We start from the raw sequence: 54,730 nt of genomic DNA on the forward strand, positions 1-54,730 counted from the left end.
TGGATTCCAGCAGCAGGGCCTCGGTCTCCGAGGCTGTCACGACCAGCTCCATCGACCGGGTCAGGGACACCATCAGGCCGATGCGCTGGGTGTGGAACCGCCCTTGCGCATACTGCAGGATGCGCTTCTTCAGCGACCTCGCCTTGCCGACATAGAGGCAGGCGCCGTCCTCGCCGTACATGCGATAGACGCCAGGCTTGTCGGGCGCGCGCCGGGCCTCGTCGCGGATCAGGTCGGCGGCGACGAGGGCGGAGGGCGCGTCGAGAGCGGGCGTGTCGGAAGGCATCAGGGGCAATATAGGCGCGCCGCAAGCCGCGTCACGGCCCGGATTTCGGGCCATTTGCGTTGACTCGGGTGCGGCACTTGTCTATGTCGCCGCTCTTCGCCCGCGGGGGGTCCTCCGGCGGGCGCATTCTTTTTCGCGTTAAGCCGAGGCCTCAACATGTACGCGGTGATCAAAACCGGCGGCAAGCAGTACCGGGTTCAACCGGGCGACACCATCGTGGTCGAGAAGCTCGACGGCGAGGCCGGCGCGGCCGTGAACTTCGGCGAAGTCCTGATGCTGGGCGGCGACAAGGGCGTCACCGTCGGCGCCCCGCTGATCGACGGCGCCACCGTCGCCGCGACACTGATCGAGACCCGCAAGGGCGAGAAGGTGAAGATCTTCAAGAAGATCCGCCGCCAGGGCTATCGCCGCACGCGCGGTCACCGCCAAATGGAATCGGTCCTGCGCATCACCGGCATCGAAGGCGCCGGCGAGAAGGCCAAGTGGGACGGCAAGGTCGAACTGCTGACCAAGGCCGAGATCAATGCCCGCGCCCGTGGCCTGGCTCCCCGCGTGGAAGCCGCTCCGGCCGAAGAGGCTCCGAAGCCCGCCGCCAAGAAGGCTCCGGCCAAGAAGGCCGCCGCCAAGACCGAAACCGCCGCTTCGTCCGACGAAGCCTAAGTAGCTAAGACGTAGAGGGACACCTCCCATGGCACACAAGAAATCCGGCGGTTCGTCGCGCAACGGTCGCGACTCCGAGTCCAAGCGCCTCGGCGTGAAGAAGTTCGGCGGCGAGCGCGTGCTGGCCGGCAACATCCTCGTGCGTCAGCGCGGCACCAAGTTCCACCCGGGCACCAACGTCGGCCTCGGCCGCGACCACACCCTGTTCGCCACGGCGACCGGCGCGGTCCAGTTCCAGACCAAACGTGGCGGCCGCTGTTACGTATCGATCATTCCGGCGAACGACGACCAGCAGGCGCTCGCCGCCGAGTAACGCGAAACCGGCCTTCGGATCGCGTTGCTCTCCTCCAGAAAGCAGCCGATCCGGACCAAGGGAAATATTCCGCGGGGAGTCTGGATCACCAGGCTCCCCGTTTGCGTTCCCCGCCTCGAAGTCCGCCCGAGCCCTCCCCAAGGAGGCGGACACATCATCAGGCGAGGCCGCCCATGTGCGTCATTGAAACCTCTCCGGTCGTGGAGACGCGGCGGCTCCTGCTGCGCGCGCCCGGACCCCAGGACATCCCCGCGATCGCGCGGCTGGCCAACGATCCCGACATCGCGCGCATGACCTGCCGCATGCCCCATCCGTTCGGCCAGGGCGACGCGGAGGACTTCGTCATCGCCGTGGCCGCGCAGGACCCGAACAAGGCCGCGACCTTCCTGATCGAGCACGAGGATCAGGGCCCGGTCGGCGTCATCGGCATGTTCGAGGACGCCGATGTCGCGCCCGAGGCCGGGTACTGGATCGGCCGACCTTTCTGGGGCCGGGGCTTCGCCACCGAGGCGCTGGAAGGAGCCCTGGTCTGGGCCAGCAAGCGGTGGAAGCGCCAGGCCATGATGTCGGGCCACTTCGCCGACAATCCGGCCTCGGGCCGCGTGCTGGAGAAGGCGGGCTTCCTCTACACCGGCGAAACGCGCAAGCGCTTCAGCAAGGCGCGCGGCGAGCCGGTCGACACCCGCATGATGGTCTGGCTGGCCTGACCGCCCGTCAGGCTCCGCCGCTCTCCAGGAACCGTAGCGCGCTCAGCACATGGGCGCGCACGCCCACGACCAGCACATCCTCATTGACGTCGAACTGCGGTGAGTGGTTCGGCGCGGCGTTGGCCGGATCGACGCCGTCGGCCGTTCCGCCCAGGTGATAGAAGACGCCCGTGACCTCGTTCTGGAAGTAGGAGAAGTCCTCCGCCACCGTGGTCGGCGGGGTGGCCGGATTGACGTTGCCCTCGCCGGCCGCCTCCTCCAGAACCGGCGCCAACCAGCCCGACAAGGCCTCATTGTTGAACACCAGCGCCGCGTTCTCGCGGATCGAGAATGCCGCTGTCGCGCCATAGGCCTCGGCGATGTTGTCGATGGCGGCCTCGGCCCGATCCACCAGCGCCTGACGCTGGGCACGATCGAAGGTGCGAAGCGTGCCCGACATCGTCGCCGTGTCCGGAATGATGTTGTAGCGGACGCCCGCGTCCACCGTGGCGATGGTGAAGACGGTCGGCGTCGTCGTGGGATCCACCGTCCGCGCCGTCAGGGTGTTGACGGTCTGGATCACATTGGCGGCCACGGCGATGACGTCGATGCCCCGCCAGGGCCAGGCCCCGTGGGTCTGACGCCCGGTCAGGGTGATGTCGACGCGATCCGACGCCGCCATGAAGCCCTGCGGCCGATAGAAGATCGTCCCCGGCCGCCCCGGCACGACATGCAGGCCGAAGATGGCCTCGACCTCGGGGTTCTCCAGCGCGCCGGCCTCGATCATCAGCCGCGCCCCGCCCATCGGCTCGCCCGGCGGTACGCCCTCCTCGGCGGGCTGAAACAGGAAGACGATGGTGCCGGAGAACCGGTCCTTCATCCCGCTCAGCACCTCGGCGGCTCCCAGCAGCATGGCGACGTGGGCGTCGTGGCCGCAGGCGTGGGCGACGGGCACGGTGGCCCCTTGATAGGTCCCGGTGGCCGTCGAGGCGAAAGGCAGGCCTGTCGCCTCCTGCACCGGCAGGGCGTCCATGTCGGCGCGCAGGGCCACGACCCGCTGCGGTCCCTGACCCGTCCCGCGCAAGATGCCGACGACGCCAGTCCGCCCCACGCCCTCGCGCACCTCATCGAAGCCGAAGCCGCGCAGGCGTTCCGCGACGAAGGCCGCGGTCTGCACCTCGGCCAGCCCGAGTTCGGGGTTCTGGTGCAGGTGGCGGCGCCAGGCGACGACGTCGGCGTTGACGGCGTCGGCGGCCGTGCGAACCTCGGCGGCGCTGACCTGGGCAAGGGCGGGCGCGGCCGCCAGCGTCAGAAGGGCGGCGAGGGTGGCGGTGCGGATCATGAAGGCGGCCCCTGGAATGCTCGGCGCGATGATGGCCAGAGCGCCTGCGTCCGCGCAAGCGGCTTGCGAAGCGGCTCGACGCAGCCGATCTGTCGCTCATGGCCATCAAGACGACGAAGACCAAGTGGAAGGACGTCGTCCTCGTCTGCAAGAAGTGCCAGAAGAAGCTGGACGGCGGTTTCGGCCCCGACGGCGACAAGTCGCTGAAGAAGGCGCTGAAGAAGTATCTCCGGCCCGGCGACGGCAAGGGCAGGAAGGCCGAACTGGCCGTGATCCAGACGGGCTGTTTCGACATCTGTCCAAAGAACGCCGTGGTCGCCGTCAACGCCGCCGAACCCAAGCAGCTGCTGATCGTGCCGGCCGGCGCCGACCTGTTTGAGGTCAAGGCGCGGCTGGGGCTGGATGACGGGCGACGATTGAAGCCGACCCTGACGGTGGTCGGCGAGGACTGACCCCCGGAGCAGGATTGGGGTAAGGCAGGCCATGTCCCCCACCTCGCCCGCCTTTGTGATCCTGTTCGTCGTCAGCCTGATCGCGGCCGCGGGGAACATGGGCCTGCAGTCGGTGCTGCCTAACATCGGGCGAACGTTCGGACTGGCCGACACCCTGGTCGCCGCCGCCTTCGCCATTTCGGCCCTGATGTGGACGGTGGCCTCGCCGTTCTGGGCGCGGCTGTCGGATCGGGCCGGACGCAAGAACGTCATCCTGATTGGCCTGACGGGTTTCGTCGTGTCGATGGCCGGGTTCGGTCTGGGGGCCACCTTCGGCCTCGAAGGGTGGCTGGCCCCGATCACCGCCTTCGTCCTGATGGCCATCGCGCGCACCGTCTATGGCGTGCTGGGCTCGGCGGCGCCGATCGCGTCGCAGGCCTATGTCGCCGACCGCACGAGCCCGGAAGAGCGCACCCAGGCCATGTCGTTGCTGGCCTCGGCGCAGGGGCTGGGCACGGTGATCGGGCCGGTCCTGTCGCCCTTCCTCGTCCTGCCGATCGTCGGGTTGGCGGGACCGATGTATGCCTTCGCCTTGATCGGGCTCGTCGTGCTGGTCGTCGTGTGGAAGCGCCTGCCGTCGGGCGACGTGGTGCGCCAGCCGACCGCCCGAAAGGACAATGCGGGCAAGGGATTGTGGCGCGACCCGCGCGTGCGCGACTTCCTGCTCTACGGGCTTCTGGTCACCAGCGCCCAGGCCGTGAACATCGCCGTCCTGGGCTTTCACATCATCGACGAGATGGCCGAGACCGGCCTGCCCGCCGCCCAGGCCCAAGCCTTCATCGGCGTCGCCATGTTCGCGGGGGCAGCCGCCACCCTGATGGTGCAGTGGGGCCTGATCCCGCTCCTGAAGATGCAGCCCCTGGCCCTGATGCGCTGGGGGGCCGGGCTGGCTCTGGCGGGCAATCTGCTCAGCATGGTGGCACCGGGCTATTTCGGCGTCGTGGTCGGCTATGCCGTCGTGTCGATGGGCGTTGGCTTTGCCCGCCCCGGCTTCACGGCCGGCTCATCGCTCGCCGTCGGTCCCGGCGAGCAGGGGGCCGTCGCCGGCCTCATGATGTCGCTGGCGGGCCTCAGCTTTCTCGTGCCGCCGGTCGCGGGGGTGGCGCTCTATGGTCTGGGCGAGGCCGCGCCATTCGGCGCGAACGCGGTCCTCCTGGCGTTCGCCACGGCGATGGCGCTGCTCAGCCCGACGCTACGCCGCGACCCGCACCCGGACCTGATCGATACGCCCGCGCCCGAGACCCCGCCGGCGTCCCAGCCCGGCCCCGAAGGCAACCGCTAGAGACGCGACGAACGCCCGCGCTTGCGTCCGGCGCCCTTGCTTGCGACATCGCCCCCCATGAACCCTTTCAAGATCGAAAAGCGGATCGGCATCCAGACCAGCGCTGAGCGCATCTGGGCGCTGATCGCCGACCTGTCGGACTGGGACCGGTGGAACCCGATCGAGACCAGCGTCGAGGGGCGTATCGGCTTTGGCGGCAGCCTGACTCTGACCGAGACCCTGCCGGAACTGGGCGAGCGCCGCACCACGCTCGGCATTGTCGAGTGGACGCCTGAGCGACAGCTGATCCTCGCTGAAAAGCGCGGCTTCCTGTTCAACGTCACCCGCTACTTCGAGATCGAACAGTTGCAGCCTCAGAGCTGCATCGTCTCCAACGGCTTCGTTTTCTCCGGCTTCCGGGCCGAGGGCTTCCACGACAAGCATCGGCCGAAACTGCGCACCGCCTGCGAAGCCGTGAACGAGGGCCTGAAGATGTACGCCGAAGCGGGCTGAAGCTTTATTCCGCCTGCGGAGCCGTCGCCTGCTGACCGTCGCGGGTTTTCATCTGATCCTGGATCTGGATGATGGCGGGGCCGAGGATCACGACGAACAGCACGGGCAGGAAGAACAGGATCATCGGCACAGTCAGCTGGGCCGGCAGGGCCGCCGCCTTCTTCTCGGCCGCCGACAGGCGCAGCTCGCGGTTTTCCTTGGCCATGGTGCGCAGCGCGGTCGCGAGCGGCGTGCCGTACTGTTCAGCCTGCACCATCGCCGTCGCCACGGCGCGCACGCCCGGATGGTTGGTTCGCTTGGCCAGGCCGTCATAGGCCATGCGCCGATCGGGCAGATAGCTCAGCTCGGCCGACAGCAGAGCCAGTTCCTCGGCCAGTTCCACCGAGGTCGTGCCGATCTCCTGGCTGACCTTCACGATCGCCGCCTCGATCGACATGCCCGATTCCACGCAGATCAGCAGCAGGTCCAGCGCATCGGGAAAGCCCAGCATGATGGACTGGCGCCGTTTGGTGATGCGGTTCTGCAGATAGACGTTGGGGCCATAGAAGCCGAGCACGGTCGCGCCCATGATCATCGGCAGCTTGGTGATCGGCGGAAGGCCGAAGTCGTTGATGAAGAACAGATAAAACGCGCTGAACAGCAGGAAGAAGATCGGCGTGGCGAAGCGGAAGAAGTAGAAGGTCGTGACCGGCTTGGGCCCGCGGAAGCCCGCCTGGATCATCTGCTCGGCGACCTTGGGGTCCTCCAGCAGCTTGGACAGGTTCAGCTGCTCGACGATCTTCTTCTTGAAGCCGTCGTCGGTATGGCGAAGCCCCCCCTGGCCGCCGGCGATGGCGGCCCGCGACTTTCGCTTCAGCTCGTCGCGTCGCGTCGAGACCGATTGCATCCGCTTGTTCAGCTCGACCCCGCCGGTCATGGAGCTCATCAGGGTCAGGATGGTGGCGAACACCAGCACGCCCACGCCGATGCTGAGCAGGTTCCGGGGTTCGACGATGGCTTCGATGATGCCCATGCCCGGCCTCTAGATCTTGAACGAGATCATGCGCTTCATCACGAAGATGCCGCAGCCCATCCAGATCGCCGAGCCGAGCAGCATGATCTGCCCGCGGATGTCGGTGAACATCAGCGCCATGTAGGACGGCGTCGTCAGACCGACGAGCGCCATCACGACGGGCGGCAGCGAGCCGATGATGCCGGCGGACGCGAGCGCCTCGGAGGACAGCGCCTTGACCTTCTCGCGCATCATCCTCCGGGCCCGGAGGACGTGAGACAGATTGCCCAGCGCCTCGGCCAGGTTGCCGCCGGTCTTCTGCTGGATGGCGATGACGATGGTGAAGAACTTGAGCTCCGGCGTCGGAATGCGCTCGTACATCTTTTCGAGAGCTTGAGCCAAGGTCAGGCCTACGCCGAGACCCTCCACCAGCGTCTGGAACTCTGGTCCCAGAGGCGCGGGGCTCTCCTTGGCGATGATCTTGAAGCAGTCGTGGACCGGCAGGCCCGATTTGATGCCGCGCACGATGACGTCCACAGCATTGGGGAATTCCAAACCGAACTTCTTCATCCGGCCCGAGGCGACAAACCCGACCACCCAACGCGGCAGACCCAGTCCGGCAGCCACCCCGGCACCCAGCGCCACAAAGACGTGCAGGCCGAACACCAGGGCGACCAGGGCAGCAACGATGCCTAGGCCCGCGCTGATCAACCAGAAGGTCCGCACGCTGATCCCCAGACCGGCGTGCTTCAGGCGCGCCGCGATAGTCATGCGGGCCTTGCGCTCCTTGCGCTCGGCTTCCTTCAGCTGACTCTCGATGGCCTTTCTGCGGGCTTCTGGTGTGTTCGCTTCCGCCTTGGCGGCCTTGACGCGAGCGGCCTTGGTCTGGCCCAGACCCATGGCCTCGGCGCGCTTCACCGCCTGCGCCGAGCTGTCGTCGCCGCCGACGAAGACCCAGCCCAGGCCTCCGATGGTGATGAAGGCCAGGATCGCGGCGAGGACTTCCAGCATGGCCGCTACTCCGCCGCGTCCAGGGCCTCAGCCAGTTCCCGCTCCAGCCCGTAATAGCGGGCGCGGTCCCAGAAGCGCGGGCGGGCGATACCGGTCGAGCGGTGGCGGCCGATGATCTTGCCGTTCTCGTCCTCACCGGTGATTTCGTAGACGAACAGGTCCTGGGTGACGATCACGTCGCCCTCCAGACCCACGACCTCGGTGATGTGGGTGATGCGGCGAGAGCCGTCGCGCAGGCGCGCGGCCTGGATGATGACGTCGACCGACCCGACGATCATTTCACGGATGGTCTTGGACGGCAGGCCGTAGCCGCCCATGGTGATCATGGATTCCATCCGGCTGATAGCTTCGCGCGGGCTGTTGGCGTGCAGCGTGCCCATAGACCCGTCGTGGCCGGTGTTCATGGCCTGGAGCAGGTCGAAGGCCTCGGGTCCACGCACCTCGCCGACGATGATCCGCTCGGGACGCATCCGCAGGCAGTTCTTCACCAGGTCGCGCATGGTGATCATGCCCTGGCCTTCTAGGTTCGGCGGCCGGGTCTCCAGACGGACGACGTGCGGCTGCTGCAGCTGCAGTTCGGCCGCGTCCTCGCAGGTGATGACCCGCTCGGTCGGGTCGATGAAGGCCGTCATGGTGTTCAGCAGCGTCGTCTTGCCCGAGCCGGTGCCGCCCGAGATGACGACGTTGCATCGGCAGGCGCCGATGACGCCCAGGACCCGCGCGCCTTCCGGGCTGATGGAGGCGTACTCCACCAGGTTGCGCATGGTCAGCTTGTCTTTCTTGAACTTCCGGATCGTCAACGTCGCGCCGTCGATGGCGAGCGGCGGGGCGATGACGTTGACGCGGCTTCCGTCCGGCAGGCGGGCGTCGCAGATCGGAGAGCTCTCGTCCACGCGGCGGCCGACCTGAGACACGATCCGCTGGCAGATGTTCATCAGCTGGGCGTTGTCGCGGAAACGGACGTTGGTCAGCTGGACCTTGCCGCCGACCTCGATGAAGACCCGGCCCGCGCCGTTGACCATGATGTCGGCGATGTCGTCGCGGCTGAGCAGCGGCTCCAGCGGCCCGTAGCCCAGCACGTCATTCACGATGTCCTGGACCAGATGCTCCTGCTCGGCCACCGACATGGAGACGTTCTTGATCGCCACCAGCTCGGCGACGATGTCGCGGATTTCCTCGGCCGCCGCCTTGGGATCGAGCTGGGCCAGCTGGGCCAGGTCGATCGTGTTCATCAGGGCGTTGAAGATCGTCGTCTTGGTGGCGTGATAGTAGTCGCTCTGTTCCCGAACGATCTCGGCGACGGCCTGGGCCTTCTTCAGCTGCTCGAAGCCCGGCGTGGCCTTGGGGCCGGGGCCGGTCGAGGCCTGGGGCTGGGGTTTCGGCTTGGGCTTGGACGCCAGGGCGTCGAGGCGGTCGACGCCGGCGGCGGGTCCCGGCTTGGGCTGGGCGGCCGGGCCGGGCTGGGGCGCGATGCCCTCGGCCGAAAAGCCGAAGGCCTGGGTCTGATGGCCCTGCTGGGGCTGGGGCGAGGCGGCGGCATGGTCAAACGCGGCCGCCGGCTCGGGCATGGGCGCGGGCTGGGGCGGCGGTGGGGCCGTCGCGACGCCGGGCGAACCTGTGCGCTTGCCGAACACGGATCAGGTCTTCTTCTTGAACAGGCCAGAGAACAGGGACTTGCCTTCGGCCTTCGGCGGCTTGGGCGCCTTGCCGGGCGCGGCCAGAGCCGGCAGTTCGCGGCGCGACACGATCTGGGCCAGAAGCTGGAAGGCCTCGGCCGCCTTGGACTTGGCGCCCATGTCCAGGATCATCTGGCCGTTGTTGGCCGCCGCTCCGAACAGCTTGGCGTCGAACGGGATCGACAGGCTGGGATGCACCCCCAGCGCCGCCCCGAAATCCTTGGCCGAAATCTCGGGCCGTCCCGGCACGCCGACCTGATTGAGCACCAGACGCGGCGGCGCGTCGTTCGGACGACCCGAGCGAATCAGGTCGATCATGTTCTTGGCGTTGCGGAGCGACGCGAGGTCCGGCGTCGCCACCACCACCACCTCGTCGGCCGCGATCAGGGTGCGGCGCATCCAGCCCGACCAGATGTGGGGCAGGTCCAGCACCACAAAGGGCGCGGTGCCCCGGATCTGGGTCGTGACCTCCTCGAAGGCCTCGGCGCTGATCTCCCAGTCGTTGTCCAGCGTCGCGGGAGCCGCGAACAGGCTGAGCTTGTCCGTGCAACGGACCATCATCCGGTCCAGCAGCACCGGGTCCAGACGATCCGGCTGGCCCAGCGCGTCAGCCACGCCGTTCAGCGGGTCCTGATTGAAATCCAGCCCCGCCGTGCCGAACGGCAGGTCATAGTCGACGATCACGGTGTTGGCGCCGATCTTCTCGGACATCGCATAGGCGGTGTTGTGCGCCACCGACGACGCGCCCGAGCCTCCGCGCGCCCCGACGAAGGCGATGGAGCGGCCGACGAAGGGCTGGGCGGGATCCGAGAACAACCCCCCGATCGCAGCGATCAGCTGCAGCGGCTGGATCGGCGCGACCAGATATTCGCTGACGCCGCGCTTCATCAGTTCCCGGAACAGGATGATGTCGTTGGTCGCGCCGATGACGATGACCTTGGTGCCCGCGTCGCAGACCTCGGCCAGGCGATCCACCTGCCACAGCAGGGCGCCGGGGTCCTGCATGCATTCGACGATGATCAGGGGCGGCGTCGGCTCCTGATTATAGGCATCGACGGCGGCCGGGATGCCGCCCACGCGAATCTGGGTCGTGGCGCGCGCCATGCGACGATCCTGACCGGCCCGTTCCGACGCCGCCAGCGTGTCCTGACGCTCAGCGAAGACGTGGATCGCGATGCGCGGGATGGTGACTTCGTTCTGCAGCCCCGCAGACAGGGCGTGCGGCTGGATGGCGGCGGACGCGCCCGCGACCAGGTCGCCAACGGGGTTGTAACCGGCGCCGGCGGGCAGGCCGCCCTGCGTCACCGGCAGACCGGCGGGATGGGCCACCACGGCGCCGCCCGGCGCGAGAGGCGCGTTCGGATCATGTCCGCCGGGAGCCGTGAACTGCAGCGGCTCGCGCGGATTGATATCCCCGGCTTCTAACGGCGGAGCGGCCTGGGGCATGACGTCAAGTTCGGCGTCGAACTCGTCGTCTAGGGAATCATAAGGGCGCGAGGCGAACGCATTGGTCATCGACCGTCAGTCCACAGCATCCGAAACCTGTCCGTTCTCGAGCAGGGTTTCGATGACAGCCGCCGTCTGTTCTCCACGGCGGTAGCGATCCAGTACGACCGCGCGTCGACCGGCGTCGGGCGGGGTCATGGCGCGCGGCGTCACGATGTCGCGCGGATTGGCGATCTGGGCCGCCAGGTTGGCGTTCACGGCGCAGCCGAAGTTGGCGCTTCCGGCGTTCGAGCCCGTCCGCGCCAGATTGGTCCAGGTCGTCCCGCAGCGCGGGATGGCCGCGCGCACCGTGTCGAAGCCGACGAGCACCGGCGCGCGGGGATCGGGCGCGACATAGGTCACGACCTGCACCTGGTGGCCGGGGACGCCCAAGCCTTCCAGCGCATTGCGGACGCTCCAGGCCATCTCGCTCGACACGGGATCGTCGCCGGACGGCGCCTCGACCCGCAGCACGGGCGCGCCCTCGGCCGAGAAGCGATAGGCGAAGTCCTGCAGCGCCCGGCTCTGGTTGGCGGACGGTCCCGTCTCATGGACCGCCAGCGCGATCCGTTCCACGCCCGGCTCGACGGCCAGGGCGTAGCGCGAGGTCGGCGTCAGCGGCTGCGGGCCGGTTCCCTCAGCGGGCAGGCCCATGCAGGCCGAGAGCGCCAGGGCGGACACAGCGACGAGTGTCATAGTACGGATCATCATGGCGCTCACTCGATCACATAGCCGACCGGACCGGACCAGGCGGGCGCGGTCGACGCGCCCGGCGCCGGCGAGCCATAGGCCTGGTTCAGCTGGCCGAAGAAGATGGTCTGGGCGTCGTTGGCGATCCGCAGTCCGTCGGCGGGCGTCTGCATCAGGGCCGGGGACGTCGGATTGACGATGAAGGGCTCAACCATCACGACCAGCTCGGTTTCACCCGACAGATAGTCCCGCGAGCGGAATAGCTGGCCCAGCACCGGCAGGCCGCCCAGCCCGGGCAGGCTGTCGATGGCCTGACGGCTGGTTTCCTGGAGGAGGCCTGCGATCATCATGGAGCCGCCGGACGGGATTTCGACCGTGTTCTGAACACGGCGCACATTCAGGCCCGCGATGGCCAGGGCCCCGGTCGTGCCCGCGCCGAGCGTGATGCCGCCCGTCTGGGTCAGCTCCGACACCTCGGCGGAGATCTGCAGATTGATGCGGCCCTCGGACAGCACCACCGGCCGGAAGGCCAGGCTGACGCCGTAGGGCTTGAACTCGATGGTGACGTTGCCGTCGCGGTCGCGACCGGTCGGAACGGGATATTCGCCGCCGGCCAGGAAGCTGGCGCTCTCGCCGTTCACGCTGGTCAGATTGGGCTCGGCCAGGGTGCGGACCAGGCCGACCCGTTCGAACGCCTGCAAGCAGGCGCTGGCGTTGGTTCCTGTCACCGCGCGATAGGCGCTGGACACCACGTTCTCGACCACGTTCGACAGGGCATTGCCGGACTGGGTCTGCAGCAGCGACGTGACCGTGTTGACGAAGTTGTTGACCGCGTTGGTGCCCGAGATGGTTTCGAGGTTGAAGCTCGCCGGCTCGGTGATGGTGGTGCCGGTCAGGGTCGTGGTGTTGCCGTTGAAGTCGGTCACGGTCACCGAGCCGGGATTGGCCGACGAGAACGATATCCGACGACCATCCAGCGTGGTGATGGTGGTCCCCGTCTCGGTCGTCGTCACGCCGGTGACGGTGTTGCCCAGGCTTGAGCTCGACGTGGTCGTGTTGCCGTTGGTCGTCGTCGAGTTGTAGTCCGTGGCGATTCCACGGTTCTCGTTGTAGCAGGCACCGGAGCCGCCCAGGGCTGAACCGTTGACGCTGTAGGTGTTGTCCCGGCCAAAACCGACCGACTGCAGCCCGTTGTTGAACACCACGTCCGACGACAGGCCCAGCTGCTTGATGGCGTTTCTCTGCACCTCGACGATGCGGACCCGCAAGGTAACCTGGTCGGACGCCGCGATGGTCGTCAGGTTCAGGACCTTTTCCGGCGCGGAGACGAACGCGCGAGCCACCTGGGCGATACGCTCGGATTCCGCAGCGCTGGTGACCATGCCGGTCAGGATGATGCTGTCGTTGACCGCTTCGGCCCGGACCTGGGATCCCGGCGCGACGCGGCTCAGCGTGTCCTGAAGTGCCGATACGCCCGCATCCACGCGGACCCGCAGCGTCAGGATCGACCGTCCTGCGGCATCCAGGAACACCGCGTCGGTCTCTCCCGGCGCAATTCCGATGACGGTGATACGGCGCGGCGAATGGACATTGGCCTCGGCGACCGCCGGGTTGGACACGATCACATCGCGCGCATCGGCGGGCAGGTCGACAGCGAAGGAGGTGCCGCGCGGCAGGTTGATCAGGCGCGGGCCGGATCCCGCCGCCACCGTCTGGCTGGCGCCATAGCTCTGGGCCAACGCCGGCGTCGCGATCGGCGCCGCCGCCGTCAGGATGGCGCAGGTCAGGGCGACCAGAGGCTTCATCGAAGGGGTCATGGGCGTCCTCATTGGACGGTCACCGTTTCGGTTTCGCCGGCCCGGTGAACCGTGACGGTCCGAGTCTCCGGCGTGGCGGAGCGAGCGCGAGGCAGGGGCTGGACCCGACCGGACGGACCGGCGGTATCGGCATAGGAGCGCAGGACCAGCGACAGGGTCCCTGCCGCCTTGGCCAACGCCAGGGCCTCGGCGTCGACGGGTGCGACTTCCAGGGTCGCAGTGGCACCCACGACGGCCTGCTGATCGTCCTCGGCGCGGGTCGACTGGTCGACGGCCAGGACCTTGACGTTCTGCAGCACGGTTGAGGAGGCATAGCGGGTCTGGCCGCCGCCCTCGCCGCCGGTGTCCTGCAGTTCGACGGTCACCAGGACGTCGACCCGGTCTCCCGGCAGGATGAAGCCGCCGGCTGCGGTCTCGACCGAGACTCCGATCGACATGGCCCGCATGCCCGGTTCCAGATAGGCGGCCATGTAGCCACTGTCGCCGGCGCGAACGATCTTGCGCGCGACGATGGGCTCACCGGCCAGAATGGGTTCACGCACGACCGAGCCGTAGTAGTCGGCCTCGGCCCCGCCGGTGGCCAACTCCGTGGCGGCGCGAGTGACGCGGGCGACCGCACCCTCGTCTTCCGGCTCGTCGTCTCCAGCCTTTTCTTCAGCGTCCGCTTCGGCGGCGGGCTGGGGCACGGGCACCGAGCCGTCGGTGATGAAGGCCGGGTTGACCTCTCCGGCGGGCCAGTCCTTCCACTCCAGATCGGCGTCGGTCAGCCTCTGGCCGGGCGCGAGATCGCGGGCCGCGACCAGCACCTTGGCCATGGGCGCCGCGGGTTCGGCGGATGCGGTGGCGACGGCCTCGCCGGACGACGACCCCATGGCGCGCACCACGAGCGCCAGGCCGATGGCCGAGACGGCGGCGATACAGATGACGGCGATGCGTGCGGGCTTCATCAAACGGTCTCCGGCGCGACCGGACGCACGCGACTCAAGGCATGCGGGGTCTACCGTTAACGACCATGCCGGGCGCGGGTTAACGCCGACCTAAGCCGGATACTGGCGCTACCGCTCGGCTGGCGGAGCCTCACTGCTAGAGCGCGGTCAGCTACCAAATGCCTGCGCGATCAGGGCGCTCGACGGATAGGCCAGCAGCACCCCGCCACAGATGGCGACGCCGTACGGGATGTCTCCCTTGGGCCGGAACAGGGTCGAGACCCAGGAGGGAGCGCCGGCCATGTAGGGCTGGGCCAGGCTGCGCCCCACGATCAGCACCAGACTGAACACGCCGCCGAGGATCGCCGTCCAGATCAGGAAGGGCGTGAGCGCGGCTGTTCCCAGCCAGAGCCCCGCCGCCGCCATCAGCTTGGCGTCTCCGCCCCCGACGATGCGCAAGGCGAACAGGGCCACGCCTGTGACCAGCACCAGCAGGCCGACCGCCAGATGCATGGCCACTTCGACCGGGCTCAGGCCCGTCGCGAAGGCGGCCGGGAAGAAGGTCACGATCAGCGAGGCCGAGATCCAGTTCGGGATCTTCATCTGCGTCAGATCGGTCAGGGCCGCGATCACGACGAGGACCGGAAGCGGAGCGAGAAGCAGCGAGGTCAGCAGTTCCATGCCATCCCTCTGCCACACCGACCGTTAAGGGCAGGTTCGCCGAATCCCGCGCTCAGGCAGAGGCTCCGCGAGCCGAGCGTCAGCGCGCCAAAAATGCAAAGGGCCGGAGCGTTTCCGCTCCGGCCCCCGGCTTCAAGACTGACGCTTCTGCTTAGATTTGCAGGGCGCCGGCGATGGCGTTGAACACGGCCTCGAGGCGCGTGCCGACCAGGCCGACGGCGGTGATGATCAGGACCGCGATGAGGGCGGCGATCAGGCCGTACTCAATGGCGGTGGCGCCCGACTCGTCCTTGACGAACTTCTTGATGAACTGGGTCATGTGACTTCCTCTCAGGTAAAACTTGGCTAAGCGAGCAACGATGGCTGGGAGGCTCCGGTCGCCCGCTTGTCCCCCAAACGCAGGGTGACCATGCACCCGTATCGGTTAAGGCTGCGTCAGAGGGCATGGTTACTGCGATATTCACCTTGAAAACTTCAAACGTAATCCAGTGGCTGCCGTCGAAAGCCAGCACGGGCGGCAATATCGCGCGGCCTTCTGCAAGTATTTAGGTCTTCGCTTATTGACCTGTCGTTAACCGTGGTTAGCGACCTGTTGTCGGCGTAACCGGGTTTCAGGATTTGTAGAGGTTTCCAGTCGATCCTCCGGGCTCGCCTCGCGCGCCTGCGTGAAGAACCCAAGGACTCGCCCATGGCCGGATTTCCCGCCCGAACCCTGTCGGCCCTGGCCGCCGCCGCGCTTCTGAGCGCGGCCGGCGTCGCCCAGGCCCAGTCCCTCAACGTCGAGATCGATCGCTCCAGCCGCATCAGCCTGCGCGGAGCCGCCGCGTCCGTCATCGTCGGCAATCCCGAGATCGCCGATGTGACCGTGGTCGACGCCAGCACCCTGTTCGTCACGGGCAAGGGATACGGCGTCACCGAGGTGGTCGCGGTCGATGCGCTCGGCCGCACTCTCTATCAGGGCGAGGTCGTCGTCACCGGCGGCTCGACCGGCTCGGTCCGCGTCTGGCGCGGAGCCCAGGCGACCGAGATGGCCTGCGCCGCCTCGTGCGCCCCGTCGGTGCGCAACACCGGCGCGACCAACGCGCCCACGCCCTGATCCGGACCACCGCAGACATGACCCGGCGTCCTCGCCTGTTGGATCTGATCCGCCGTCGTCGGCGCCGCGAAGGTGCCGCGGCGGTCGAGTTCGCCATCGTCGCCCTGCCGTTCTTCTTCGTGATCTTCGCGGTGCTCGAGCTCGGCATCATCTTTCTGGTCGACTCAACGCTGGAGGCCGCCGTGCAGCAGGCGACCCGCCTCGTGCGCACCGGCCAGGCCCAAGCCGGGGGCATTTCGCCCGCCCAGTTCCGGGCGGCCATGTGCGAGAACATGAGCGTCTTCGAGGGCGATTGTGGCGAGCGGGCCGTGATTGACGTTCGTCCCATTCCCCAGTTCCGCGACCCCAACCCGCCCGATCCGATCGTCGACGGTGAGTTCGACCCCGACCAGACCGACTTCGACCCTGGCGACGCGGGCGACCTTATGCTGGTCCGCGTCTGGTACCAGCAGCGCGTCTTCACACCGATGCTCTCGCGCGCTCTGACCCGTCTGGATTCGGGCGATGCGGTGATCCAGGTCACCACCGCCTTTCGCAACGAGCCCTTCTGATGATCCGGCCTCGCCATGCGGCGATGGCCTTCTGCGCCCGGTTCCTGCGCGATGCGCGCGGGGTGGCGGCGGTGGAATTCGCTCTCGTGGTTCCGCCCCTCATCGCCTGCTACTTCGGCCTCGCCGAGTTCTGTCAGGCCTACATGGCCCAGAAACGTGCCCAGCATACGACGTCACAGGTCGCCGACATGGTGGCGCGCGCCCCGACCACCACACGGGCCGAGATCGACGCCGTGATGGATGTCGGATCGCTGATCATGCGCCCCTTCCCGGAAGCCCCGCTGCAGCTGCGCGTGACCAGCATCACGCGCGGGACCGACGGCATCGCCCGGGTCGACTGGAGCCGGGGTCGTGGCATGACGGCCCTGTCTGGGGTGCAGACGGTCCCTGCGGGCCTGATCGCCAATGGCGAGACCATCATCATGGGCGAGAGCCAGTATGTCTATGACTCGCCTATCGGACGCCTGCTGCCCGGTGTGACCAACTTCGGCGGCCGCCACTATCTGCGGCCGCGTCTGACCGACCGCATCCCCTGCACGGACTGCTAGCCGATCAGGGCACGCCGGATGGCGGCGATCTTGGCCTCGGTCTCCGCCAGTTCCTCCTGTGGACCGCTGCCAGCCGTGATTCCCGCGCCCGCCTGGGTCCGGAACCTCCAGCGACCGTCACCGCGCCAGAGCGCAACCGTCCGGATCAACACCGAGGCCGTCATCCGGCCAGCGTCACCGATGTGGATCAGACTTCCGCACCACGGCCCGCGCGCCGGTTCATGGTCGGCGATCACCTTCATGGCCTGATGCTTTGGCGCGCCGGTGATCGAGCCCGGCGGAAAGGCCGCCTGCAGGATGTCGCCCGCTCCCACGCCCTCGCGCGCCCGACCCGTCACGGTCGACACCAGATGATGCACGGTGACGAAGCTCTCCAGCTCGAACAGCCGCTCGACCACGACGCTGCCAACTTCGGAGACACGAGCCAAATCGTTCCTCATCAGGTCGACGATCATCAGATTCTCGGCCCGGTCCTTCTCGCTGGCGATCAGTTCGGCGGCGCGGGCGGCATCCTCGGCCGGGTCGGCGGACCGGGGCCGGGTCCCCTTGATCGGTCGGGTCTCGATCCGGCGACTTTCCGGATCGAAGGTCAGGAACAGCTCGGGCGAGTTCGACACCAGCGCCCGCTCGCCCACACACCAGTAGGCACCATAGGGCGCGGCACCGGCCGCCAGCCGGACGAACAGGTCAAACGGATCCGCGTCCGGCCTCAACACACCGGACCAGCCCCGCGCGATATTGGCCTGGAACAACTCGCCCTGACCGATGCGCGTCACCACATCGGCGACAGCCGCTGTGTAGGCCGCTCCGCCGCCGTCTGTCGCCCAGGTCTCGGCGGGCGGCTCTGACGCGGACACGGATCGCGCGGCCTTGAGCCAGGCTTCAGCCACCTCTGCGTTGCCGACAGAAACGACTCTGCGCTCGACATGGTCGAAGACGAGGATCGTCGGATACCGGGCCGCGATCAGGTCTGGCCAGACCGTCTCACGCAGACCCGTCGCCGGACGCGCTCCCCAGTCGTAGGCGACCAGCGCGACCCGATGACCATCGGCGAGATCGACAAGAGCTTCAGCCAGACCTTCGGGCCCGAGCGAGCCGATCCGCACATCCTCTGGGGCCGCCGCGACGAAGGAGTACCGGCCGGCCGGTCCACCGTCCGACAACAGACACAACAGACCATCCTGATCCCTCAGCCCCGCCGCGACCTCCAGAGGCTCGACCCACGGCAAAGGCGTCTGCGCCCCGCCGCTCACGCCGAAAGCCGCTCCGCGATCCGGTCGCGCAGCCCCGCGTCGACGCCCAGCGCCTGTTTCAGATAGCCTTCGATCGACCCGTGCCGCTCGGTCATCGCCTCGATCGCCGCGTGCAGATAGGCCGCCTCGACACCCATGAAGGCCACGACCGCGTCGTGCGACGCCGTCCGCCCGGTGAAGGCCTTCAACTGCTCGGCGATGCCGGGAGCCCGCGCCTCCAAATCGACCGCCGTGTTGGTCAGGAGGTAGTCCTCCATCAGGTCGTCCTCGGACACGCCGAGCAGATGATGTGTCAGGGCCGCCAGCATGCCTGTACGGTCCTTGCCCGCCGCGCAGTGGATCAGCACCGGCCTGTCGCTGTCGGCCAGGGCGTGGAAGTAGCGCGAGAACAGGTCCAGATGCGCCGGCGCGAACGGCAGCTCGCGATAGGTCACCGTCATGAACCGCCGGCCACTCTCCGGCGTCAGGTCGGCGGTCTTCAGAAAGGTGATGTGTGGCGCCTCGCCGACCTCGTCCAGATCGCTATCGATCACCACGCCGGTGAAGTTGGCCGGTCGTTTCGAAGGCTGGCGACGGCGCTCGACGGGCCGACGCAGGTCGATCACCACACCGAAATCGATCGCCGCCAGCCGCTCCAGGTCCGCCTCGCTGACTCCCGCATGGTGCGCCGAGCGATACAGCCTGCCGGGCCGCACATGGCCACCCGCCGCTGTGGCGTAGTCGCCATAGTCCCGAAAGTTGTCGAGCGCGTCGAAGGCGTGGATGCGGCTGGCCATTCCCTCCCTATAGGGGCGGCGCGGACGCCGGGCGAGGGGGACCGATCAGCGCGGCTGGACCAGTCCCGCCATGGCGTCCAGGTAGGCGACGAAGGCCTTTCTGCCCGCGTCCGTCATCGAGGCCTCGGTCAGGGGCTTTCGCCCCACGAAGCGCTTGGTCACGGTGACGAAGCCCGCCTCTTCCAGCTTTCGCAGGTGTACCGACAGATTGCCGTCGGTCGCCTGAAGCCGGGCCTTCAGCGTGGCGAAGTCCGCGCTCTCGACGCCCGACAGGGTCGCCATGATGCCCAGCCGCATCCGCCCGTGGATCACGTCGTCGATGCGACCGATGTCGAAATCGTCCGGCATCTTCAGGCCTTCGCCGACCGCATGATCAGAAAGCCCGGCAGGGCCATCAGGCCGTACAGCGCCCCCGCATAGGCCAGATATTGCCAGCTGGTGCCCGACAGCACCGCCAGCACGGGCGCGGCCGCGAAGGACGCCAGCGCCAGGGTCCACAGCGACTTCGACCGCGTCATCGTCGCCGACACCGCCCAGCCTACGCCGTAGAAGGCCATGATGATCGAGGGGATGATCAGCGACCACTCCGCCAGGTCCGACTGGCCCCCGCGCGCCAGATCGCCGCCGATCAGCGACAGGAAGAGGCTGAAGATGCCCCATCCCAGCGCGGTCCAGACGACGCCGAAGGCCCGGTTGGCGGCCGTCTCGACCCCGCCCTCGCGCTTCAGTCGCCCGATCAGGACGACCAGCGTCGCCAGAAACACCAGGGCGGTCACGCCCCACATCGCGCCGTAGGCTGCAGGCGCGACGGTCACGACATCCGATGCAATCAGCCAGTGAACCACGCTCGCCGTTCCGAAGATCAGGCCCGCCGCGAACAGAATAGAGGCCCCCTTGATCGGGGCCTTGGCACCCTCTTCGGCCAGGCCTCTCAGCCAGGCGATGTCAGTCATTTCGTCTCGTGTGTCGTTCATTGGAACGGCCCCTGAAGGTTTGCGCGCCGCCACCATCAGACGCGCCTCTGATACCCCTTCCATGCCCCCTTTGCTTTGCGATGTAAAGCACTTTCTCGATGCAGCTCTGTGGGCGCTCGCTACAAGCGGAGCATGGCTCCCGATTACCACCACATCGCCTATGTCGGCCTTGAGGTCGCCAACCCGGTCACCATCGAGGCGGTGCTGGCGGCGGCCGAACGCAGCGGCCTGCCCGCGGGCGCCAAGGTGCTCGATATCGGGGCCGGGACAGGCGGCGTTTCGGCGGCGCTCGCCCGGCGGTTCGGCTACCACGTCCACGCCATCGAGCGAGACCCGGTCATGGTCTCCCACATCGGCGAGCGCGTGCGGGCTGAAGGGTTGCAGGATCGCCTCACCCCCGTGCGCGGCATGGCGCCCCAGATCCTCGACTTCCTCGCGCCTGCCGACATGATGGTGGCGATGGGCTCGACCCGCATCGGCGGGCCGGAGGTGACGACGCCGGCCGGCCTGTTCCAGACTCTGGCCTCGCGGCTCGCCAGCCCCGGCTACGTCCTGTGGGGCGATCTCACCTGGATCGCCGACGCGCCCGCGCCTCTGCGCCAGGTCGTCGGCCTGTCCGGCATCTACGCCACCGACGAGGGTTGGAAGGTCGCCGCCAAGGCGGCCGGGATGGAGTGCGTCTCCGCCGAGATCTCGCCCCAGGACGTCTGGGACGACTTCTTCGGTGCCGCCGACCGTCGCGTCCGCGCATGGCTGGACGCGAACCCGGGCGTCGAGGGATGGGACGCGCTGAAGTTGCGAGCCGACCAGATCAAGGCCACCTTCGATTTCGGCCGCCCATACCTCGGTTTCGGCCTGTACCTGTTCCGCAAACCCTGATCCCGCCGGGCGGTCGCGGCAGTCGCGGCAATACAGCCGGAAAATGCAGAACTGGCCCGCCTGCTGCACGGGGACCTTCCGAAGGGGGGTGATTCGTCCCGTTCAGGAACGCCGCCATGCCGTTTTCGCTCAGACCTGTGCAGGATCGGGACGCCCCGGCGCTCAACGCCCTGCATGCCTCGGTCGGCTGGCCGCGCCGCTCTGACGCGGGCTGGCGCTGGCTGCTCAATCACACCGCGCGGATTGAGGCCGAGGCGCCGGCCGGCTGGCTACTGATTGACGAGACAGGCGAGCCGCGCGGCTACACCGGAAACCTCGTCCAGAGGTTCTGGCGCGGCGATGACGCGCTCTACGGAGCCAGCGGCTACTCCATCGTGGTCCAGCCACCGGCGCGGGGCCACAGCCGCATGTTGCTGCGGGCTTTCGCCGAACAGCCCGGAATGTTCGCCCGCTACACCTTCAACGCTAATCCAAAGTCCAGTCCGCTGTTCCCACGCCATGGCCTGAACCCCTGGCCCACGCGCACCCATGCCCTGAAGCTGGCCTGGCGGCTGGACACCGTCACATGCGCCGCCGGACGACTGTGGCGCGAGGTGGACCGTCGCGCGCCCCAACTCGTCGATCTGCGACACGAACGCTTTCTCAACCGCCGTCTCATGGATCACGGACCGCTGGTTCTGCCCGCAGGCGTCGCCGTTCTCTCGGACCTCAACGACCGCTCCCAGTTCGGCGACTTCTGGAACGCGCTCAGATCCGAGGGTCGCATCATCGCCGAACGTAGTCCGGCGGCCATACGTTGGCGCTTGTCCGACCCCGATCGTACAATCGAACCGCTGGTGCTCGCCTTCAACCGAGGCGATGCCATCACCGGCTATGCGATGGCCATGATGGCCAAGGCCAATGTCATCGAGCCCCCGGTGCTGGAGATTCTCGATCTTGTCGCCTTCCGCGACGAGCCCAGGGCCGTACCCGCTTTGGCTCAGGCCCTTCTGACGAATGCCCGCGCGCTCGGTGCCACCAAAGTCCGCATTCAGGTCGTCAACGAGGTCCTGCTGCGCCAGTTGGGTCCGCTGGCGGCCTCAGCGAGGCGAGAGGGCGGCTGGGGTCACTGCCATGTCCACTTCCAACCTGGCGTGGAGGGCTCGGAGAGCTGGACCCCGACCCCCTTCGATGGCGACTATCAGATGTGCCTGAGGCCAGTGCCGCTCGATGCGGCGGTTTCGGAACGCGCTGCCTAGACCTTCGGCCGCGCTTTCAGCTCGTCGCGGATTTCTGCCAGCAGGGCTTCGCTCGGCGTCGGGATGGCGGGTGCCGGGTCCGGCTTGGCCGCTTCGGTACGGCGCAGATTGTTGATCGCCTTGACCATCAGGAACACCACGAAGGCCACAATCAAGAACTGGATCACGGTGTTGATGAAGGCGCCGTACTGGATGGCGACTTCCTCGACCGCATCCGTCGCCGGGTCCTCAGGTGCCAGAACCCACCTCAGATTCGAGAAATCCACCCTGCCCAGCACCAGGCCAATGGGCGGCATCACAACCTGTTCGACCAGGCTGGTGACGATCTTGCCGAAGGCAGCGCCGATGATCACGCCAACCGCCAGATCGACGACGTTGCCGCGTGCTGCGAATTCCTTGAATTCCGAAAAGAGGCTCATCAGGCGTCGCCGCCCGCGTTCAGCCGCTCGCGCAGCTCCTTGCCGCTCTTGAAGAAGGGCACGGATTTCGCCGGTACGTCGACGGTCTCTCCGGTGCGCGGATTGCGCCCCACCCGCGCCGGCCGTGACCGCACCGAAAAGGCCCCGAATCCGCGCAGCTCGACCCGGCCGCCCTCGCTCATGGCCTCCGTCATGCGGCCCAGGACGACGTTCACAACCCGCTCGACCTCGGCCTGAGTCAGGTGGGTATTCTCGGCTGCCAACTTCTCGATCAGCTCGGATTTGATCATTCAGGCCCCCGCCCTTCCCGCTCCAACGAGCAAATACGGGTGCAACTTCAACCGGGTTGCAAGGCCACCCTAGCCTTCGCTCGCCGGGCGAAAAAGGCCTGATCGGCGCTTACATGCGGGGAAAATGCGTTAATCAGCCAAAACCGCATACGGAATCTGGACCCAAACACAAAGGGCGGCCGGATTGCTCCGACCGCCCCAAGGCCCGTCACCGGATCAGTGGCTTGAAAGGATCAAGCCGCGGGGATCACTCCTTGCCGGCCTTCTCACGCAGCGCCGCGCCCAGGATGTCGCCCAGCGACGCGCCCGAGTCCGACGAGCCGAACTGCTCGATGGCCTCCTGCTCGTCCTTCATCTCAAGCGCCTTGATCGACACCGAGATGCGGCGCGAGGCCTTGTCCACGGTGGTGATCATGGCGTCGACGCGGTCGCCGACCGAGAAGCGCTCGGTGCGCTGCTCGTTGCGGTCGCGCGACAGGTCCGACTTGCGGATGAAGCTGGTGACCGGAGCCGTATCGTCGCCGAACTTGACCTCGACGCCGCCGCTCTCGATGGCCGTCACGGTCACGGTGACGATCTGGCCCTTCTTGTAGGTGTCGCCCTCGCCGATCGGATCGCCGCCCAGCTGCTTGATGCCGAGCGAGACGCGTTCCTTCTCGACGTCAACGTCCAGCACCTTGGCCTTGACCATCTCGCCCTTGCGATAGCGCTGAATGGCTTCCTCGCCCGAGACGTTCCAGTCCAGGTCCGACAGGTGGACCATGCCGTCGATGTCGTTGTCCAGGCCGATGAACAGGCCGAACTCGGTGGCGTTCTTGACCTCGCCCTCGACGGTCGAGCCGATCGGATGGGCGGCCACGAAGGCGTCCCACGGATTGTCCTGGGCCTGCTTCAGGCCCAGCGAGATGCGGCGCTTGGAGGCGTCGACGTCCAGCACGACCACGTCCACTTCCTGCGAGGTGGAGACGATCTTGCCCGGATGGACGTTCTTCTTGGTCCAGGACATTTCGGAGACGTGGACTAGGCCCTCGACCCCGGCTTCCAGCTCCACGAAGGCGCCGTAGTCGGTGATGTTGGTGATGCGGCCCGTGTACTTGGCCCCCGGCGGGTACTTGGCTTCGACGCCGTCCCACGGGTCGGACTGCAGCTGCTTCATGCCCAGGCTGATGCGCTGGGTGTCCGGGTTGATCTTGACGATCTGCACCTTGACGGTGTCGCCCACGGCCAGGACCTGGCTCGGGTGCGAGACGCGCTTCCAGCTCATGTCGGTGACGTGCAGCAGGCCGTCGATGCCGCCCAGGTCCACGAACGCGCCGTAGTCGGTGATGTTCTTGACGACGCCGTCGCGGACTTCGCCTTCCTGCAGCTGGCCGACCAGTTCGGTGCGCTGTTCGGCGCGAGCCTCTTCCAGGATGGCGCGACGCGAGACGACGATGTTGCCGCGCGGACGGTCCATCTTCAGGATGGCGAAGGGCTGTTCCTTGCCCATCAGCGGGCCGACGTCGCGGACCGGACGGATGTCCACCTGCGAGCCCGGCAGGAAGGCCGAGGCGCCGCCCAGGTCGACGGTGAAGCCGCCCTTCACGCGGCCCACGATCACGCCGTTGACCGGCTGGCCGTCGGCGAACACGACTTCCAGACGGGTCCAGGCTTCCTCGCGGCGGGCCTTGTCGCGGCTGATGACCGCTTCACCCAGGGCGTTCTCGACGCGCTCCAGATAGACCTCGACGTCATCGCCGACCTTGGGGATCACGGCACCTTCGCCGATGCCGAACTCGCGGGCCGGGATGCGGCCTTCGGTCTTCAGACCGACGTCGATGATGATGATGTCCTTCTCGACGCCGACCACGCGGCCGTGGACGACCTGGCCTTCGCCGAGATCGCGGCCGCCGAGGCTCTGGTCGAGAAGCGCGGCGAAATCGTCGCGCGAGGGGGAAAGGGTGTCGGTCATGAAACTCTGGGGTTGGAGGAAAGGCTGAAGGCGCACGACCGTTCGGCCCTGCGCGAGGTTGGGATGGCTTTGGGTAGACGGGCCGAGGCGAGGCGGATGAGCCAGAACGCCCGCGGAAGCCGAGGTTGGGTGCGTTGGATTGGCTCTTATCGAGCGCGCGCCGCCTCGACGATACGGCGGGCCGCATCGAAGGCGGCCTCTATATCCATCTCGGTGGTGTCGAGCAAGACCGCGTCCGGGGCCTGCACCATCGGCGCGGCCCCGCGGCCGGCGTCACGCTCGTCGCGGCGCAGGATGTCGGCCAGCATGGCCTCGTAGGTGATGACGTCGCCGCGCTCGTTGAGTTGCTGCCAGCGACGCCGCGCGCGCACCGCGGGCGAGGCGGTGACGAACAGCTTGGCCGGGGCGTCCGGCGCGATCACCGTGCCGATGTCGCGCCCGTCCAGCACGGCGCCGCCCGGCTGGCGCGCGAAGGCCTGTTGCAGCTCCAGCAACGCCGCCCGCACGCCGGGGATGCCCGCCACCCGGCTGGCCGCCTCGCCGGCGTCGCCGGTGGTCAGGGTCTCCGGGTTGGACAGCCGTTCGGGTGTCAGAGCCCGCGCAGCCTCTTCCGCCGCCCGCGCGTCGGACAAGTCGCGCCCGCCGCTCAGCAGATCGACGCCGACGGCGCGATACAGCAGGCCCGTATCCAGGAACGGCAGGCCGTAATGGCCCGCGAGCCGCGACGCGATCGTTCCCTTGCCCGAGGCGGCAGGCCCATCGACGGCGATGACGAGAGGGCGGGTCATGACGTCCCACCGCTATCACGGCGCCAACGGGCGACAAGGTCCCACGCGAGGGAAACGACGATGGCCAGTGCGACAAGTCCCGCCAGTCCGATGGCGACCAGGATGACATAAAACTTCACCGGGTCGTCCAGCCTGTCGGCAAAGAAGGCGTCGTCGGGCCAGCCGACACGTCCTGTGTCCCACACCCGGAAGAAGCCCGCGCCGAAAAGCACGGTCGCGACGCCGGCCAGGAGGACGCCGTTGGGGTCGCCCCACTCCGGCCGCCAGACCCTGACGCCCTGGAGCCGGATCATGAGATATCCCCGCCGAGGCCGCGCATCATCTCCACGAACCCCGGAAAGCTCGTTGCGATCATCTCGGGCTCGTCCACGGTCACCGCAGCCTGCGCCGCCAGTCCCAGCACTTGGTGGCTCATGGCGATGCGGTGATCGTGCGCGGTGTGCACCATCGCCCCTCCCGGCACCGCGCCGCCGGCGACGATGAAGCCCTCGGGCTCCTCCTCCACGGCCACGCCGCAGGCGCGCAGACCATCGACCATCAGGCGGATGCGATCGCTTTCCTTGACCCGCATCTCGCCGACGCCGCGCATCACCGTCTCCCCCTCGGCGAAGGCGGCCGTGGCGGCCAGGATCGGATATTCGTCGATCATGGAGGCGGCGCGGGCTTGCGGCACCACCACGCCCTTCAGGGCGGAATGCCGCGCGGTGATGTCGCCGACCTCCTCGCCGCCGGAAGTGCGCCGGTTCGAGATGGTCAGGTCGCCTCCCATCTCGCGCCAAGTGTCGAACAGGCCGGTTCGCAGCGGGTTCAGCATCACGCCCTCGACCGTCACCTCCGACCCCGGAACGATCAGCCCGGCCGCCAACGGAAAGGCCGCCGACGACGGATCGCCCGGCACCGCGACCGACGTCCCCGTCAACGGCTGCCCGCCCCTCAGCATGATGACCCAGCCGTCCGCGGCCTCTTCGACATCCACCTCGGCCCCGAAGGCGCGCAGCATCCGCTCGGTGTGATCCCGGCTCTTCTCCGGTTCGGTCACCGACGTCACGCCCTCGGCGTTGAGCCCCGCCAGCAGGATCGCCGACTTCACCTGGGCCGAGGCGACGGTCTGAACGTGATCGATCGCGCTCAGTCGGCCGCCTTTCAGGGTCGCGGGAAGAAGCCCCTTGGCCCCGCTCCAGTCAAACCGCGCGCTCATCCGCTCCAGGTGATCCGTCACTCGGCCCATCGGCCGCTTCCTCAGCGAAGCGTCGCCGTCGAACGTCGCCGTCAAATCGTATCCCGCTGCCGCTCCCATCAGCAGCCGCGCGCCGGTACCGGCGTTGCCGCAGTCGATGACCTCGGCCGGCGACGCCAGCTCGCCACGACCGATCACCCGCCAGCGCCCTTCACCCAGGCGCTCGACAGTCGCGCCGAAGGCCTCGACCGCTCGCGCGGTGGCCAGGACGTCGTCGCCTTCCAGCAGGCTTTCGACCTCGGTGACGCCTCGCGCCATGCCACCCAGGATCATGGCCCGGTGCGACATCGACTTGTCGCCCGGCGCCCGCACGACGCCCTTCAGGCCGGAGGACGGCAGCGCGGTCAGATGGGGGGCGTGGCTCACCCGCTCGGGCTCCCGACAAACGGAGGAACGGCGGCGCTCGAGGCCAAGCCGTATCGGGGTTTTGACAGCGGCTCCAAGGGGTGGCAAGGGACGCGCCCGATTTCTCCCGCCCCCATTTTGAAGGCATCGCCCCGTGGCTGATCCCAAACTCGGCGCCAAGCAGGTCTGCCCGAACTGCCAGGCCAAGTTCTATGACCTGAACAAGCGCCCCGCCCACTGCCCCAAGTGCGCCACCGAGTTCGACCCTGAAGAGGCCATCAAGCTGCGCAACCGTCGCGGCCGTCCGGGTGGCTACGCCGCCGACGAGGCCGAGGATCAGGTCGCCGACAAGTCCACGGACGGCGACGAGGAAGAAGAAGAGACCGTCACCCCGGAGATCGACGAGGAGGGCCACGAGCCCATCCTGACCCCCGACGACGATGACGAGGCCCCCGTCGATCCGACCGAGGAGCCCGGCATGGGCGAAGCCGGCGACGATGACGACGACGTCCTGGCCGACGACGACGACGATTCCGTGCCCTTCCTCGAGGACGAGGACGACGACGCCTTCGACGAGGACGTGGTCAAGCCGGGCAAGGACGACGACTGAACCGGTTTGTTGGCCCATCGCCTGTCGGCGACTTGTGGTCGTCGGGCATTTCGGAGCGGGTTTAGGGCCCGGTCCGGCGGCCTTCGTGGGGATCGAAAATAAATCCCTCGAGCGGGCTTGATCGGCAAAATCGCCTGACATAGGTTCCGCCGCCTCGCCGGGGGGCGGTTTTCCGCCCGGCGATCCGACCGAAAGGTTCGGGGCTATAGCTCAGTTGGTAGAGCGCTTGAATGGCATTCAAGAGGTCAGCGGTTCGACTCCGCTTAGCTCCACCATTTCCCCTCCCGGCCTGAACCCAGGCGGCGGTCTCGGGAAATGATTTTGCCGGTCGTCGGCTCCTTGCCTTCAGACACGAAAAAGCCCCGGCGGATCATCCGACCGGGGCTTTTCGTTGGGCGTCGATATCAGCGCTGGCGAGCCTTGCGGGCGGCATAACGGGCGTCGCGTGCCGCCTTCTGCTCTTCCTTGGTTAGCTGCTTGCGCTCCTTGCGGGCGGCTCGCTTTTCGGCGTCGATGGCTTCCTGCGCCAGGCGCTCGGCCTCCAGACGCTCGGCTTCCTTCTGGGCCTTCTGACGACGAATCTCGGCCTTCTCGGCCTCCAGGCGACGCTTTGCCTCTTCACGCTCGGCCGCGCGCTTCTCCTGCAGCTTGTCGAACTCGGGGTCGGGGGCGGCCGGCTTGGGCTTGAACTTGGCCAGGAGCGCCTTCTTGGCCTCCTGCTGGGCGGTCAGGCGATCGGTGAAGCCGGTCTGTTTGAGGTCTCGCATGCGGGAGGTCGGTCGTCCTTGTTCGGGGTCTGGCTGGGTATCATCGCTCCCGATCCACTGATCAAGGGCGCGCTGGCGTTCGCAAAGCGCAAACGCGGGTCGAAATCAAGGCGCGCGGTCCGGGTTGCCCGGAACGCGCGCCTCTTTTCCAATCATATGGGGTTCGGCAGCAGGAATCCAACCGGGCCGCGAGGCTTAATCGGGCTTTGAAGCCTGGCCGACGGCAGTGCCGGCCGCACCTCCGATTGCGGCGCCCACAGGGCCGGCGACCACGGCACCTGCGACCGCGCCGGTGGCGGCGCGCTGTTCGATGGTCTGGCCACACGCCGCAAGAGCGGCCGCGGACAGGATCAGGGCGGGAATGACGAGAGGACGCATCGGATACCTCCGGGACAGGAACGTGACTCGGGGCAAACGTGGCGGTTCTCCCGCGGTTCCGCTTCGCGGTCGAGGCCGTGACGGCGAGGCCCGGTGCCTCGCCGTCATGATCGATCAGAACGGCTTGAAGTTGAAGCTCAGATAGAACCGCCGTCCGAACAGGTCGAAGTTGTCCGCCGAGGTGTTGCCCAGCCAGCGCGCCGGATCGGCGTCGAAGGCGTTGATCACCCCGGCCCGGAGGACGAGGTCGTCACGCACCTGCCAGCGGACGGAGAAGTCGTGCTGGGAGTAGTCGCCGGTCTCCAGGTATCTGAAGTCCTCATAGCGATCCAGGTTGGCGACAATGTTGTCGACGTCCTCGATCTCCTGGCTGGCCTGCCAGTCCCAGTCCCAGACGAACGACAGGTCCGGCGTCGGCGACCAGTTCAGCGTCGACAGGAACCGCACGCGCGGCAGGCCGACCGAGTCTTCGAAGTCCGTGGAGTCCGTCGGATCGACGATGTTGACGAAGTCGTGCTGCTCGATCAGCCAGTTGCCGCGGATCGAGTGGCTGAACGTGCCCCAGTCGCGCCCGAAGAAGCGGAACACGTTGGCGCCCCAGCGGGTGGAGAAGTCCACGCCCTTGGCCGTCAGTGCCGCGTAGTTCAGCGACCCCTGGATGAAGCTGGTCACCTGGAAGTTGCCAGGATCACGCGTGATGGTGGCGCAGGCGCCCGTGTTCACTTGATCGCCGTTGACGCACTGGTTCGCCGCGTTCTGGGCCGAGACCGAGGCGATCGCGTCCTCGATCCGGATGTCATAGTAGTCCATGACGACCGTCAGGTTCGGCAAGAGATAGTCCGGCGACCAGACGAAGCCGTAGGTGAAGCTCTCCGACGTCTCCGGCTGCAGGAAGGGGTTGCCACCCGCCAGTCCCGGCACAGATCCCGAGCCGTAGTTCGGCAGGTAGGAGTTGGCGGCGCCGGTGTTGTTAAACGTCAGGTTCAGCCCCGCCGCCGCGGCCAGGGTGGCGCAGTTGGCGATCCGGTTGGTGCGGATGGTCTGGTCGGCCAGGTTGTTGATCACCGTGGCGCTGCAGGGATCGACGAAGCCGTTCTGGAAGGTCTGGCCCAGCGGCTCGTCGGTTTCCGACAGGTTCGGCACCCGGATGGCCGTGGCGGTGGTCGCCCGGAACATCACCTCGTCATTGAAGCGCCACTGGAACTGGGCGCTGTAGGTGTCCTGCTCGCCGACGTTCGAATAGTCGGAATAGCGGTAGGCCCCGCTGATCTCGGCCGCCTGGACAAACGGCAGGTCGCGCAACAACGGAATGCTCAGCTCTGCGAAGACATCGTTGGTGTCGTAGCTGGCTTCGGCGAAGTCCGGACCGGTGTTCAGGAACAGCAGGCGCCCAGCCGTGTCGCGGTTGCGCCCGACGCCGCTGGTGATCTCCTTCCTGTACTCATAACCGACCGAGGCCCCGATCGGGCCGGCGCCCCAGAAGTCCCACAGCTCGCCGGAAGCGAAGGCCAGGAAGTCGTGCTGCTTGTTCTGGTCGGTCACCGTGATGGCGGCCTGCAGATAGTCCAGCGCCTCCTGCGAGAAGCCGCCCTCGCCGAACACCCGCACGGGCCGGCAGCCGGAAATGACCTCGCCCTGGCGCGAATAGGTCACACCGCCCAGCGTCGCATCCGGCACCGGGATGCCCTGGGCGCGCAGGAGCTGCACCCGGCAGACGATCTCGCCCGGCCGGTTGTTGACGATGCCCGCGGTGTCGACCACCGCGTCGACCGCCGCCTGATAGCGGACGATGTCCACGCCCAGCTCGACGTTGGAGTTGTTCATCTCGCCATAGGTGTAGCCGGCTTCCCAGTTGACGTTCCGCACGAAGCCGACATCGCCCGCATCGCCCCGCAGGCCGATGACATAGCGTTGCAGCTCGCGGTTGTTGGTCTGATTGCGCGCCGGCCCATACAGCTTGTGCTGCGCCCGGGGGTCCGCCACCGTTCCGGTCAGCACACCGGCCGAGTTGTAGACCTGACGCACATTGCCCTGGATGGCGGCGCGCACGTTGGCGGGCAGATAGGCGTTGTCCAGCCCGATTTCGAAGGCCGTGGTGGCCGTGATGGCCCCGACCGTCCCAGGCGCGAGCGCCCGGATGTTGAAGTCGTGGAACACCCGCTGACCGGCGTCATAGGTCTCTTCCTCGACGTACTTGGCCTCGGCGAACAGGCTGATGCTGTCGGTGATGTCGAAGTTGAGCCCCGTCTGGAAGCGATAGGCCTCGGATTCGCCGATGCGGCTGGCCTGCCCCTGTTCGGTGTTCTGCACCTGGCCCAGCCCCCCGTTCGACGCCACGCGGGTGAAGCCGGTCTGCGACCGGATCGGACCGAAGGTCACCGGCTGCGACGCCCCCGTCCCGGTGTAGAGGTAGGAGTTGTTGGGATTGTTTGTCGGCGCCAGCGAGAAGCAGTTGGCCGAGAAACTGGTGGTCGGGCAGGTGGCGAACGGGATGTCCGGATCGGACGACGGGCTGGGCTGCACGCCCGTCGCCAGGATGGTCACCCCGCCGAAGTTGGTGCCCCGGATATAGGTGCGGATGTCGCGCACCAGCACCAGGTCCGGCACGCCGTCATTGGGCGTCGCGGCCGGATCCAGGTCGTTGCCCAGGAAGCCCCAGCTCTCACGACGCCAGTCGACGTCGGCATCCAGCACCTCCTCGTTGGCGTTGTATTCCCCAGACACATAGTAGTTCAGGCGGCCATCCAGCAGGTTCTGGCCCCAGATGATCGACAGACGCTCGCTGAGCTGGTGATCCTGGTTGATCTCGGCGATGGACCCGTCGATCTCCAGGCCATCAAAATCCTTCTTGAGCACGAAGTTGACCACGCCCGAAACGGCGTCTGCGCCGTAGACGGCCGCGGCGCCGCCGGTGATCACCTCGACGTTCTCGATCAGCAGGCGCGGGATGGTGTCGACGTCGACCGACAGACTGCCCGGCACGGAGCCGACATGGCGACGGCCGTCGACCAAAGTCAGGGTCCGAACCGTTCCGAGGTTTCTCAGGCCGAGCAGAGACAGGCCGCCGTCGTTCAGGTTCGCGCCCGTCGTGTCCTCCGGAACGATCGAGCCGGACAGGGCAGGGATATCCGCCAGGAAGTCGATGACGTTGACCTCGCCCGACTGCAGCAGGTCTTCCTGCGTCACCTGGATCAGGGGCGTGGGCGAGTTGGCCGGGCTGCGCCGGATGCGCGAGCCGGTGACGATGATCTCGTCGACCTCGGAGGCCTCCTGCCCGTCCTGCGCGGCGGCCATCTGCGGCGCGGCGAAGACGCCCAACGCCAGGCTGGTAATCAGCGTGGTGCCCAGCAGGCGCGCGCGGTTTGAAACACTCATGGTCAGGCCCCCCAGGGAAATCAGAACGGCCAGTCCTCCCGACCGCAGCGCATCATTGCGGGCGGCGTCCTCGAACGCAACAATGCGGTCAGTATTCGGTCGCGGTACGGTCACAATCCCGTTCGGTGCGGAACCTGAGCAACACATCATCGCTCTCATCGGTCGTCGCAGCCGGCCATGAAGAGGATGCCGGTTTCGAGCGGAACACCGCGACCTGCGGCCTGGGGCGGCAAGCCGATCCGCCGCAATCGGGGTATGCGATCTCGGCACCATCCGGCGGCGCCACTCAGTCGGTGAGGTAGAACAGGCCTTCAACCGTCGTCCCCAGTGCCCGCGCAAGCGCCAAAGCCAGCAGGGTCGAGGGCACGAAGATGCCGTTCTCGACGGTGTTGATCGTCTTTCTCGACACCCCTGCCCGTTCGGCCAGCTCGGCCTGGGTCAGACCGGCAGCGGTGCGCGCCTCCTTCAGTCGAGAACCCAGCCGAGGGTCACCCATCCTTGCCGAACTCTCGGTCCAGCCAGACGAAACGCAGGCCGGCCGTCGCCGATGCGGCGGTGATGGCGAACAGGCTGGCGATGACGCCGTAATCCGGATTCCAGAAGAATCCGATCCCGAGCGCGATCGTGACTCCGGCCATCAGAACGGAGAAGGCGGCCGACAGGGCGCGGGCGCGAATGACCTGGGTCAGTTCGTCCTCCAGCCAGCGGCGGTTCTGACGGGTCTGCCCATCCCACCCCATCACCATGGCGGTCACCACCCAGGCATAAAGCACCGGCAACAGCAGGCTGAGATAGTCGCGGAACTCGGCCGCTCCCGACAGGATGTTCGGCAGGCCGATCCAGGCGGCCTGGGACAGAAGAAAGATCGACAGGAAGGGCAGGACCCACAACTGCCGTGTCCGCTGCGCCTGCAGTCGCTCGCGCTTGCTGGCGCCGCCCAGATCGTTCGCCCGGGCCCGGCCCTCATGGTCGATCCAGAGCTTCACCAGACCGACGGCGAAGATCACCATGCCCGCGCCGGCCAACACACCGAAGCCGGTAGCCACGTCGCCCTCGGCGCGCAGGCCGAAGGCGAAGCCGGCGACCGTCGCGATGGCCCCGCCACCGATCAGGAGCCTGCTCCACCACGACGCCTCGGCCCAGTAACCTCCCCTGTCGCGCTGCCGGTCCATCGCTCTACTCCATGTCACCTTGGGGTTACATATCACCTATGGGTTACATCACGTCAAGCGGGGCATTGGCTTTTCCGACCCGACCGATAGGGTGAGGCCTCGTCTCCCGGGGGTGCCTGTCTTGATGTCGTCCGCCTTTGTCCGCCTCGCCGCGACCGGCCTTGTCGCGCTCGCCGCCTTCGCCGCGCCGCTCGCCGCTTCCGCCCAGACCCAGCCCCAGCCCCTGATCGCGGGAACGACTTTCGACCCGGCCGTCCCGACGGTCCGCTCGGTCCTCGGCTACGACAGCGGCGACTTCGTCACCCGCCCGGCCGACGTCCGCACCTATTTCGAGGCCTTGCGGGCCCACGCCAACGACCGCGTCGTCATCGGCGAGTACGGTCGCACACACGAGGGCCGCCCCCTGTGGTGGGCCGCCATCGGCACGCCGGCAAACATCGCCCGCATGGACCAGATCCAGGCCAATTCGCGCGCGCTCGCCGATCCTCGAGTGACGACCCCGGCCCAGGCCCAGGCCATCATCGCCGACCAGCCCGCCGTGGTGTGGATGGCCTATTCCGTCCACGGCAATGAGATCAGCCCCGCCGACGCCGCCATGGCCGCGGCCCACCACCTGCTCGCCTCGCGCGATCCGGCGATCCAGGACTGGCTGTCGAAGACGCTGGTCATCATGGTCCCGACCCAGAACCCGGACGGACGCGATCGCTTCACCGACAGCCTCTACGCCGGGCTGGGCACCCGCCCGAACCCGGACCCCCTGTCGGCCGAGCGCGACGAGCCCTGGCCGTCGGGTCGCGTTAACCACGACCTGTTCGATCTGAACCGCGACTGGTTCATCCAGACCCAGCCGGAAACCCAGGGCCACGCGCCCCTGGTCCTCGCCTGGCGGCCCCAGGTCCTGGTCGACAGCCATGAAATGGGCACAGACCAGACCTTCTTCTTCCCGCCCGAGGCCGAGCCGCTCAATCCGCTCCTGACCCAGAACACGCTCGAGAGCCGCGAGATCATCGGCAGGAACACCGCCCGCCGCTTCGACGAACAGGGCATCGCCTACTTCAACCGCCAGACCTACGACGCCTTCTATCCCGGCTACGGCGACGGCTGGCCGGCCTACCTCGGCTCGGTCTCCATGACCTATGAGCAGGGCTCGGCGCGGGGCCTGATCGCCAGGCGCTCGTCGGGCGAGATCCTGACCTACCGCGAGACGGTCCGGAACCACCTGATCGCCACCCTGTCGACCATCGAGGCCGCCGCCGCCAACCGCGAGCGCCTGCTCAGAAACGCATACGCCTTCGGCCAGGACGGCGTCTCCGGCGGACGCGGCGCGTTCGTGCTGGCCCCCAACCCGGCAGACCCGACCACCGTCGACAAGCTCGCAGGCCTGCTCACCCGCTCCGGCGTCGAGGTCGGCCGCGCCAGCGCCGCCTTCACCGCCTGTGGCCAGAGCTACCCCGCCGGCTCCTACGTCGTGCCGCTGGCCCAGCCCCAGCGCCGCATGGCCGAGGTGCTGCTGAACCAGAACGTCCCGCTGGACGCCGACTTCCTCGCCGAACAGGAGCGCCGTCGCGCCCGGGGCCTGGGCGACCAGATCTACGACGTCACCGCCTGGTCCATGCCGGTGATGTTCAACACACCTTTCGTCCGCTGCGGCACGGTCCCGTCGGTCGCCACGACGTCGGCCGGACCGACCCTGGTCCGCCCCGGCTCCGTCGCGGAGGCCGGCGCCGCCTACGGCTATCTCGTCCAGCCCGGCGTGGCGGGGCTCAAGCTCATGGCCGCCGCGATCCAGCAGGGCGTGGCCGTCCGCTCCATCGAGCGGTCCTTCGAAAAGGACGGCCGCCGCTGGCCGTCCGGCACGATGCTGATCACCCGAGCGGGGGGGCCGGCCGACCTCGACCAGCGCATGCAAACGCTCGCCACCCAGACCGGCGCCCGGGTCACCGGCATCGCCGACAGCTGGGTCGCCGACGGCCCCAGCTTCGGCTCGGACGGCGCTGTCCTGGTCCGCGCACCCAACATCGCTCTGGCCTGGGACGAACCGACCAGCCCCACCGCCGCCGGCGCGACCCGCTACATCCTGGAGCGCGAGTTCGGCCTGCCCGTCACCGTCGTGCGGACGTCCAGCCTGACCTCCGCCGACCTGTCCCATTTCCAGGTCCTGATCCTGCCCGAAGGCGGCAACTACGAAAGCGCGCTGGGCTCTGGCGGCGTCGCCAACCTTCGCGGCTGGGTCCAGCGCGGCGGCACCCTGATCACGCTCGGCCGGGCCAGCCGCCTGATGGCCGACGAGGACGCGGACCTCCTCGCCTCCCGCCGCCAGGACCCGTCGTCGGAAGAAGAGGACGCCGCCGCCGACATCATCGCGGACGAGGCCCACTACGAAAGCCTGATCGGCGTCGCCGAGCCTGGCCCGGCCAGCGTCGCGGGCGCCCTCGCCCTGGCCCAGGTCGACACCGAGCACTGGCTCGCCGCCGGCATCGCCCCGACCGTCAACGTGCTGGTTCAGGGCGCCGACATCTACGCCCCACTCGGCCAGGGCGAGGGCGTCAACGTCGTCCGCTTCGCCGGTCGCAACGATCTCGTCGTCTCCGGCCAGATGTGGGCCGAGAACCGCGCGCGCCTGGCCTTCAAGCCGGCGGTGATGGTCAACGGGCTGGGTCGCGGCCAACTGATCGCCTTCACCCAGGATCCGACCGTGCGCGGTTATCTGGAGGGTCTCAAACCCCTCCTTATCAATGCTGTCCTGCTTGGCCCGGCGCGCAGCTCGCCAAGCTGGTAGGGCTCAGATCAGCAACGCGCCTTCATGGCGTAGCAGCCACGTCTTCCGCTCCAGCCCGCCGCCGAAACCCACCATGGCCCCGTCGGCGCCGACCACGCGGTGGCACGCGAGGACCAAGGGGATGGGATTGCGGTTCAGCGCCACGCCCGCCGCCTGGGCCGCGCCCGGCTCGCCCGCGCGCCTGGCCATCTCGCCATAGCTGATCGTCTGGCCCGCCGGCACCTCGGCCAGCGCCCGCCAGACTCGCGCCTGAAATCCAGACTCGCCCGCCGCCCCCTCCAGCGACCAGTCGATCGCCTCCAGCGCCGACCGCTCGCCTTCGAAATAGCGCCCGATCGCCTGACCCATCGACGCGGGCGCGTCCCCGGCGAGCATGTCCACATCCCCATACTCCCGCCGCATCGCCGACCCCAGGCTTTCGCCGAACGACACCCCTCTCAGCCGACCCTCCGCGTCGACCGCCAGCGCCAGCGGCCCGATCGGGCTGTCGATGCGCGCGACCGCCAGCCTCACCGGCTCATCAGGGCATTGAGCGCGCCATAGTCGAACGCGGCCTCGATCTGCGGCCCGGACCGTCCGTCCGCCAGAAAGGCCCGCGTCATCGCCTCCGCCGCTCCATAGGCCACGGCCGCCATGTTCGACCCGGCGCTGAGCCGACGCACGCCCCACCCCTCCAGCGTCGCCGCATCCGGCAGGGCCGCCCGCGCCAGCAGGTTCAGCGGCAGGCCGAAGCCGACCAGCGCCCTCGCCGTGGCCTCGTCGGTAACGCCAGGCATGAACAGGCCGTCGGCGCCCGCCTCGCGGTACAGCGCCGCCCGCCGCGCCGCCTCTTCCAGCCGCCCCTCGGCCGGACCGATCTGCCTCAGCCACAGGTCGCAGCGGGCGTTGACGAACAGATCGCCGCCCATCGCCGCCCGTATCGCCGCGATCTTCTCGGCGAGCACCTCAGCCGGACCCGCTCCGTCCTCAATGTTGATCCCCACGACGCCGACATCCGCGACCCGCTGCACAAAGGCCGCGACCAGACCCGGATCTTCGGAGAAACCCCCCTCCACATCAGCGCTGACCGGCGACCCGTCCGCCGCCCTGACGATCCGCGCGGTCGCCGCCAGCAGATCGCCCTCGGGCGGCCGCGCCCCGTCGGGCCACCCCAGCGCCCAGGCCACGCCCGCGCTGGTCGTCGCCACCGCCTTCGCCCCCGCCGCGACCGACAGCGCCGCCGACGCCGCGTCCCAGGCGTTGGGAAGGATCAGCAGCCCGCCCTGGTGCAGGCGGCGAAAGCTTTCGACGGGCATTTGGGCATCTCCGGTTAAGCCTCCAGCCTGCCCCGCACGACGATCGAAGTCTCGCGGAAATCGGACATCGACGGTCAGACCGGGGTTCCGACAGAACCGTGACTGCGCCGCGTCAAGGCGATCGCGGCCGCCACGCAACCCGCGAACAGCATCCCCTCCAGACCGCTCGCTGCCGCGTGCGACACAGGACCCAGCCCCGGCTCACCGAACAGCGCCCCGACCGGCTCCAGCGTCAGCCGCGAATCCGGAAAGGCCTGCGCCAGCGTCTGAAGACTGCCGACGAGCAGCCGCCCGCCGATCAGCACGATCCCCACGCCCGCGACCCCGCCGACCAGTCCGCCCGCGACCGCGCGCCGTTTCCACACCCCGCCGATGCGATCGCCCAGCACGACAGCGACGCCGACCGCACCGCCAAGAACCGCGCCCTCCATCGCCCCAGTGATCGCGCCTGGCGCCTGGCCGAACAGCAGCTCGAACGCATCCAGTCCCAGCAGCCGAACCACCGCCCCCACCAGCAGGCCGCCGACCAGTCCCCCGCCGATCCGGCCCAGAACCCCGCCCGCCGCCCGCTCGCCCGCCGCGATGCCGAAGCCCACGCCCGCCCCGCCCGCCAGACCGACCAACGCCGTCACGCAGATCATCACCAGCACGCCCGACGCACCCGCGCCTTCGCCGCCCAGCACGCCCAGCGCCCCATAGACCAGTCCACCGACGACCCCGGCCGCCCCGCCGCCCAGGGTGCCCGCCCGCCCGACCTCGAACACCCGATCCAGGGGCCGCTCCCTGCGCGCTTGGACGGCCGACGGAACCGCCACCATCGCTGCGGCCTCAGCCGGGACCGCGCCGGCCGCCTCGTCCGTCTCCACCACCGTCAGCGGGGCGATGAAGCGATAGCCATGCTTCGGCGCCGTCTCGATCATCCGGGGTCGCGCCGCCTCGTCCCCCAGCGCGCGGCGCAGCGACCGGATCGCCTGCGACAGGGCCTCGTCGGTCACAGGCACGCCCTTCCACACCTCGTCCAGAAACCGCTCCTTGGTCACCAGCCGCCCCGGCTCGGAGACCATCAGCACCAGCGCATCCAGATACCGCCCGCTGACCTCCACCGTCGCCCCGTCGCGCGTCAGCCGCCGATCCTCGGGGTCCAGCTCGAAGCGATCGAAGCGATAGACTCGGCGCGGCACGGGTTTCAGCGTTTCCTCAGGTCCGGCTCAGGACGCTCACCGCCCCGTCGGCCATGCTCGAAGCCTCACCCGATCCGGAGCCCAAGGCAATGACCGACACCCCGACCCCCGCCGCCCCGCCCGAGCGCCTGCTGCCTATCCTGCGCCTCATCGGCTGGGGCTGCGTCGCCGTGCTGCTCATCACCCCTGCGGTGGCCATGCGCTTCAACCCCGAGGTCCAGTGGACCGCCTTCGACTTCCTGCTGGCGGGCGCGATCCTGATCGGCGCGGGTCTGGTCTGCGAGGTCGTGGTCCGCGCCTCCCGCGACTGGGGCTATCGCCTCGGCGTGCTGGTCACCCTGGCCACCTCGATCCTCCTGTTCTGGATCAACGGCGCCGTGGGCGTCATCGGCTCGGAGAACAACCCCCAGAACCTGTGGTTTGGCCTGGTGCTCGCCACCGTCCTGTTTGGCTCCATCCTGGTCCGCTTCCGCGCCGGCGGCATGAGCCTCGTCCTCACCGCCGCCGCCGCCGTCCAGTTCGGCATCGGAACCTGGGCCTGGGTCGCCGACTGGGGCGAGGGCACGGAGAAATGGCCCGTGGTCATCCTCGTCACCACCGCCGCCTTCACCGCCGCCTGGCTGGTCGCGGCGGCCCTGTTCCGGGGAGCGCGGCGGCAGCGCTGAAGGGGGCGCGGCCCGCTCACTGGGTGATCATCGACAAAGCGGCTTAACACCCTACCGACACAGCCGCCCGCTCTCCGCCTCCAGGTGCAGGTGGTCGCGGTGGGCGGCGTTGTAGTCGGGACTCAGGACCGTGCCGAAGACGCGGCAGCCGTCGTCGCGGATGCGGCGCAGGAAGCGAGCCTCCGCGCTGTCGCCGCCCCAGTCGCCTGCCACGGTGATGCGTCGCCCGTCCCGCAGGCGCACCCCGCTGAAATCCAGCGCCGCCGCCCGCGAATGGGCACTGACCCGGGCCGTCTCGCCGCTGTCGTTCCGCACGCCGCGGCAGGCGTAGACGCCCATGTGCTCGATCGCCACGACGTCCGAGCCCAGGATTTCGCGCGCGGCGGGCTCCAGCGACTGGCGCCGCCACAGGCTGACCGCTGCGGCCAGGGCGCACGTCATGGTCACGTCGCCTGGCGTCATCCGCGCCGCCGTGCCGAAGTCCGGCCCCAGCACCCCCGCCGCCGTCAGCCCGCAGGTCGGGCTGTTCATGCGGTCCGGCGTCGGCGTGAACGTCACCCGCGCCGCAGCAAGCTCGGCCTCGCACTGGGCCAGGCTCTGGGTCACCCGCCGCAGCCGCCCAAAGGTCTCGCCGCCGATCGGCTGATCCACCACGCTGGCCCCCGGCGCGACATAGACGCTGGGCCCCGGCGCCACCGGCCCCGGCGGCGGGCTCCACGGCCCGGGCCTCGGGGTCGAATCCGGGATCAACCGCCCGCACCCCGCCAGCGCCAGCACCGCCGCCAGCGCCACGCCCGTCGTTCCTGAAACCCGCATCCGCGAATCGCCTGTCCGTCGCCCCGGCTCCTTGGCTAGAGCATCCCCGGGCCCGAACGAAGGCGCCCCGCTGGACGCCGCCGCGTCTGAGCGAGCCTCAGGCCTCCGGCATGGCATAGGCGGCCGCGCTGATGATGCGGAACGTCGGGGTGTCGTTGATGCAGCCGGAGATGATCGGGCGGCGCGGGCGGCCCGGCTCGGTGATGTCGGCCAGATAGACGCCGCCGTCCGGCGGGCAGATGCGGCGGTCGTTGCCAGCCTCCCTCCGCCGCAGGGGCTGGTCATAGGGGTAGTGGGCCGGATCCCAGGCGCGGCAGGGATCGGCCAGGGCCGCCTCGATCGCCTGGGCGGTCTCGGCCGGAAGCTGTCCCGACTCCGGCGGCCAGCGCAGGTCGGAATCGCGCTGGGTCCGCTCGTACAGGTCCCGGGCCTCGACCGCGGCCTGCTGTTCCGCCGAGCCTGCGGGATAGAGGTCCGGCGGCGGTGGGGGCGGCGGGGGCGACTCGCCATAGTTCCGGTTCTGGCGCCAGACGCCCCAGGTCCCGTCCACCGCCTTCCACACCACCGTGCGCAGGTCATTCTGGTACATGCCGCTGGGCGGCAGGTTGGCGCGGATCACCAGCACGGCGTCAGCCGGGATCAGCGCTTCCGCCGAGGCCGGCAGCTCCACGAAGCCCGTGGCGTTCGGGTCGCGCGGGTTGCGCATCCGCCCCGCCTGCTGCTCGGCCAGCCGGTTCAGGTCCATGTGCGCCACGCCCGGACAGGCCGACTGCGGGGGCGGCGGCGCGCCTCCGGCCGCCAGCCAGGCCTCCACCTGCGGCAGCGGCGTCGTCTGGCACCCGCTCAGCACCACCGCCACGGCGATCGCCCACACCGCCGCCCTGTTCGTCGTCCACCCCATCGCGCGCTCCCCGTCTTGTTCTTCAAGGGAGCGACGCTCCCTTGAAACTGCCGAGGTGTCGACCCTTTCGATCCTGACGACGCCCTGCTGACACCCCCTGTCAGCATCCCCGCCCGCGTCGGCGCGTTGTCTGGCGTCGTCCCCGCCCTCGCCCTACATTCGCGTTCATGAACCGTTCCTCCTCGCCCTCGTCCAAGGCCGCGCCGTCGAAGAAGCCGGTGCATGTCCCCAACCCCGGGGTGGCCGAGGCCCGGACGGCGTTCGTCCGCGACGGCGCGCCCCTGCCCGACGTCATGGCGAAGATGCCGATGTTCGCCCCCGTCACCGGCCCGCGCCTGACGCCCGAGGAGGCTCCCGGCGCCCCCACCGACTGGAAGCCCCACCGCCCCGAACGCGCCGCTGACCGCAAGGGCGGGCGCTTCCGCCTCGTCACCGACTACACCCCCGCCGGCGACCAGCCCGCCGCCATCGCCGAGCTCGTCGCCCAGGCCGAGGCCGGCGACCGCGATCAGGTGCTGCTCGGCGTCACCGGCTCGGGCAAGACCTTCACCATGGCCAAGGTCATCGAGCAGACCCAGCGCCCGGCCCTGATCCTGGCCCCCAACAAGACCCTCGCCGCCCAGCTGTATTCCGAGTTCAAGGGCTTCTTCCCCGACAACGCGGTCGAGTATTTCGTCAGCTACTACGACTACTACCAGCCCGAGGCCTACGTCCCGCGCACCGACACCTACATCGAGAAGGACAGCTCGATTAACGAGCAGATCGACCGCATGCGCCACTCGGCGACGCGGGCGATCCTGGAGCGCGACGACGTCATCGTCGTGGCCTCGGTCAGCTGCATCTACGGCATCGGCTCGGTCGAGACCTATACGGCCATGACCTTCGACCTGAAGGTCGGCGCCACGATCGACGAGGCCAAGCTCCGCGCCGACCTGATCGCGCTGCAGTACAAGAGGAACGACGCCGCCTTCGAACGCGGCATGTTCAGGAAGCGCGGCGACACGATCGAGATCTTCCCCGTCCACCTGGAGGACCGCGCCTGGCGCGTCAGCCTGTTCGGCGACGAGATCGAGGCCATCGCCGAGTTCGACCCCCTGACCGGCAAGAAGACCGCCGATCTGGACGACGTCACCGTCTACGCCGCCAGCCACTACGTCACGCCTCGCCCGACGCTCAACCAGGCCATCCACGGCATCAAGGCCGAGCTGAAGGAGACGCTCGACTGGATGGTCGAGAACGGCAAGCTGCTGGAGGCCCAGCGCCTCGAACAGCGCACCCGCTTCGACATCGAGATGATGGAGGCGACCGGCTCCTGCGCCGGCATCGAGAACTATTCCCGCTGGCTGACCGGCCGCGCGCCGGGCGAGCCCCCGCCCACCTTCTTCGAATACATCCCCGACAATGCGCTCCTGTTCGTCGACGAGAGCCACGTCACCATCGGCCAGATCGGCGGCATGTACCGGGGCGACTACCGCCGCAAGTCCACCCTGGCCGAATACGGCTTCCGCCTGCCCAGCTGCATCGACAACCGCCCGCTGAAGTTCGACGAGTGGGACGCCATGCGCCCCCAGACGGTCCACGTCTCGGCCACCCCCGGCCCGTGGGAGATGGAGCGCGCCGGCGGCGTCTTCGTCGAACAGGTCATCCGCCCCACCGGCCTGATCGACCCGCCGGTCGAAATCAGACCGGTGTCGGGGCAAACGCGGAATCAGGTCGACGACGTCATCGACGAGGTGAAGGCCACCGCCCGCGCCGGCTACCGCTCGCTCGTCACCACCCTGACCAAGAAGATGGCCGAGGACCTGACGGAGTACATGCACGAACAGGGCGTGCGCGTCCGCTACATGCACTCCGACGTCGACACGCTCGAGCGGATCGAGATCCTGCGCGACCTGCGGCTCGGCGCCTTCGACGTCCTGATCGGCATCAACCTGCTGCGCGAGGGCCTGGACATTCCGGAGTGCGGCTTCGTCGGCATCCTCGATGCGGACAAGGAGGGCTTCCTGCGCTCCGAGACCAGCCTGATCCAGACCATCGGCCGCGCGGCCCGCAACGTCGACGGCCGCGTCATCCTCTATGCCGACCGCATGACCGGCTCGATGGAGCGCGCCATCGCCGAGACCAGCCGCCGTCGCGAACGCCAGATGGCCTACAACGCCGAGCACGGCATCACGCCCGAGAGCGTCAAGCGCGAGATCAAGGACATCCTCGACAGCCCCTATGAGAGCCGCGCGCTGGACAAGCTGACGGCGCCGGGCGTGAAGGAGCAGGCCAAGCCCTTCACCGGCTCCAACTTCCAGGCCGCGCTCAAGGACCTGGAGAGCCGCATGCGCGAGGCGGCCTCCAACCTGGAGTTCGAGGAAGCCGCCCGCCTGCGCGACGAGATCAAGCGCATGAAGCTCATGGACCTGGAGTTCGCCAACGAGGTCCTGACCGCCGAAGGCGAGGCGGTCGACACCGCCGCGCCCAAGCGCTGGCGGGCGGAGGCCAATGCGGAGAAGGCGGAGCGGTTCAGGAAGGGAAAGCTGTAGAGGTGCTATACAAGCCAAGACGTCCGCCCTCGGGCATTGGCATGCACAAAGAGCGGCACTAGTGTGTGCTGGCTGATGGCGACATCGGATCGCACAAGCAGCCAAAAAGCAGTTCCGAAGCCTTCGGGCCAAGGACAACCGCGAGGCCCTCTTTTGAGGGGCTTGCGAGGCTCAAGGGTAGAGGCATGGTGTAAACCACCAAAAGTGCCTTTGCTCAGCCTTAGCTTGGCAAGTCCCCATCCCTTCGAGGGATGGGGATCAAGCTAGATGAGCGAGCGAACTATAAGTTCGGCGGCCAGTTTTGCGCCAGTTCCTTCTGCAACAACTCGCGCAAAATCTCCAGCTTTTCGGAGCCAAGCCATTGCCCCCGCTTCATCACCTTTCTGTAGTTTTTCCGCAGCAAGAGTCACGGCCTCCGCAGAAGAGGCTTCGTCTGGATTTGACGCCTTTTGCTTCATCGTTGCGGCAAGCGCTTCAAGCGCTGACGTTTCTGCACCATTGTTGCCGGTATGGCTTACAGTGACTGTCGAGCTATCTATTTTCACATCTCGGCCCACGACCCCCGCCGTCCCGACTTTGATTTCCGTTGATGACATATCGATTTCTCCTGTAAAAATTACAGAGCGATCTGAATCTCGCCCAAGTTCTTCTGAGATGTAACTGATCAAGGCACGCTTTACTGCTGGACGAGGATTTAGAACGTCAATCCTCGACAGCAATCCGTCATACTTTCCAGGGTTAAATTCATCCCTTATACGAAGAGCAGATTCCGCATCATCAATTTCAAATATGTTGTCTATTTTGTTGTTTAACCTAGCCCGCCTTTTGAGCGCCTGAGCCAAAAACATTTGCAAATTATCAGACTCTGCTGAAAGCGGTGCCGGGGAAATTTCTTTGGACGACATCGCATCCAAAACGACTGATATGGCCTCGGTCTCGGCATGAAGGCGAGAGAGGTGTAGGCGCAAAAGCCGAGCCTTGCTCCAATATTCGTCTTTAAAGTAGTGCTCGATAATCCAGCAATCAGCTTTGGTTGATTTCAACTGCTCAACCCAAAAACTGACGTCCAGCATCGGTAGATGCCCTAGATTTAACTTCTTATTATGTCTTCCCGACCCCAACTGTCGGCCCGTATGGTCAATGATGACGCTTGGCCTACCGGGCCTTACTAACGGCTCACGGAGCCTATCACCTCTGCGATGAACTGTAGTTAAATCTTGAAATCGACTGGATAATGCAGAACCTAGATCCGACATTGGTGAGGCTTTTGCTGTTCCCACCCGAATCTTAAACCCCATCAGCCCGGAAATCAGATCCGGCAGGTTTGCGGGTGGGTTGGTAGTGCCGACAAGCGATACATTAAAGCCGAGTTCTAATTTCCCGACAGCCAAGCCATCAGCAAACAGGCGGCGGTAGGCGACACGAACCTTTGCTGCGTAGGGCCCTAGGAAGACGTAACGAGGCAAACTGCCGTCAAACTTGATGCCGGTTCTGGCATCACAAATCGTAGCCTCACCGAGCCAGCCGTTAACGCCTCCAGATGGGCGTCGTCGAATAGCGCCAAACCCGCGGACAAACTCATCCTCCCGTGGTGCCGGCCAGCCTGGCCGCACAAGCCGGCCGCTGTCGGCAACGAACGGTCTCAAGTCAACAATCGGGAACTGGATCGCTATCAGCACTTCACGCAATCACTCGCACGTTATGGGCCCACCAGACTAAGCGCCCCAAAATCTTTTGTCGCTACCGGCTGCTGGACCATCTCGCTCCTCAAGTCCTGCCGCTGGCGTAACGGCTGACTAACCAACACACCGCCATGCTGCCCGCATGGCTGAAGACGACGCCCTTTGGAGCACTCTCGGCTTCGCCGAGGACGCCGCCGTCTTCGCCAGCGCTTCGCAGAACGTCCGCGTCCTGTCCGAAGGCTGGATAGCGATGCACGGCTTCTGCCCTTCCTGCGGCGCGGAGCCTCTGGCCGCCTTCAAGGCCAACGCCCCCGTGGCGGACTTCCACTGCTCCGTCTGCGCCGAGGAATATGAGCTCAAGGCCCAGCGCGGGCCGATCAAGCGGCGCATCATGGACGGCGCCTATGGCGCGATGACCGCGAGGCTGAAGGCGCGGAACAACCCCAGCCTGATGGTCATGAGCTACGATCCGGGCCGCGCCCGCGTCACCGACCTGATCGTCGTGCCCCGGCACTTCTTCACCACCGACCTGATCGAACCGCGAAAGCCGCTCGGTCCGAACGCCCGCCGCGCCGGATGGCAGGGATGCAACATCCTGATCGGCGACGTGCCCCTGTCCGGGCGCATCCCCCTGATCACCGGCGGCGCGGTCACGCCGCGCGCCGAGGTCGTGGACCGCTGGCGCTCCACCCTGTTCCTGAAGGACGCCAGCCTGAACGCGCGCGGCTGGCTGCTGGCCGTCATGCGGGCGGTGGAGGCGGCCACGGACTTTGGGGGCCGCCCGGAGTTCACCCTCGACGACGTCTACGCCCACGAAGCCTCCCTCTCGGCCCTCTACCCCGGCAACCGCAACGTCCGCCCCAAGATCAGGCAGCAGCTCCAGGTCCTCCGCGACCGAGGCTGGCTGGCCTTCAACGGACGGGGGACGTATCGGCGGACCTGACTTGCCTTTCGTCATTCCGGGCGCCGGGAGCGAAGCGACCAGAGACCCGGAACAAGGCGGCGCGCGGGAGCGCGAAGCTGTCACGCACACCTCTCGCGGACCCATCGCCTCCGCTTCGCTCCGGCGCCGCCCGGTTCCGGGTCTGCGGCGCGGCGCGCCTCCGCCCGGAATGACGAAAGGGGCATCCCTCTCCCGGTGAGAGAGGGAGCCGTGCTCAATCATCCAAACTCACCCGGATTTCCTCAACCCTTTCAACGCCCCTCCGCGCTGAAACCCAAAACACCGAACGCCGCTCCCGCCTCGCTTACACTCGGGGGTTTCGCCGACGCCGCGGGGGCGCGGTCGAGGGAGGGGATGATGTCGGACTTTCACAACGCCGCCCGCTGGACCGACGACGAGGACGACGACGACTGGGCCGATGAGGGAGCGGGGCGGTGGGCGCGGGCGGTGGATGGGGCGCACGGGCTGAACTTCGGGCGCGCGCGCGGGCGTAAGGTCCGGGACTGGGACACCTGGCAGGCGGTGCGGCGGGCGTGGGAGGCGGGGGAGACGGCCGCCAGCGTGGCGCGGCGGTTCGATGTGGGGCTGGCCAATCTGTGGCGGCGGCGGGCCTCGGAAGGGTGGGAGCGGGGGCGCGGGCCGGATCCGGCGCCCGAACCGCCCGAGGGCTGGGACCGGTGGGCGGACACGCGCCACGAGCGGTTCCTGCAAGAGTTGGCCGAGCAGAGGGAGGTGGCGCTGGCGCTGCTGGCCGGGATGCGGGGGGAGACGGGCGGGGAGATGCCGCTGTGGCACATCGGCTTCTTCTATGCCTGGCGGGCGCGCGAAATGGGGGCCGAGGTCGCCGCCGCCGATCGGGAGCGGTGCAAGGACGCGAAGTGGGCGCAGGCCGTGTGGGACGCCGAGGGGCGCATGCGGGGACAGGCGCAGATCGATCACAGCCTGATGCGGCTCTATCGCGCCGAGTGGCGACGGGCGGTCGAGTTGCCGGACGGGGTGGCGGAGGCGTGGCCCTGATCCTCCTTCGCCGAGGCTTCGGAGTATGGGCGGCTATTGCAGCCGCCAGACGCCGCTGAGGTTGCGCCATTCGCTGGGGCCGATCAGGCGCTGGTGGGCGTAGCGGACGCTGTGCAGCGGGCCGTCGAGGGTGCGGCGCCAGAAATCGAGGAACTTTTCCAGCTCCGGGAAGTGGGGCGCGAGATCATAGGCCTGCCAGACATAGGTCTGGAGCAGGCTTGGCGTGTCGGGCATGCGGTAGGTGATCTCGGCCGTGGTCAGGCCATAGCCCCGCAGTTGCAGGTCGATCTCTCTGTGGTCGGCGGCGTGGCCCATGCGGGCGGTCCTCTCTCTGGTCCTGCGTGCCGGCGCCCCCGCCCCGCCGTTCGCTCCTCGGAGATGGAGCCCCGGCGCGAGAGGCGACGCCGACGAAGACGATGCTGCCGCAGGAATCGTGACGGATCAATGAACAAAAGCGTTGGGAATCAGCGGGTTGTCAGCGTTGCCGTGAGAGTGCTGCCAGAGGGCGTCGCCCCGGTTCCCTGCGGCCGTCCGAGCCCCTAGATTGGCGCCATGCCCGCAGACAGCGCCCCCGCCACCTCCGCAGCCAGCCAAGGCAAGGCCCCGCCCCAAGGGTTCGGCCGGGGCTTCGTGCTGGACACCTGGTATTTCGCGGCGCTGGCCCGCGACGTGGCGCCGGGGTCGATGAAGCGGCACGAGCTGCTGGGCGAGCCGGTGCTGATCGGGCGGACGAAGGCGGGGCGGTTGTTCGCCATGCGCGACATCTGTCCCCACCGGGCCGCGCCGCTGTCGGCCGGGCGGATCGTCGACAAGGGGGATGGGGCGGAGACGGTAGAGTGCCCCTATCACGGCTGGCGCTTTCGCACCGACGGAGTGTGCGCCGCCATTCCGTCTCTGGTGGACGATCAGGCCTTCGAAGCCGAGCGCATCCGGGTGCGGTCCTATCCCGTCGCCGAGAGCCAGGGGATGGTGTTCGTCTTCCTGCGCTCGGACCCGCGCTCGGACGCCGAGCCGGATCATCCACCCCCGACGTTCCCCGGCGTGGTGGGGGGCGAGGCCAAGCTGGTCGAATGGATGGACTTCGACAGCCACATCGATCACGCCGTCGTCGGCCTGATGGATCCGGCGCACGGGCCCTATGTGCATCAGCAGTGGTGGTGGCGCTCGGAGCATTCGATGCACGAGAAGGCCAAGCGGTTCGAGCCGCGCGAGCTGGGATTCGCCATGGTGCGGCATGCGCCGTCGTCGAACAGCCGGGCGTATAAAATCCTGGGCGGGGCGCCGGCGACGGAGATCACCTTCCGCCTGCCGGGCTATCGTTGGGAGCACATCCAGGTGGGGGAACGTCAGGTGCTGGCGCTGACCTGCCTGACGGCGGTGACGGAGACGAAGACGCGGATCACCCAGATCTTCTGGTCCGACCACTGGGTGTTCGGTCTCGCCCGGCCCTTCCTGCGGATGGGCGTGGTCGCCTTCCTGAAGCAGGACGGCGGCATGGTGAACCTGCAGAACGAGGGGCTGCGCTACGACCCGGCCCTGATCTGGATCGACGACGCCGACACCCAGGCCAAGTGGTACCAGCAGCTGAAGCGCGAATGGACGAAAAGCCGGGCCGAGGGCCGCGGCTTCGTCAATCCGGTCAAGGCTGCGACGTTGCGGTGGAAGAGCTAGGGGCTACTTCGCCCGGGCGCCGGCCAGCAGGGCGTCGACCTGGCGGCCGACGTGATCGGCCAGCTGATCGACCGTCCAGCAGTCGTAGGCGGCGCGGCGATAGTTGGACAGATAGGCGTCCCAGGTCAGCTCGGTCAGCAGCGGCACGTCGGCGTCCTGCTTGAGCTGGCCCGAGGCCACGCCGTCGCGCAGGATGCCGGCGATGACGTCGGTGAGGGCCTTGGTCGCCGCGCGCTGGCGCGTCTCGGCGGCGACCGGCTGGAACCAGGAGCGGGCCACGATGGCCTGGAACAGGGGCAGCTGGTCGATCGAGCCGTGATAGCCGGCGGACAGGGCGTTCACCAGGCGGTCGCGGGTGGCGCCGTCGCCCGCGCCGTTCTGCATGGTCTCGGCCAGGCCGGCCATGTCCTCGGTCAGGACGGCTTCGAACAGCTCGGCCTTGTCCTGGAAGTTGGCGAAGACGGCCCCGGTCGACATGCCCGCGCCCTTGGCGATGTCGCGGATGGTGGCGGGCTCATAGCCCCGCTCGGCGAACAGATCGCGGGCGGCGTCGAGCACCTTCTGCCGGGTGCGGACCTTGGCGGCCTGGCGGCGGTTCAGCCGGGGCTCGGCCGAGGCGGAGGAAGAAACGGAAGAGGCGGTCGGCGCGGACTCACGCATGAACACGGATACTCTTTTAACTGTCGCCATGCGGAGGGGGGAGCACATGGCCGGTGAACGGGCTGGAGCGGGCCGGGAAGACCGGCGGCGGTCGGATGGCAGACGCGCACGAACGGCCCCCGCAAGGCGCCGCCCCGGAGGAGCCGCTGCTTTCATCAGCAAAGCATGACCAAAATGGGTCGGGAACAGAGTTAAGTCGGCATCCGCGACCGTAGGGCGCGGGTCGGCCGGTCGCGGCGGTCCTCGGGCGCGGCGGCCTGGAACACCTCGCGGAACCTGTCGCGGCGTTCGTGGATGGAGGCCAGCACCAGCCCCATCGGCACGCCCAGATCGACCAGGGTGTTCTCCGCCAACTGCAGGCTGGCCTCGGTGGTCTCGGGCACGGCGTCGGTGACGCCGAGCGCATAGAGGCGGGCGGCGTGACGGTCGTCTCGAGCGCGGGCGATGATGGGCAGGTCCTGGCGCAGGGCGCGGGCGGCGAGCACCACCTCATCGACCTTTCCGGGCGCATCCATGGTGACCACCAGAGCGCGGACCTCATCGATGCCGCAGAGCTTCAGGAGCTCCTGGCGGCTGGCGTCGCCGTAGGAGACGTCGAAGCCCTCGCGCCGGGCCGCCGCCACAGTGGAGACGTCGCTGTCCACCGCAATGAACCTCTGGCCGTGTTCGGTCAGCATCTCGGCGACCAGATGCCCGACGCGGCCGAAGCCGACGATCAACACGTCGCCGGACTGGGGCGCGGGGTCGGTCGGCACGGGGACCGGCTCGGCCGGAGCCGCCTTCAGCAGCCGCTCGGCGATCATGGCCATCAGGGGGACGGTGAAGATGCTGATGGTGGCCGACACCAGCACGCCCTGTGTGAAGCCAGGGTCGGCGATGCCCTCCACCAGGCCGGTGTTCAGGATGACGAAGGCGAATTCGCCGGCTGGCCCCAGCAGCAGCGCCGTCTCGATGGCGGCGCGCAGGGGCACGCCCCAGAGCCGCGCCAGGCCGAAGATCAGGCCGGCCTTGATCGCCGTCAGCATCAGGGCCACGCCAAATACGCCCAGCGGATTGGCCGCCACGGCGTCGAGGTCGAGCCCGAGCCCCACGCCGACGAAGAAGACGCCGAGCAGCAGGCCCTTGAAGGGTTCGATGTTGACCTCGATCTCGCGACGATACTCGGTCTCGGCGAGCAGCAGACCGGCGATCAGGGCGCCGAGGCTCATGGACAGGCCGGCGGCCTCGGCCGCCACGCCGGCGCCGACCACGATCAGCAAACACAGGGCGACGAACAGTTCCTGCTGGCCGCCGCCGCCCTTGGCCCGGCTCTTGGCGACGGAGCGGAACAGGGGCCTGAGGCCCAACCGTCCCACGACGACCAGCAGGGCGATGCCGAGCGCAGCGGGCGCGAGCGTCAGCAGCGCCCGACCGATCGCCGGGGCGTTCATCTCGGTTCCACCGGCGGCGATGGCGGCGAGCACCGTCACGCTGACCAGAATGGGCGCGACCGCCAGGTCCTGAGCCAACAGGGTGGCGAAGGTGGCCCGGCCCGCCGCCCCCTTCATCCGCCCTCGCTCGGCCATGACCGGCAGGACGACGGCGGTTGACGACAGGGACAGGCCCAGCCCCAGCACGGCGGCGCTGGCCAGCGGCTGGCCCATCAGCATGAAGACGGCTGCCAGCGCCGCTGAGCACAGGGCGATCTGGCTCATGCCCAGGCCGAACACGAGGCGCCGCATAGCCCGCAGGCGGTCCCACGACAGTTCCAGTCCGATCATGAACAGCAGGAAGGCGACCCCCAGTTCCGACAGCTGGGCCAACTGTTCCGCGTCGGAGATGGTCAGGACTGACAGCCAGGGCAGGACATCGGAAAACCGGCCCAGCCCGTCGGGGCCCAGCAGCACCCCGGCCGCCAGAAATCCCAGCACGGGGCTGATCTTCCAACGGCTGAACAGGGGCACGACCACGCCCGCCGCCGCCAGGAAGACGACGAGGTCCTTGTATTCGCCGCCCCCGCCGTGGGCCCCCGCCATGTCGTCTCCCGATGAATGGATCGTGCGGCATGGTCGCCGTCGCCGGGGGCGTCGCGCAAGGGCCTTGGCCGCGAAATCGTCCGGCGCTGGAGGAAGCCGACGCGGTTCGCTAAGAACAGCGTCATGATGCGCGCCCTGAACCACCTGTTCGTCGACCATCCCCGAGAAGTCGGCGAGACCTATCTGCACCATGCGGCGGCCGCATCGCGGTTCGGGTTCAAGCTGGCGCGCCTGTCGGCCTGCGCCTTTACCCATGCGGTCCTGCCAGGCCTGCACAAGACGACGGTGTCCAGCGAGATCAAGCGCATGGCGGACGACCTCGGCTACCGGGCGGAGGTCGCGCGCGACACGCGAATGAAGGACGCCGGGGCCTGGGACCCCGGCCTGTAGGAGCCGCCGCCTTTGACGACCCAGCCCCAGGCCCTCGCGGGCGTTCGCGTGCTCGACCTGTCCCGCGTGCTGGCAGGCCCTTGGGCGACGCAGATTCTGGCCGATCTGGGCGCCGAGGTGATCAAGATCGAACGGCCCGGCGTCGGCGACGACACGCGCCAGTGGGGACCGCCCTTCACCACGAGGAGCGACGGCTCGCGCGGCGATGCCGCCTACTTCCTGTGCGCCAACCGGGGCAAGAAGTCCGTCGAACTGGACATCGCCACGCCGGGGGGCGCCGAGGCGATCCGCCGACTGGCCGCGACATCCGACGTGCTGGTCGAGAACTTCAAGGTCGGCGGGCTGAAGAAGTACGGCCTGGACTACGCCAGCCTGGCCGAGATCAATCCGCGCCTCGTCTACTGCTCCATCACCGGCTTCGGCCAGACCGGGCCGCGCGCCGAGCAGGCCGGCTACGACTACATGATCCAGGCCATGGGCGGGCTGATGTCCATCACCGGCCAGCCGGACGGGGCGCCGGGGGCCGAGCCGATGAAGGTGGGGGTGGCGGTGGTCGATCTGGGGACGGGCCTCTATGCGTCGAACGCGATTCTCGCCGCCCTGCTGCACGCGCGGGCGACGGGTCAGGGCCAGCACATCGACATCGCCCTGTTCGACGTCCAGGCCGCCATGCTGGCCAATCAGGCGACGAACTGGTTCGTCTCGGGTGTGTCGCCGACTCGCATGGGCAACGCCCATCCGAACCTGGTCCCCTATCAGCCCTTCCCGACCTCGGACGGCAGCGTCGTGATAGCCGTGGGCAACGACGGCCAGTTCCGGACGCTCTGCGGGGTTCTGGAAGCGGCCGATCTGGCGGCGGACGCCCGCTATGCGACCAACGCCGGGCGCATCGAGCACAGGTCGGGACTGGTCGCATCGCTGTCGGAGATCACAACGGCGTGGACGATGGCAGGGCTCATGGAGGCGCTGGAAGCCGCCGGCGTGCCCTGCGGGCCGATCAACTCCGTCGCCCAGGTCTTCGCCGAGCCTCAGGCCGAAGCGCGGGGGCTGGAGGTGGAACTGGCGCGGCCCGACCTGCCACACGCTGTCCGGACGGTGGCCAGTCCGATGCGTCTGTCGGCGACCCCGGTTCGATACGATCGGGCCCCGCCCGCGCTGGGCGCCGATACTCGAGAGGTGCTCGACGGCCTTTCCGAGGCCATCGCGCCGCAGGGCTGAAACATCGACCGCCGTCTCCGCGCCGCATTACTTCGGCGTAATGGCGGTGTCTCACATTTGAGCCGGAGCGACAGACGCGCTATGAGGCCGCGCCGGTCATCCGGCGATGACTTGGCCCTCCCCGGCCTCTCACGACAGGACTTCCCGTGGCCCGCACGACATCGACCCGCCTCGTCCATCGCGCGCCGCTGGCGGCCGGGCTGCTCGGCCTCGTGTTGCTGACAGCCGCCTGCGGCGGCGGCGAAGGCAAGGAGGGCGACGGCGAGGCCCAGGCCGCGGTCGGCCAGGCGGTGACGGTCCAGACCGTGGGCCTGACCAGTCTGCCGCGCATCATCACCGCGTCGGGCAGCGTCACGCCCTGGGAAGAGGTGCCGGTGGGCGCCGAAACCGGGGGCCTGGTGGCCACGGCCGTCTATGTCGACGAAGGCTCCTATGTCCGGCAAGGCCAGCCCCTCGTTCAGCTGAACGACGCCCTTCTGCGCGCCCAGCTGCGCCAGCAACAGGCGCAGGTCCAGACCGCCGAGGCCAACCTGGCGCGCGACGACGCCGCGCTGGCGCGTTCGCAGGAACTGAAGGAGCGGGGCTTCCTCTCGCAGGCGTCGCTGGACACCGCCCTCGCCAACCAGCGCGCCTCGGCCGCCAACCTCGCCGCCGCGCGCGCGGCGCTGGCCGAGACCCAGACGCGCGTCAACCAGGCGACCATCCGGGCACCCGTTTCGGGCCTGATTTCGAGCCGCAGCGTGACGCGCGGCCAGATCGTCCAGGCGGGTTCGGAGCTGTTCCGCATGGTCCGCGACGGCCGGCTGGAGCTCGACGCCCAGATCCCCGAGGCCGAGCTGCGGCTGGTGCGGCCGGGCATGGGCGCGACCATCGTCTCGGACCAGGCGGGCCAGACCGGCGGCACGGTCCGGATCGTCACCCCCCAGGTCGATCCGCAGAGCCGGCTGGGCGTCGCCCGCATCGCCCTGACCAGCGGCTCGAACCTGCGGCCCGGCATGTTCGCCCGGGCCGAGATCGACGCGGGCGCCCAGCCCTCGCTCACCGTGCCATCGGCCGCGGTCGTGTTCCGCGAGAACCGGCCGGGCGTCTATGTCCTGGGCCAGAACTCCACCGTCCGCTTCCAGCCGATCACCGAAGCCGGTCGCGCGCAAGGCGCGGTCGCCGTCTCTGCCGGTCTTCAGGCGGGCCAGCGCGTGGTGGTCGAAGGCGCGGGCTTCCTCGGCGAAGGCGATCAGGTCCGGGTGGTCCAGCCGACGGCGCGGCCCGCTGCGGCCACGGCCGCTCCCACCGCCGCACCGGCGCGCTGAGCCATGAACTTCAACAACATCTCCTCCTGGTCGATCCGGAACCCGATTCCGATCGTCCTGCTGTTCATCGTGCTGACGGTCGCCGGGATCATCAGCTACGGCCGCCTGCCGGTGAACAACTTCCCCAACGTTGATCTGCCCGTCGTCGCGGTCACGGTGGTGCAGTCCGGGGCCGCCCCCACC

Annotated in this window: 57 protein-coding genes and 1 tRNA gene (2 of these 58 only partly in view); 23 read left to right on the top strand and 35 right to left on the bottom strand. The window is 68.2% G+C overall.

All coding sequences use genetic code 11. From position 1 onward, the window contains the following. Positions 1 to 286 carry the 5' portion of an excinuclease ABC subunit UvrC gene (gene uvrC, locus Q333_RS0115410; RefSeq protein WP_029418144.1) on the bottom strand. The gene continues 1,619 nt to the left of window position 1, outside the view, so only the first 286 of its 1,905 coding nucleotides appear in the window; the start codon lies at positions 284 to 286; its stop codon lies off the left edge, out of view. 156 nt (positions 287 to 442) lie between these two features. Between uvrC and rplU the strand changes: the two genes are divergently transcribed. The 3 genes from rplU (at position 443) to Q333_RS0115425 (ending at position 1,966) form a co-directional block, all read left to right on the top strand. Continuing rightward, entirely contained in the window at positions 443 to 946 is a 504-nt protein-coding gene (gene rplU, locus Q333_RS0115415) for a 50S ribosomal protein L21 (protein ID WP_029418145.1), read from the top strand. A 28-nt stretch (positions 947 to 974) separates the two neighbouring features. Then, entirely contained in the window at positions 975 to 1,259 is a 285-nt protein-coding gene (rpmA, locus tag Q333_RS0115420; protein ID WP_029418146.1) for a 50S ribosomal protein L27, read from the top strand. A 173-nt stretch (positions 1,260 to 1,432) separates the two neighbouring features. Then, complete coding sequence (locus Q333_RS0115425) at positions 1,433 to 1,966, top strand: GNAT family N-acetyltransferase (protein WP_029418147.1); 534 nt, start codon at positions 1,433 to 1,435, stop codon at positions 1,964 to 1,966. Positions 1,967 to 1,973: 7 nt separating this feature from the next. Here Q333_RS0115425 and Q333_RS0115430 read toward each other — a convergent pair whose 3' ends face one another. Continuing rightward, a complete protein-coding gene (locus Q333_RS0115430) occupies positions 1,974 to 3,287 on the bottom strand; it encodes an amidohydrolase (RefSeq protein ID WP_029418148.1) in 1,314 nt (437 codons plus the stop codon). Between the two features lie 98 nt (positions 3,288 to 3,385). Between Q333_RS0115430 and Q333_RS0115435 the strand changes: the two genes are divergently transcribed. Genes Q333_RS0115435 through Q333_RS0115445 form a run of 3 tightly spaced genes read left to right on the top strand, consistent with a single transcriptional unit; the run spans position 3,386 to position 5,552 of the window. Further along, a complete protein-coding gene (locus Q333_RS0115435) occupies positions 3,386 to 3,739 on the top strand; it encodes a hypothetical protein (protein WP_035294564.1) in 354 nt (117 codons plus the stop codon). Positions 3,740 to 3,770: 31 nt separating this feature from the next. Continuing rightward, positions 3,771 to 5,060 carry an MFS transporter gene (locus tag Q333_RS0115440; RefSeq protein WP_051651380.1) on the top strand — a complete coding sequence of 430 codons (1,290 nt, stop codon included), beginning with the start codon at positions 3,771 to 3,773 and terminating at the stop codon, positions 5,058 to 5,060. 57 nt (positions 5,061 to 5,117) lie between these two features. Continuing rightward, complete coding sequence (locus Q333_RS0115445; protein WP_029418151.1) at positions 5,118 to 5,552, top strand: SRPBCC domain-containing protein; 435 nt, start codon at positions 5,118 to 5,120, stop codon at positions 5,550 to 5,552. A gap of 4 nt (positions 5,553 to 5,556) precedes the next feature. Here Q333_RS0115445 and Q333_RS0115450 read toward each other — a convergent pair whose 3' ends face one another. The 9 genes from Q333_RS0115450 to Q333_RS17465 form a co-directional block, all read right to left on the bottom strand. Further along, entirely contained in the window at positions 5,557 to 6,564 is a 1,008-nt protein-coding gene (locus tag Q333_RS0115450; protein ID WP_029418152.1) for a type II secretion system F family protein, read from the bottom strand. 9 nt (positions 6,565 to 6,573) lie between these two features. Continuing rightward, positions 6,574 to 7,554 carry a type II secretion system F family protein gene (locus Q333_RS0115455; RefSeq protein ID WP_029418153.1) on the bottom strand — a complete coding sequence of 327 codons (981 nt, stop codon included), beginning with the start codon at positions 7,552 to 7,554 and terminating at the stop codon, positions 6,574 to 6,576. A gap of 5 nt (positions 7,555 to 7,559) precedes the next feature. Continuing rightward, a complete protein-coding gene (locus tag Q333_RS0115460) occupies positions 7,560 to 9,188 on the bottom strand; it encodes a CpaF family protein (protein ID WP_029418154.1) in 1,629 nt (542 codons plus the stop codon). A 3-nt stretch (positions 9,189 to 9,191) separates the two neighbouring features. After that, positions 9,192 to 10,745 (bottom strand): AAA family ATPase, encoded by a 1,554-nt coding sequence (locus Q333_RS0115465; RefSeq protein WP_029418155.1) that lies wholly within the window; start codon positions 10,743 to 10,745, stop codon positions 9,192 to 9,194. Positions 10,746 to 10,751: 6 nt separating this feature from the next. Continuing rightward, positions 10,752 to 11,411, bottom strand: coding sequence for a CpaD family pilus assembly protein (locus tag Q333_RS0115470; RefSeq protein WP_245591560.1), 660 nt, complete (start codon positions 11,409 to 11,411; stop codon positions 10,752 to 10,754). A gap of 20 nt (positions 11,412 to 11,431) precedes the next feature. Continuing rightward, positions 11,432 to 13,222: a type II and III secretion system protein family protein gene (locus Q333_RS17925; RefSeq protein ID WP_245591561.1), complete on the bottom strand. Its 1,791-nt coding sequence runs from the start codon at positions 13,220 to 13,222 to the stop codon at positions 11,432 to 11,434. 8 nt (positions 13,223 to 13,230) lie between these two features. After that, a complete protein-coding gene (gene cpaB, locus Q333_RS0115480; RefSeq protein WP_029418158.1) occupies positions 13,231 to 14,169 on the bottom strand; it encodes a Flp pilus assembly protein CpaB in 939 nt (312 codons plus the stop codon). Between the two features lie 147 nt (positions 14,170 to 14,316). Further along, positions 14,317 to 14,829 carry an A24 family peptidase gene (locus Q333_RS0115485; RefSeq protein WP_029418159.1) on the bottom strand — a complete coding sequence of 171 codons (513 nt, stop codon included), beginning with the start codon at positions 14,827 to 14,829 and terminating at the stop codon, positions 14,317 to 14,319. Positions 14,830 to 14,980: 151 nt separating this feature from the next. After that, a complete protein-coding gene (locus tag Q333_RS17465) occupies positions 14,981 to 15,148 on the bottom strand; it encodes a Flp family type IVb pilin (RefSeq protein ID WP_084176197.1) in 168 nt (55 codons plus the stop codon). A 369-nt stretch (positions 15,149 to 15,517) separates the two neighbouring features. Between Q333_RS17465 and Q333_RS0115495 the strand changes: the two genes are divergently transcribed. The 3 genes from Q333_RS0115495 to Q333_RS0115505 are packed head-to-tail and all read left to right on the top strand — an operon-like array spanning position 15,518 to position 17,024. Further along, positions 15,518 to 15,925, top strand: coding sequence for a pilus assembly protein N-terminal domain-containing protein (locus Q333_RS0115495; protein ID WP_029418160.1), 408 nt, complete (start codon positions 15,518 to 15,520; stop codon positions 15,923 to 15,925). A 17-nt stretch (positions 15,926 to 15,942) separates the two neighbouring features. Next, positions 15,943 to 16,476, top strand: coding sequence for a TadE/TadG family type IV pilus assembly protein (locus Q333_RS0115500; RefSeq protein ID WP_029418161.1), 534 nt, complete (start codon positions 15,943 to 15,945; stop codon positions 16,474 to 16,476). Further along, entirely contained in the window at positions 16,476 to 17,024 is a 549-nt protein-coding gene (locus Q333_RS0115505; protein ID WP_084176199.1) for a TadE/TadG family type IV pilus assembly protein, read from the top strand. Before Q333_RS0115500 ends, Q333_RS0115505 begins: the two co-directional genes overlap by 1 nt. Here Q333_RS0115505 and Q333_RS0115510 read toward each other — a convergent pair. The 4 genes from Q333_RS0115510 to Q333_RS0115525 are packed head-to-tail and all read right to left on the bottom strand — an operon-like array spanning position 17,021 to position 20,006. Beyond that, entirely contained in the window at positions 17,021 to 18,277 is a 1,257-nt protein-coding gene (locus Q333_RS0115510; protein WP_029418163.1) for an anthranilate synthase component I family protein, read from the bottom strand. The genes Q333_RS0115505 and Q333_RS0115510 overlap by 4 nt on opposite strands. After that, complete coding sequence (locus Q333_RS0115515; protein WP_029418164.1) at positions 18,274 to 19,053, bottom strand: tyrosine-protein phosphatase; 780 nt, start codon at positions 19,051 to 19,053, stop codon at positions 18,274 to 18,276. Before Q333_RS0115515 ends, Q333_RS0115510 begins: the two co-directional genes overlap by 4 nt. A 45-nt stretch (positions 19,054 to 19,098) precedes the next feature. Beyond that, the gene (locus Q333_RS0115520) at positions 19,099 to 19,401 is read right to left on the bottom strand and encodes a winged helix-turn-helix domain-containing protein (RefSeq protein WP_029418165.1); all 303 of its coding nucleotides are present in this window, start codon (positions 19,399 to 19,401) and stop codon (positions 19,099 to 19,101) included. 2 nt (positions 19,402 to 19,403) lie between these two features. Continuing rightward, the gene (locus Q333_RS0115525; protein ID WP_029418166.1) at positions 19,404 to 20,006 is read right to left on the bottom strand and encodes a hypothetical protein; all 603 of its coding nucleotides are present in this window, start codon (positions 20,004 to 20,006) and stop codon (positions 19,404 to 19,406) included. A gap of 153 nt (positions 20,007 to 20,159) precedes the next feature. Between Q333_RS0115525 and Q333_RS0115530 the strand changes: the two genes are divergently transcribed. Both Q333_RS0115530 and Q333_RS0115535 read left to right on the top strand, forming a co-directional pair. Beyond that, on the top strand, positions 20,160 to 20,906 hold the full coding sequence (locus Q333_RS0115530) for an SAM-dependent methyltransferase (protein ID WP_029418167.1): 747 nt from the start codon (positions 20,160 to 20,162) through the stop codon (positions 20,904 to 20,906). Between the two features lie 116 nt (positions 20,907 to 21,022). Further along, positions 21,023 to 22,144 (top strand): GNAT family N-acetyltransferase, encoded by a 1,122-nt coding sequence (locus Q333_RS0115535; RefSeq protein ID WP_029418168.1) that lies wholly within the window; start codon positions 21,023 to 21,025, stop codon positions 22,142 to 22,144. Here the strand turns inward: Q333_RS0115535 and mscL are convergent. From mscL to aroA, 6 genes are all read right to left on the bottom strand, one after another. After that, complete coding sequence (gene mscL / locus Q333_RS0115540) at positions 22,141 to 22,563, bottom strand: large-conductance mechanosensitive channel protein MscL (RefSeq protein WP_029418169.1); 423 nt, start codon at positions 22,561 to 22,563, stop codon at positions 22,141 to 22,143. The two genes, Q333_RS0115535 and mscL, sit on opposite strands and share 4 nt — an antisense overlap. Then, positions 22,563 to 22,853, bottom strand: coding sequence for an integration host factor subunit beta (locus Q333_RS0115545; protein ID WP_029418170.1), 291 nt, complete (start codon positions 22,851 to 22,853; stop codon positions 22,563 to 22,565). The genes mscL and Q333_RS0115545 overlap by 1 nt, the downstream gene beginning before the upstream one ends. A gap of 247 nt (positions 22,854 to 23,100) precedes the next feature. Next, on the bottom strand, positions 23,101 to 24,804 hold the full coding sequence (rpsA, locus tag Q333_RS0115550; RefSeq protein ID WP_029418171.1) for a 30S ribosomal protein S1: 1,704 nt from the start codon (positions 24,802 to 24,804) through the stop codon (positions 23,101 to 23,103). Positions 24,805 to 24,950: 146 nt separating this feature from the next. Beyond that, a complete protein-coding gene (cmk, locus tag Q333_RS0115555) occupies positions 24,951 to 25,592 on the bottom strand; it encodes a (d)CMP kinase (RefSeq protein WP_029418172.1) in 642 nt (213 codons plus the stop codon). Further along, a complete protein-coding gene (locus tag Q333_RS0115560; RefSeq protein ID WP_029418173.1) occupies positions 25,589 to 25,885 on the bottom strand; it encodes a hypothetical protein in 297 nt (98 codons plus the stop codon). The genes cmk and Q333_RS0115560 overlap by 4 nt, the downstream gene beginning before the upstream one ends. Next, positions 25,882 to 27,195, bottom strand: a complete 1,314-nt coding sequence (gene aroA / locus Q333_RS0115565; protein WP_084176201.1) for a 3-phosphoshikimate 1-carboxyvinyltransferase — start codon at positions 27,193 to 27,195, stop codon at positions 25,882 to 25,884. Before aroA ends, Q333_RS0115560 begins: the two co-directional genes overlap by 4 nt. A 133-nt stretch (positions 27,196 to 27,328) precedes the next feature. Here aroA and Q333_RS0115570 point away from each other — a divergent pair, with 133 nt between their 5' ends. Continuing rightward, the gene (locus Q333_RS0115570; protein WP_029418175.1) at positions 27,329 to 27,784 is read left to right on the top strand and encodes a TIGR02300 family protein; all 456 of its coding nucleotides are present in this window, start codon (positions 27,329 to 27,331) and stop codon (positions 27,782 to 27,784) included. Between the two features lie 199 nt (positions 27,785 to 27,983). Then, positions 27,984 to 28,059, top strand: a tRNA-Ala gene (locus Q333_RS0115575). Positions 28,060 to 28,188: 129 nt separating this feature from the next. On the opposite strand, the gene Q333_RS0115580 is transcribed toward Q333_RS0115575, so the two are convergent. The 5 genes from Q333_RS0115580 to Q333_RS0115600 all read right to left on the bottom strand — a co-directional run bounded on the left by Q333_RS0115580 (position 28,189) and on the right by Q333_RS0115600 (position 33,476). After that, a complete protein-coding gene (locus Q333_RS0115580) occupies positions 28,189 to 28,551 on the bottom strand; it encodes a DUF6481 family protein (protein WP_029418176.1) in 363 nt (120 codons plus the stop codon). Positions 28,552 to 28,746: 195 nt separating this feature from the next. Beyond that, positions 28,747 to 28,929: a hypothetical protein gene (locus Q333_RS0115585; protein WP_029418177.1), complete on the bottom strand. Its 183-nt coding sequence runs from the start codon at positions 28,927 to 28,929 to the stop codon at positions 28,747 to 28,749. Between the two features lie 114 nt (positions 28,930 to 29,043). After that, the gene (locus Q333_RS0115590; protein WP_157072493.1) at positions 29,044 to 32,304 is read right to left on the bottom strand and encodes a TonB-dependent receptor domain-containing protein; all 3,261 of its coding nucleotides are present in this window, start codon (positions 32,302 to 32,304) and stop codon (positions 29,044 to 29,046) included. Between the two features lie 286 nt (positions 32,305 to 32,590). Continuing rightward, positions 32,591 to 32,800, bottom strand: coding sequence for a helix-turn-helix transcriptional regulator (locus Q333_RS0115595; RefSeq protein WP_029418179.1), 210 nt, complete (start codon positions 32,798 to 32,800; stop codon positions 32,591 to 32,593). Then, positions 32,793 to 33,476, bottom strand: a complete 684-nt coding sequence (locus Q333_RS0115600) for a hypothetical protein (RefSeq protein WP_029418180.1) — start codon at positions 33,474 to 33,476, stop codon at positions 32,793 to 32,795. The genes Q333_RS0115595 and Q333_RS0115600 overlap by 8 nt, the downstream gene beginning before the upstream one ends. Positions 33,477 to 33,600: 124 nt before the next feature. On the opposite strand from Q333_RS0115600, the gene Q333_RS0115605 reads away from it, so the two are divergent. Then, entirely contained in the window at positions 33,601 to 36,255 is a 2,655-nt protein-coding gene (locus Q333_RS0115605) for a M14 family metallopeptidase (RefSeq protein ID WP_029418181.1), read from the top strand. A 3-nt stretch (positions 36,256 to 36,258) separates the two neighbouring features. Here Q333_RS0115605 and Q333_RS0115610 read toward each other — a convergent pair whose 3' ends face one another. The 3 genes from Q333_RS0115610 to Q333_RS0115620 form a co-directional block, all read right to left on the bottom strand. Next, a complete protein-coding gene (locus Q333_RS0115610) occupies positions 36,259 to 36,768 on the bottom strand; it encodes a methylated-DNA--[protein]-cysteine S-methyltransferase (protein WP_029418182.1) in 510 nt (169 codons plus the stop codon). Continuing rightward, a complete protein-coding gene (locus Q333_RS0115615; RefSeq protein ID WP_029418183.1) occupies positions 36,765 to 37,550 on the bottom strand; it encodes an isocitrate lyase/PEP mutase family protein in 786 nt (261 codons plus the stop codon). Before Q333_RS0115615 ends, Q333_RS0115610 begins: the two co-directional genes overlap by 4 nt. A gap of 74 nt (positions 37,551 to 37,624) precedes the next feature. Then, positions 37,625 to 38,731: a winged helix-turn-helix domain-containing protein gene (locus tag Q333_RS0115620; protein WP_051651382.1), complete on the bottom strand. Its 1,107-nt coding sequence runs from the start codon at positions 38,729 to 38,731 to the stop codon at positions 37,625 to 37,627. Positions 38,732 to 38,820: 89 nt separating this feature from the next. Here Q333_RS0115620 and Q333_RS0115625 point away from each other — a divergent pair, with 89 nt between their 5' ends. Next, entirely contained in the window at positions 38,821 to 39,396 is a 576-nt protein-coding gene (locus tag Q333_RS0115625) for a hypothetical protein (RefSeq protein ID WP_051651383.1), read from the top strand. A 51-nt stretch (positions 39,397 to 39,447) separates the two neighbouring features. Here Q333_RS0115625 and Q333_RS0115630 read toward each other — a convergent pair whose 3' ends face one another. Both Q333_RS0115630 and Q333_RS0115635 read right to left on the bottom strand, forming a co-directional pair. Continuing rightward, a complete protein-coding gene (locus Q333_RS0115630; protein WP_029418186.1) occupies positions 39,448 to 40,212 on the bottom strand; it encodes an extensin family protein in 765 nt (254 codons plus the stop codon). Positions 40,213 to 40,309: 97 nt separating this feature from the next. Further along, a complete protein-coding gene (locus Q333_RS0115635; RefSeq protein ID WP_029418187.1) occupies positions 40,310 to 41,113 on the bottom strand; it encodes a hypothetical protein in 804 nt (267 codons plus the stop codon). A gap of 167 nt (positions 41,114 to 41,280) precedes the next feature. On the opposite strand from Q333_RS0115635, the gene uvrB reads away from it, so the two are divergent. Continuing rightward, complete coding sequence (gene uvrB, locus Q333_RS0115640; RefSeq protein WP_029418188.1) at positions 41,281 to 43,644, top strand: excinuclease ABC subunit UvrB; 2,364 nt, start codon at positions 41,281 to 41,283, stop codon at positions 43,642 to 43,644. A gap of 263 nt (positions 43,645 to 43,907) precedes the next feature. On the opposite strand, the gene Q333_RS17700 is transcribed toward uvrB, so the two are convergent. Continuing rightward, on the bottom strand, positions 43,908 to 45,332 hold the full coding sequence (locus Q333_RS17700; protein ID WP_157072486.1) for a hypothetical protein: 1,425 nt from the start codon (positions 45,330 to 45,332) through the stop codon (positions 43,908 to 43,910). 136 nt (positions 45,333 to 45,468) lie between these two features. Here Q333_RS17700 and Q333_RS0115645 point away from each other — a divergent pair, with 136 nt between their 5' ends. Continuing rightward, the gene (locus Q333_RS0115645) at positions 45,469 to 46,269 is read left to right on the top strand and encodes a DpnI domain-containing protein (RefSeq protein WP_029418189.1); all 801 of its coding nucleotides are present in this window, start codon (positions 45,469 to 45,471) and stop codon (positions 46,267 to 46,269) included. 357 nt (positions 46,270 to 46,626) lie between these two features. Beyond that, positions 46,627 to 47,286 (top strand): hypothetical protein, encoded by a 660-nt coding sequence (locus tag Q333_RS0115650; RefSeq protein WP_157072487.1) that lies wholly within the window; start codon positions 46,627 to 46,629, stop codon positions 47,284 to 47,286. A 33-nt stretch (positions 47,287 to 47,319) separates the two neighbouring features. On the opposite strand, the gene Q333_RS0115655 is transcribed toward Q333_RS0115650, so the two are convergent. Further along, positions 47,320 to 47,601 (bottom strand): usg protein, encoded by a 282-nt coding sequence (locus Q333_RS0115655; protein ID WP_029418191.1) that lies wholly within the window; start codon positions 47,599 to 47,601, stop codon positions 47,320 to 47,322. Positions 47,602 to 47,838: 237 nt separating this feature from the next. Between Q333_RS0115655 and Q333_RS0115660 the strand changes: the two genes are divergently transcribed. Further along, positions 47,839 to 48,957 carry an aromatic ring-hydroxylating oxygenase subunit alpha gene (locus Q333_RS0115660; RefSeq protein WP_029418192.1) on the top strand — a complete coding sequence of 373 codons (1,119 nt, stop codon included), beginning with the start codon at positions 47,839 to 47,841 and terminating at the stop codon, positions 48,955 to 48,957. A 3-nt stretch (positions 48,958 to 48,960) separates the two neighbouring features. Here the strand turns inward: Q333_RS0115660 and Q333_RS0115665 are convergent, their stop codons facing one another. Next, positions 48,961 to 49,617, bottom strand: a complete 657-nt coding sequence (locus tag Q333_RS0115665) for a TetR/AcrR family transcriptional regulator (protein WP_029418193.1) — start codon at positions 49,615 to 49,617, stop codon at positions 48,961 to 48,963. A gap of 191 nt (positions 49,618 to 49,808) precedes the next feature. Next, positions 49,809 to 51,632, bottom strand: a complete 1,824-nt coding sequence (locus tag Q333_RS0115670) for a cation:proton antiporter domain-containing protein (RefSeq protein WP_029418194.1) — start codon at positions 51,630 to 51,632, stop codon at positions 49,809 to 49,811. Positions 51,633 to 51,755: 123 nt separating this feature from the next. Between Q333_RS0115670 and Q333_RS0115675 the strand changes: the two genes are divergently transcribed. The 4 genes from Q333_RS0115675 to Q333_RS0115690 all read left to right on the top strand — a co-directional run. Beyond that, entirely contained in the window at positions 51,756 to 52,022 is a 267-nt protein-coding gene (locus Q333_RS0115675; protein ID WP_029418195.1) for a DUF6356 family protein, read from the top strand. A 12-nt stretch (positions 52,023 to 52,034) separates the two neighbouring features. Further along, the gene (locus tag Q333_RS0115680) at positions 52,035 to 53,240 is read left to right on the top strand and encodes a CaiB/BaiF CoA transferase family protein (RefSeq protein WP_029418196.1); all 1,206 of its coding nucleotides are present in this window, start codon (positions 52,035 to 52,037) and stop codon (positions 53,238 to 53,240) included. A 146-nt stretch (positions 53,241 to 53,386) separates the two neighbouring features. After that, complete coding sequence (locus Q333_RS0115685) at positions 53,387 to 54,547, top strand: efflux RND transporter periplasmic adaptor subunit (protein ID WP_029418197.1); 1,161 nt, start codon at positions 53,387 to 53,389, stop codon at positions 54,545 to 54,547. Positions 54,548 to 54,550: 3 nt separating this feature from the next. Further along, positions 54,551 to 54,730, top strand: partial view of an efflux RND transporter permease subunit gene (locus Q333_RS0115690; RefSeq protein ID WP_029418198.1) — the 5' portion only. The gene runs 3,009 nt beyond the window's last position; only the first 180 of its 3,189 coding nucleotides appear in the window; the start codon lies at positions 54,551 to 54,553; its stop codon lies off the right edge, out of view.

Origin of the sequence: Brevundimonas bacteroides DSM 4726 (assembly GCF_000701445.1) — a bacterium.
GTDB classification, from domain to species: domain Bacteria; phylum Pseudomonadota; class Alphaproteobacteria; order Caulobacterales; family Caulobacteraceae; genus Brevundimonas; species Brevundimonas bacteroides.

What these genes read in the sequence shown, in the direction of transcription:
- Q333_RS0115615 (WP_029418183.1), bottom strand. Translation starts at nt 37,550, where the DNA reads ATGCCCGTCGAAAGCTTTCGCCGCCTGCACCAGGGCGGGCTGCTGATC.
- uvrB (WP_029418188.1), top strand. Translation starts at nt 41,281, where the DNA reads ATGAACCGTTCCTCCTCGCCCTCGTCCAAGGCCGCGCCGTCGAAGAAG.
- Q333_RS0115650 (WP_157072487.1), top strand. Translation starts at nt 46,627, where the DNA reads ATGTCGGACTTTCACAACGCCGCCCGCTGGACCGACGACGAGGACGAC.
- Q333_RS17925 (WP_245591561.1), bottom strand. Translation starts at nt 13,222, where the DNA reads ATGACCCCTTCGATGAAGCCTCTGGTCGCCCTGACCTGCGCCATCCTG.
- Q333_RS0115595 (WP_029418179.1), bottom strand. Translation starts at nt 32,800, where the DNA reads ATGGGTGACCCTCGGCTGGGTTCTCGACTGAAGGAGGCGCGCACCGCT.
- Q333_RS0115660 (WP_029418192.1), top strand. Translation starts at nt 47,839, where the DNA reads ATGCCCGCAGACAGCGCCCCCGCCACCTCCGCAGCCAGCCAAGGCAAG.
- Q333_RS0115560 (WP_029418173.1), bottom strand. Translation starts at nt 25,885, where the DNA reads ATGATCCGGCTCCAGGGCGTCAGGGTCTGGCGGCCGGAGTGGGGCGAC.
- Q333_RS0115605 (WP_029418181.1), top strand. Translation starts at nt 33,601, where the DNA reads ATGTCGTCCGCCTTTGTCCGCCTCGCCGCGACCGGCCTTGTCGCGCTC.
- Q333_RS17465 (WP_084176197.1), bottom strand. Translation starts at nt 15,148, where the DNA reads ATGACCCAGTTCATCAAGAAGTTCGTCAAGGACGAGTCGGGCGCCACC.
- Q333_RS0115670 (WP_029418194.1), bottom strand. Translation starts at nt 51,632, where the DNA reads ATGGCGGGGGCCCACGGCGGGGGCGGCGAATACAAGGACCTCGTCGTC.
- Q333_RS0115580 (WP_029418176.1), bottom strand. Translation starts at nt 28,551, where the DNA reads ATGCGAGACCTCAAACAGACCGGCTTCACCGATCGCCTGACCGCCCAG.
- Q333_RS0115505 (WP_084176199.1), top strand. Translation starts at nt 16,476, where the DNA reads ATGATCCGGCCTCGCCATGCGGCGATGGCCTTCTGCGCCCGGTTCCTG.
- rpsA (WP_029418171.1), bottom strand. Translation starts at nt 24,804, where the DNA reads ATGACCGACACCCTTTCCCCCTCGCGCGACGATTTCGCCGCGCTTCTC.
- Q333_RS0115450 (WP_029418152.1), bottom strand. Translation starts at nt 6,564, where the DNA reads ATGGGCATCATCGAAGCCATCGTCGAACCCCGGAACCTGCTCAGCATC.
- Q333_RS0115435 (WP_035294564.1), top strand. Translation starts at nt 3,386, where the DNA reads ATGGCCATCAAGACGACGAAGACCAAGTGGAAGGACGTCGTCCTCGTC.
- Q333_RS0115675 (WP_029418195.1), top strand. Translation starts at nt 51,756, where the DNA reads ATGATGCGCGCCCTGAACCACCTGTTCGTCGACCATCCCCGAGAAGTC.
- Q333_RS0115515 (WP_029418164.1), bottom strand. Translation starts at nt 19,053, where the DNA reads ATGGCCAGCCGCATCCACGCCTTCGACGCGCTCGACAACTTTCGGGAC.
- Q333_RS0115470 (WP_245591560.1), bottom strand. Translation starts at nt 11,411, where the DNA reads ATGACACTCGTCGCTGTGTCCGCCCTGGCGCTCTCGGCCTGCATGGGC.
- Q333_RS0115535 (WP_029418168.1), top strand. Translation starts at nt 21,023, where the DNA reads ATGCCGTTTTCGCTCAGACCTGTGCAGGATCGGGACGCCCCGGCGCTC.
- Q333_RS0115530 (WP_029418167.1), top strand. Translation starts at nt 20,160, where the DNA reads ATGGCTCCCGATTACCACCACATCGCCTATGTCGGCCTTGAGGTCGCC.
- Q333_RS0115600 (WP_029418180.1), bottom strand. Translation starts at nt 33,476, where the DNA reads ATGGACCGGCAGCGCGACAGGGGAGGTTACTGGGCCGAGGCGTCGTGG.
- Q333_RS0115425 (WP_029418147.1), top strand. Translation starts at nt 1,433, where the DNA reads ATGTGCGTCATTGAAACCTCTCCGGTCGTGGAGACGCGGCGGCTCCTG.
- Q333_RS0115625 (WP_051651383.1), top strand. Translation starts at nt 38,821, where the DNA reads ATGACCGACACCCCGACCCCCGCCGCCCCGCCCGAGCGCCTGCTGCCT.
- rpmA (WP_029418146.1), top strand. Translation starts at nt 975, where the DNA reads ATGGCACACAAGAAATCCGGCGGTTCGTCGCGCAACGGTCGCGACTCC.
- Q333_RS0115525 (WP_029418166.1), bottom strand. Translation starts at nt 20,006, where the DNA reads ATGACTGACATCGCCTGGCTGAGAGGCCTGGCCGAAGAGGGTGCCAAG.
- Q333_RS0115485 (WP_029418159.1), bottom strand. Translation starts at nt 14,829, where the DNA reads ATGGAACTGCTGACCTCGCTGCTTCTCGCTCCGCTTCCGGTCCTCGTC.
- Q333_RS0115430 (WP_029418148.1), bottom strand. Translation starts at nt 3,287, where the DNA reads ATGATCCGCACCGCCACCCTCGCCGCCCTTCTGACGCTGGCGGCCGCG.
- cpaB (WP_029418158.1), bottom strand. Translation starts at nt 14,169, where the DNA reads ATGAAGCCCGCACGCATCGCCGTCATCTGTATCGCCGCCGTCTCGGCC.
- mscL (WP_029418169.1), bottom strand. Translation starts at nt 22,563, where the DNA reads ATGAGCCTCTTTTCGGAATTCAAGGAATTCGCAGCACGCGGCAACGTC.
- rplU (WP_029418145.1), top strand. Translation starts at nt 443, where the DNA reads ATGTACGCGGTGATCAAAACCGGCGGCAAGCAGTACCGGGTTCAACCG.
- Q333_RS0115495 (WP_029418160.1), top strand. Translation starts at nt 15,518, where the DNA reads ATGGCCGGATTTCCCGCCCGAACCCTGTCGGCCCTGGCCGCCGCCGCG.
- Q333_RS0115440 (WP_051651380.1), top strand. Translation starts at nt 3,771, where the DNA reads ATGTCCCCCACCTCGCCCGCCTTTGTGATCCTGTTCGTCGTCAGCCTG.
- Q333_RS0115630 (WP_029418186.1), bottom strand. Translation starts at nt 40,212, where the DNA reads ATGCGGGTTTCAGGAACGACGGGCGTGGCGCTGGCGGCGGTGCTGGCG.
- Q333_RS0115445 (WP_029418151.1), top strand. Translation starts at nt 5,118, where the DNA reads ATGAACCCTTTCAAGATCGAAAAGCGGATCGGCATCCAGACCAGCGCT.
- Q333_RS0115665 (WP_029418193.1), bottom strand. Translation starts at nt 49,617, where the DNA reads ATGCGTGAGTCCGCGCCGACCGCCTCTTCCGTTTCTTCCTCCGCCTCG.
- Q333_RS0115655 (WP_029418191.1), bottom strand. Translation starts at nt 47,601, where the DNA reads ATGGGCCACGCCGCCGACCACAGAGAGATCGACCTGCAACTGCGGGGC.
- cmk (WP_029418172.1), bottom strand. Translation starts at nt 25,592, where the DNA reads ATGACCCGCCCTCTCGTCATCGCCGTCGATGGGCCTGCCGCCTCGGGC.
- Q333_RS0115465 (WP_029418155.1), bottom strand. Translation starts at nt 10,745, where the DNA reads ATGACCAATGCGTTCGCCTCGCGCCCTTATGATTCCCTAGACGACGAG.
- Q333_RS0115590 (WP_157072493.1), bottom strand. Translation starts at nt 32,304, where the DNA reads ATGAGTGTTTCAAACCGCGCGCGCCTGCTGGGCACCACGCTGATTACC.
- Q333_RS0115635 (WP_029418187.1), bottom strand. Translation starts at nt 41,113, where the DNA reads ATGGGGTGGACGACGAACAGGGCGGCGGTGTGGGCGATCGCCGTGGCG.
- Q333_RS0115545 (WP_029418170.1), bottom strand. Translation starts at nt 22,853, where the DNA reads ATGATCAAATCCGAGCTGATCGAGAAGTTGGCAGCCGAGAATACCCAC.
- Q333_RS0115520 (WP_029418165.1), bottom strand. Translation starts at nt 19,401, where the DNA reads ATGCCGGACGATTTCGACATCGGTCGCATCGACGACGTGATCCACGGG.
- Q333_RS0115645 (WP_029418189.1), top strand. Translation starts at nt 45,469, where the DNA reads ATGGCTGAAGACGACGCCCTTTGGAGCACTCTCGGCTTCGCCGAGGAC.
- Q333_RS0115455 (WP_029418153.1), bottom strand. Translation starts at nt 7,554, where the DNA reads ATGCTGGAAGTCCTCGCCGCGATCCTGGCCTTCATCACCATCGGAGGC.
- Q333_RS0115585 (WP_029418177.1), bottom strand. Translation starts at nt 28,929, where the DNA reads ATGCGTCCTCTCGTCATTCCCGCCCTGATCCTGTCCGCGGCCGCTCTT.
- Q333_RS0115500 (WP_029418161.1), top strand. Translation starts at nt 15,943, where the DNA reads ATGACCCGGCGTCCTCGCCTGTTGGATCTGATCCGCCGTCGTCGGCGC.